Genomic DNA, 53,054 nt, shown 5'->3' with positions numbered 1-53,054 from the left:
CACGAGCTGTCCTCCGACACCGACACCGAGGCCGTCGCGCACCTCCTGGAGGAGGAGGTGACCAAGGGCGCCGGCCTCACCGAGGCGATGCGGCGGGTCTGCGGGCGGCTCGAGGGCGCGTTCACGCTGGTCGCGGTGCACGCGGGCGAGCCGGACCTCGTCGTCGGCGCGCGCCGCAACTCACCGCTCGTGGTCGGCGTCGGCGCCGGCGAGAACTTCCTCGCCAGCGACGTCGCCGCCTTCATCGCGCACACCCGCGACGCGATCGAGCTGGGTCAGGACCAGGTCGTCGAGCTGCGCCCGGAGGGCGTCACCGTCACCGACTTCACCGGCGCCCCGGCACCGGTGAAGGAGTACCACGTCGACTGGGACGTCTCCGCCGCCGAGAAGGGCGGCCACGACTACTTCATGCTCAAGGAGATCGCCGAGCAGCCCCGGGCGGTCGCCGACACTCTGCTGGGCCGGGTCGGCGCCGACGGCCGGCTGACCCTCGATGAGATGCGCCTGTCCGACCAGCAGCTGCGCGACGTCGAGAAGATCATCATCGTGGCCTGCGGCACCGCGTACCACGCCGGGATGATCGCCAAGTACGCCATCGAGCACTGGGCGCAGATCCCGTGCGAGGTCGAGCTGGCCAGCGAGTTCCGCTACCGCGACCCGATCCTCACCCGCACCACCCTGGTCATCGCGATCTCGCAGTCCGGCGAGACCATGGACACGCTGATGGCGGTGCGGCACGCGCGCGAGCAGCGCGCCAACGTGCTCGGCATCTGCAACGTCAACGGCTCGACGATCCCCCGCGAGTGCGACGGCGTGCTGTACACCCACGCCGGCCCGGAGATCGCCGTGGCCTCGACCAAGGCGTTCCTCACCCAGCTCGTCGCCGTGTACCTCATCGCGCTGTACCTCGCGCAGGTCCGGGGGACCAAGTGGGGCGACGAGGTCTTCGCCATGATCCAGCTGCTCGCCACCATGCCGGAGAAGGTCGAGGCGGTCCTGGGCACCGTCGAGCCGGTCCGCGAGCTGGCCCGATCCCTGGCCAACGAGCGCTGCGTGCTCTTCCTCGGCCGGCACGTCGGCTTCCCCGTGGCCCTGGAGGGCGCGCTGAAGCTCAAGGAGCTCGCGTACATGCACGCGGAGGGCTTCGCCGCCGGCGAGCTGAAGCACGGCCCGATCGCGCTGATCGAGCAGGACCTGCCGGTGGTGGTCGTCGTGCCACCGCGCGCCCGGCCGATCCTGCACGACAAGATCGTCTCCAATATCCAGGAGATCCGCGCCCGCGGCGCCCGTACGATCGTCATCGCCGAGGAGGGCGACGAGACCGTCGCGCCGTACGCCGACACGCTGATCCGCGTCCCGGCCGTGCCGACGCTCCTGCAGCCGCTCGTGGCGACGGTCCCGCTGCAGGTCTTCGCCTGCGAGCTGGCCACCGCGCGGGGTCACGACGTGGACCAGCCCCGCAACCTCGCCAAGTCCGTCACCGTCGAGTAGCCGGTGGCGCGCTACGCCGCCCTCCTGCGGGGCGTGAACGTCACCGGCAACAGCAGGCTCGCGATGGCCGACCTGCGCGCGTGGCTGGCCGAGCTGGGCTACACGGACGTGCGCACGCACCTCAACAGCGGGAACGCCGTGTTCACCGCGCCGGAGGAGCCGACGGAGCGGATCGCCGCCGCGATCGAGGACCGTCTCACGGCCCGGCTGGGCCGTGCGGTCCCGGTCGTCGTACGGACCGCGGCCGAGCTGGCCGCGGTGGTCGAGGGCAACCCGCTGGAGGTCCGCGACCCGGCCAAGTTGGCGGTGGCGTTCCTGGTCGAGCCGCCGGCCCCGGAACGGCTGCGCGCCCTCAAACCAGCCGAATTCGCCCCCGAGGAGGTCGGATTGGGCGAATCGGTTCTTTATCTTTACTTCCCCAACGGGCAGGGCCGCTCGACGCTCGGGCCGACCCTCGGGCGCCGCCTCGGCGTCCCGATGACCGTCCGCAACTGGAACACCGTCACCAAGCTCCTGGCCCTCACAAACGCCTGACCGGCGCGCCTCCGTGCGGCGCGGCCCGTGATCACTGGCCATCGCTGCGCTCTAGACGCAGCGATCGCCCGTGCGACGCTCAGGTCCGCTGACGTGTGCCGGCGGCGAGGGAGCCGAGGAGGCTCAGGGCCTCGCTGCTCGGCGAGGCCGGTTCCGCGTGGTAGACGACGAGTTCCTGGCCGGGGCTGGAGCGGACGTCGAAGGTCTGCATGGACAACGTCAGCGGTCCGACGTCGCGGTGGTGGAAGCGCTTGCTCTCCAGGGCCTTGCCGCGGGCGTCGTGCCGAGCCCAGAGCCGGGCGAACTCCGGGCTCTCCTCGAGCAGTTCGGTGAGCACCTGCCGGATGCGCGGGTCGTCGGGCGCCTTGCCGTAGCCCAGCCGGAAGCCGGCCACCGAGTTGCGGGCGACCTCGTGCCAGTCCAGGTAGAAGCTTCGCGCGGCGGGCTCGGTGAACACGACGTGCATGAGGTTGCGCGAGTGCGACCAGTCGTGGAAGAGCGCGTCGGCGATCGCGTTCGACGCGAGGACGTCGAAGGCGCGGTTGTAGACGATGGCCGGGTTGTTCGGCCAGGCGCTCATGAGCTGCAGGAGATTCGGGTCGACGTGGTCGTTCACGGCGGCGCTGCGGGCGCGTGGGCTCAGTCCGGCCAGGCGGAACAGGTGCAGGCGGCCGTCCTCCGGCAGGCGCAGGGCGACGGCCAGGGCCTCGACCACCTGCGCGGACGGTGTGCGTTCCCGGCCCTGCTCGAGACGGACGTAGTAGTCGACGCTGACGCCCGCCAGCGATGCCACTTCCTCGCGCCGCAGGCCGGGGACCCTGCGGTGCCCCGTGCTGGGAACGCCGGCCTGCTCAGGCGTGACCTGGGCCCGCCGGGCCTTGAGGTAGGCGCCGAGATCGGAGGAGGTCATGCCGCCATCGTAGGTCGCGGGCCGGCCCGCTTCCTGGGTGCGCTACTCCCAGGGAGGATCGCTCCCTTCCCCACCCCGGCCGGCGCCCCCAGTGTGGTGGTCATGCCAACGAACCGCCCAGGGGCCCAGACCCCACCCGAGCACAAGGTCGTCCTCGTCACCGGGGCCAGCAGCGGCATCGGCGAGGCCATCGCCGCCCGGCTGGTCCGCGAGGGACACCACGTGGTCGCGGGCGCGCGGCGGATCGACCGGTTGCGGGAGCTCGCCGAACGCACCGCGCGGGAGGCCGCCCACGCCGGCGGCGGCATGCACCCGGTACCGCTCGACGTGACCGACCGTACGAGCCTCGGCGCCTTCGTCGAGTTCGCGCGCGACCGCTTCGGACGGGTCGACGTCTTGGTCGGCAACGCCGGGGTCATGCCGCTGTCGCGGCTGGACTCCCTGCTGGTCGACGAGTGGGACCGCATGATCGACGTGAACGTACGCGGGCTGCTGCACGGGATCGCCGCGGCCCTGCCCGTCTTCACCGAGCAGGGCGGGGGCCACTTCGTCACGATCGCGAGCATCGGCGCCCACCAGGTGGTGCCCACCAGCGCCGTCTACTCCGGGACCAAGTACGCCGCCTGGGCGATCACCGAAGGCCTGCGCCAGGAGTCCGATCCCTCGATCCGCGTCACGACCATCTCTCCCGGAGTGGTCACCTCCGAGCTCGCGGACTCGATCACCGAGCCCGGCGCCGCGGCGGCCATGCGGACCTACCGGGCGCATGCCATCGAGCCGGACGCCGTCGCCGAGGCCGTCTCGTACGCCCTCGCGCAGCCGCCCGGCGTCGACGTCAACGAGATCGTCGTACGGCCGGCCCGCCAACGCTGACCTGCCCCACAGAAGAAGACCATGAAGGAAGTCATGAGCACCACTCACGAGAACTCCTCCCTGCCCGCCTCCTGGGACCTGACCGGCCGGGTCGCCGTCGTCACCGGCGCCGCCCGTGGCATCGGCCACGCCACGGCCGTCCTGCTGCGTGCACGCGGTGCCCGGCTCGTGGTCACCGACCACTCCGAGGCGGTCGAGGAACTCGCCGCGAGCGATCCCGACAACGTGGCGGCGCTGGTCGGCGACGTCGCCGACGAGGACCTCGCGCGGTCGACCATGCGGCTCGCCACCGACCGAATCGGGCGGCTCGACATCCTGGTGAACAACGCGGGCCGCACCCTCAACAAGCCGATCACCCAGACCACCGTCGAGGACTTCGAGGGCATTCTGCGGGTCAACGCCCGCGGCAACTTCGTCCAGGCACGCGAGGCCTTCCGCGTCATGGAGGCCGGTGGCGGCGGTGCGATCGTCTCGGTCGCCTCGGTGTCCTCGGTCGTCGCCTTCGAGACCCAGACGGCCTACGCCGCGTCGAAGGGCGCCCTGGCGCAGATCACGCGCGTGCTCGCCATCGAGGGCGGTCCCAAGGGCATCCGCTCCAACGCCGTGCTGCCCGGAGTGATCGACACCGACATCATGGAGGGCGTCGTGGAAGACGGCCGCGAGATGCTCGCCTCCTTCGGCCCGGCTCACCCGATCGGCCGCATCGGGCGCCCCGAGGAGGTCGCCGAGACCATCGCGTTCCTCGTGTCCGACGCCGCGAGCTTCGTCACCGGCGCGCTCGTCGCCGTCGACGGCGGATGGACCGCCCAGTGAGCGGCCCGGTCTTCGTCGTCGGGGCGGGGCGCGGGATCGGCGCCTCCGTGGCCCGCCGCTTCGCCCGGGAGGGCCACCCGGTCGGACTGGTCGCGCGGACCCGGACCCGCCTCGACGCCATCGTCGACGACCTGCGCGACGCCGGCCACCGGGCCACCGCCGCCACCGGTGACATCACCGACCCCGACGACCTCGCGCGGGCGCTCGGGGAGCTGACCTCCGCTCTCGGAACGCCCGAGGTCGTCTGCTTCAGCCCGCTCCCGGACATCGGCCTGATCAAGCCCGTCCTGGAGACCACGGCCGGGGACGTGCGGGACGCGCTGGCGCTCACGGTCGTGGGCGCCGCCGCGGCGGTCCAGGCCGTCCTCCCGGGCATGCTGGACCGCGGCACCGGCACTCTGTTGTTCACCACCGGCGGCGCCGCCGTGCGCCCCGGCCCGGAGCGTGCCGTGAGCGCCGTCGCCTACGCCGGCCTGGTGAGCTACCTCGACCTGCTCGCACAGACGTTGCCGCGACGAGGGATCCACGTCGGCCGGGTCACCGTCGTCGGCGCCGTCGGGCCGGGACTCACTCATGAACCCGACGACATCGCCGAGCACCTCTGGAGTCAGCACACCGCACGGACGGAGACGGTGAGCGTCCTGACCTGACTCCCCCGCACCGGGCGGCCTGCCGCGAGCGGCGGCGCCGTGGCGGAGCCTGACGGCTCCCGCCCGGCGGACGGTCACCACCCGGGCGTTCGCGAATGTGATCACATCCGCACATTACTCAGCCGCCGCTCCGGCACACCGGGCCGACCGGGGCGGGAGGCGCAGCTCGTTTCCGGGCGCCTCACACTTCGCCGGGCTGTTTCGTCGATGGAGCTGAGGAACCTTCCCCAAGAACGCAAGGAGCAACGATGACCGCCGACCTGATCGAGATCCCCGGCTACGTGGCCGGCACCTGGACGATCGACCCGGCCCACTCCCACGTGGGCTTCGTCGTCCGGCACCTGATGATCAGCAAGGTGCGCGGCAACTTCACCCGCTTCGACGGCCACATCGTCACCGCCGAGGACCCGCTGAAGTCCGAGATCACCGCCACCATCGACATGACCTCGGTCGACACCGCCAACGCCCCGCGGGACGAGCACCTGCGCAACGCCGACTTCTTCGAGGTCGAGAAGTACCCCACGATGACCTACCGTTCGACCGGCATCAGGCCCGACGGTGACGACTTCCTGGTGGAGGGCGAGCTGACGCTCAAAGGCATCACCCGGCCGGTCCCGCTGAAGCTGGAGGTCAACGGCTTCGGTGTCGATCCGTTCGCCCCCGACCCGGCCGTGGGCGCCCGCGCCGGGTTCACCGCCACCGGTGAGATCGACCGGACCGACTTCGGCGTCAGCTACAACGGCCCGATCCCCGGCGGCGGCGTCGCCCTCGGCGAGAAGGTCCAGATCATCCTGGAGATCCAGGCCGTCCTCCAGTTCGCGTAGAGCCGTCGCGCCGGTGGGGGCGGGAGCACCTTCCGAGAACGGACCGGTCCGGTCGGCCGGGACCAGAGCCTCCCGCAGCTCCCGTCCCCGGGCCGGCGATCCCCCGTCAGCCGCCGAGCCGGACGAGCCGCCGGACGAGGTCCCGATACTCCTCCTTCATCGGGAGCTCCCTCTCGACGCGAACCCGGCGCCGACCCACACGCGGCCGTCGAAGTGCACCGGTTCGCCGGCGGCGAGCGTGAAGGCGGCGGTGGCGGCGCTCGCGGACATGGACACCAGCTTCTCCACCTCCCTACCGAACAGGTCGGAGGACCGGTCGAGAAGGACGGAGATCTCGTCGCTCTCCGTGTAGGCGTAGCGGCCGCCGAGCTCGGTCAGCAGCACAGCGCCGCCTCGGTCATGAGCTCGGAGAAGCGCGGGTCGAAGGGCTTGTCGAAGCGGCTCTCGGTGTAGCGGGAGAAGGAGCGTCCGTCGACCCGGATGACGGCCCACGCTCCGGGCAGCACGGTCAGCGAGTGGAACCACTCGAGGGCCCGCATCCGTGCCTCGAGCTCGTTGCTCCTCACTCGGTCGACTCCTCCGCCAACGGCCGGACGTCGAATCCACCCGCGCCGTCGATCCGGACCTCGTACAGCTCGTCGAAGCCGTCCGACGGCCGCGGGCGGCGCAGGCGTTTCAGGGTGGCAAAAACGCCGACATCGGGCACCCGGTTTTTCCCGGTACGCGAGGCGTTGCGGCGCAGCGAACCGGTGACGTCGGGCGGGAACCAGTAACCGACCACCTTCGCCCCGTGCCGCCGCGCGGCCTCGGCCAGCGGCCGCCACTCCTCGGGCGAGGGGTTGGTGTTGTCGACGGCGACGCTCCGTCCCTCCGCCAAGGCCTCCTCGACCAGCCGCATCTGCCGCGCCTGCCGCCGCCGGGCCCGCGGAAAGTCGTCCTTGCTGACGTGCACGTACTCAGCCGCCAACGCCCGCCGAAAGAACGTCGTCTTCCCCGACGCCTGCAGCCCGATCAGAATCACCAACACAGACATCGCAGAACCCGACCCACTCCCGACAGCACGCGCCCCGTCACAACTGCCGGTCTACCGCAAGATCGGGCCAAAAATCACTCGGGACCGAGCTGACCTAAAAGCTCGGCGCGACACATCCGGCGTGCGACGACACCGTTCTCCTCCTCTCGGAGGCGTTCACGAACAGCGTCCGGCACAGCCGTGGGAAGACCATCACGGTCCTCGTATTCGTGACGAAGAGCGTCGTACGGGTCAAGGTCATCGACCGGGGCGGCGGCCCTCTCCCACACCCCGTCGACGACCCGTCCGGCGAGTCCGGAAGAGGCCTCCCGATCATGGAAGCGCCGGCCCAGGACTGCGGCTTCGAGGTGCTGGAGAACGGCTGGCTGATGGTCTGGTTCGACGTGGGGGGAAGCACTTCGTAGTCGCCGTTGCCTCATTGCCGTCGGAAGGGACGGCGAGGTGTCCGATTCGTCGGTTTTCCGCCGTCAACAGAGGCGGCAAGGACCGATGTCGGCCAGTTCGCGGGTCCCGGATTCCCCCACAATGGGGCGGTGCGGGTCCGCGTGAATGACGTCGTTCTCTATTTCGACGTCGACGGGTGTCAGCTCGTCCCGGACGGGGCGACCATGGTGGAGCGGCCGACGGTCGTCGTGCTGCACGGCGGTCCTGGTGCCGACCACTCGGTGTTCAAGCCGGGGTTCGGCGCGGCCACCGACTTCGCCCAGGTGGTGTACCTGGACCAGCGGGGCAGCGGCCGATCCGACCGGGCCGGTCCCGGGTCCTGGACGTGGGACCGGTGGGCGGACGACGTCGTCGACTTCTGCGACGCCCTCGGCATCGTCGACCCGACCCTGGTGGGCACGTCCAGCGGCGGCTGGGTCGCCCTGACGGCGGCCCTGCGTCACCCGGAACGCGTCTCCAAGCTGGTGCTGGACAGCGTGATGCCGGGCCCCATGGAGGAGCGGATGGCCGTGTTCGAACGGCTCGGCGGCGCCGAGGCCCGCGAGGTCGCCCGCCGCTACTGGGCCGGCGATAGCGGCGACGAGACCCGTGCGGCATGGGAGAGCGTCTGTCTTCCGCTGTACTCCCGGAAGCCCGGCGGCGACCCGGACGCCGCCGACCGGCTGGCCCGGATCGAGTGGAACCACGACGTCCTCGAACATTTCAGGCATGTCCTCGCCGCGCAGTTCGACCCCTGGGACCGGCTCGACCGGCTGACCTGCCCGACGCTCGTCCTGGCCGGCGCGGACGACCCGGTCGCCACCGAACCGGCCGCCCGCCGCCTCACCGAGGCGATCACCACCGCTCCAGTCCACCTGCACGTCCTCCCGAACACCGGCCACGGCGTCTTCCGCGAGGCCCCCGAGAAGTCGTTCCCCCTACTCCGAGACTTCGTGACCGAGAGCGCCGACCCATCCACCTGAAGCTCTGCGCCCCAGGTTTCCGTCGCTCCAGCGACCAGAACCTGGGGCGCTCACGTGGCGAACGTCGCATACCGCGAACCGGGCGGCGCGTTGGCCGAGTGTTCTGTCGTGGCGGCGTGTGTCGTCGTCGCCTCAGCGCCGATCACCGGAGTTCGCTCGGTCGGTCGCCGTCGCGTAGAAGTCGGTGAGCTGGGCGGTGAGTTCAGGGGCGGGGGGATCGACGACGCAGCGTCCGCCCAGTTCGACGTGGACGTCGTCGATCGGGTTGGTCCGGATGATGGCGCCGTGCCGACCGTGGACGACCTCGAGTGGGCGGCCCAGCTTGAGGGTGAGCAGCATCGAGGCGCTGCCGCACGCCTCGTCCTCGCCCTTGCCGATCCGGGGTGCCCACAGCCGGGCGCGTACGCGACCGGCCGTACGGTCCAGCCAGGCCCAGACCTGGGTGAAGTCCTCGCCCTCCGGGAGTCCGGTGAGCGCGTCGATCGTCTCGGGCCCGTCCATCTCCAGGTGACGCCAGGGCTTGGACCACGCCGCCGGGGCGGTGATCCAGACGGTGCCGTCCTGGTCGCGGTGGCAGGCGACCGGTCCGGCCTCCGGAACGAGTTCGGTGACCGGAGAGCCGAGCCGGTGGAGGACCTCGGCCGTGGCGAGCAGGGGGTGACCGCCGAAGCGGATCGCCTGACCGTACGAACCGTGGATGGCCACGACGCCGCGGGCGCCGTCTCGGACGAAGACGGTCGCGGGGATTCCCAGTCGGGTCGCCAGGGCCTGGCGTTCGTCCGCGGTCACGGACGCGCCGTCGGGCTCGATGACGACGAGGGCCGGATTTCCGTACTCCCCCTCGGCGTTCACGAACGCCCGGGCCAGCATGCAGACCGTCATCCTCGCACCTTCCCATCTCGTCCTACCGAGGTGACACGGTAACGGTCGCCTCAGCCGGCGTAGGCGGCGGCAAGGGTGTTGAAGGACTCCTTCGGTTCCCAGGTCAGGTCGGGGTAGGCCGTTCCGTGGCCGGTCTCCAGCATCTTGACGACGCCGTACGAGGCCAGGTCGAGGTCGTGGATCGGGTCGCCGGCGCGGTGCGGCAGGTCGTAGCCGGCGAAGGTGAACCAGAAGGCGCTGTCGACGCCCTCTCGCTCGAAGGTCTCCAGCAGCTCCCGCATATAGGTCGCCTGCTCCGCCTCGTCCCGTACGTAGACGCCGTCCAGGCGGTGCGGGTCCGAGTCACGGTCGGCGATCATCCAGCCGGCGCCGCCGCGGGCGGCGGCGCCGCGGTAGGTGCAGCAGCCGAACTCGGTGACCGCGACCGGCTTGCCGTGCCGGAAGTGCGCGCGGAGCTCCTCGACGTAGCGGTCGGCGTTCTCCGCGGCGCGGTAGGCGTCGACGCCGACCAGGTCGAAGGGCGTCCAGTCGATGTCCTCCCAGGGGCCGGCGGCGTACGTGATCCGGCCGCCGAACCGCTTGCGGGCCGCCGCCACCGTCTCGGCGAAGAAGGCGTTCACCCGGGCGGGGACCTCGCGCATCGTCGCGTACACGGCGGGGTCGCCGGAGACGAGCGCGTCGATCCGGGCGTACACGTCGTCGCCGGGGATGAAGCCGGCCGCGAAGAGGCTGACCTCGCAGCCGGTGACGAGGACGGCCTCGGTGCCGCCGCGCCGGATGTCCTCGGCCCGTTCGGCGCAGTCGGTGAAGAGCGGCAGCATCTGCTCCGTCGTCAGTTCGCACGGGAACGGGGCGAACCAGACCTCCAGCCCGGCCGCGGCGGCGTGCTCGGCGGCGACTGTCAGCCGTTCGGGGTCGCCCCCGGAGATCCGTACGGCGGTGCAGTGCAGGTCGTCGGCGATGATCCGCATCTCCCGCCGTACGACGTCGGGGTCGAAGACCTCTCGGCTGTTCCGCCCTCCCGGGAGGAAACCGGTGTCGTAGTTGATGCCCTTGGCGCGCATGGTCGTCTTCCTTTCGGGGTCAGGACTCGGTCTCGGCGGCGACGAGCTTCTCCATCGGTCCGCTGGCGGTTCCGCCGACGACGATGCCGACGGCGATCGCGCCGAGCAGGATGACGGTCGACAACCAGGCCATCGTGTCGATGGGCAGGGTGAACGCGCCGACCAGGCGGGCGGCGCACTCGCCGAGGAGCGCCAGGCCCCAGATGACGGTGAACCGCCGTTCGAGGCGGTGGAACGCCGCGGACCCGGCGGACAGCCGGTCCCACGCGGCGATCCTCGCGGGGTCGCCCTTGGTCATGAAGGGCTTGAGGCCGGCCGACATCAGCGGGCGGCCGCGGAAGGCGGAGATCAGGATGCCGAGGCCGATCACACTGCTCACGCCGGAGTCCTTGGCCAGCATCAGCCGGGCGTCGCCGGTCACGAAGCTGAGCACGATCCCGACGGCGTTGACCGCCAGCATCAGGCCCGCCAGGCCGTTGAACACGCGGTGGCGGACCGCGTCGACGACCGTGTGCACCGCCGGGACCACGCCGCTGAGCGCCAGCGAGGTGACCACGTCCACGCCCAGACCCTTGTGCAGCAGGTAGTACCCGCCCGTGGGGATGGCGACGTCGACCACCAGCGGCGTGAGGTTGCGGGCCAGCCGCCGACCCGTGGACCGGTCCGCCGCCTGCGAGCGGTCCGCCGGCGCGGTGCCCGTCCCCTTCGCGGCGGGCCGGTCGGCCGTGACGATCTGCGCCATTTTCGTTCCTTCGCTCGGCTTCGTTGTTGCCACAAGCCTCGCGGGAACGGGGATGCGTCCGGCAGATCCATCGATCCACGGTGGACCGGTACGAATGTCACGGGTCCGGAGGATCGGAACGACAGGTCGCCGTCAGCAGCCGTCGAGCATCGTCAGCAGCGCCGTACGGTCCGCGCGGGTCACGGACAGCCGGTAGGTGTGCGCCACCCCGATGAACTTCTCGGCGTAGGTGCACTGGAACGACTTCTGGGGCTTCCACTCCGCCGGTCCCTTGTCGCTCTTCTGCATGTTCGGGCGGCCCCAGACGGCGAGCAGGTTGCCGGGGTCGTTGGCCAGCTGCGCGCGCTTGTCCGTGGTCCACTCGTGCGCGCCCATCCGCCACGCCAGGGCGAGCGGGAAGATGTGGTCGATCTGCACCTCGGAGGCGTGCGCCTTGGTGAAGGCGATGTCCTTGCCGGCGTACGGGTCCTGCAGGTCACCGGAGATGACGACGCACTTGTCGCGCTTCTTCACGTGGGTCAGGTCGCGGGCGAGGATGTCGTTCCGCGTGTCACAGCCGTTGTGGTCTTCGTCCTTCCATGCGGGTCCGTACTTGTCCCGGCTGTATCCCGTCATCGGATCCGGTACCGCGACCTTGACCTGGCTCAGCTCTTTCCGGGCGGTCGCCTCGTCGCCCTTCGTCGCGTGGGGTGCCGAGCCTCCTCCGCCGGTGGGTTGGACCCCGTTGGCCGAGCATCCGGCGGCGAGCACCGCCGGGATCACGAGCGACATCGTCCGTACGCGCCACGACAGCATGATCCTCACCTCATTTTTGCTGGCTTTTTGCCCAGGTTTGACGGATGAATGCTGCCATATCTGACGATCACGAAATCTGGCGATTTGGCCTGCGCAGGACGGCCTGTGGTGCGGGAGCCCGCGAACTCGAGCACCCCATCCGGCGGCGCCGGGAATCGGTAGCCTTGCTAACCATGTACGACGCGATGATGGCCGAAACGATCCCGCTGACCGGCCACAGCGGCGACCCGATCGAGGCGTACCTCGCCCGGCCCCTCGGACCGGGCCCGTACGGAAGCGTGGTGGTGATCCACCACATGCCCGGCTACGACGAGCCGAGCAAGGAGATCGTGCGCAAGCTCGCCGCGCACGGCTACATGGCGATCATGCCGAACCTGCACTACCGGGACGCGCCCGGCGCTTCCCCGGACGACGCGGCGGCCGCCTCCCGCGCGGCGGGCGGGGTGCCGGACGAGCGGCTCGTCGGCGACGTCGACGCCGCCGTCCGCTACCTCAGGAGCCTGCCCTCCTCGAACGGCAAGGTCGGCACGATCGGGTACTGCTCCGGTGGGCGCCAGTCCTTCCTGGCCGCCTGCTCACTCGAGCTCGACGCGGCGGTGGACTGCTACGGCGCCTTCGTCGTCGGCGAGGTGCCCGAGAACTTCCCCATGGCGGTGCGGCCCATCGTCGACCGCACCCCGGACCTGTCCTGCCCGCTGCTCGGCCTGTTCGGCGCCGAGGACCAGTACCCCTCCCCCGACCAGGTCAAGGAGCTGGAGGAGGAGCTGAAGAAGCACGGCAAGACGTACGACTTCCACGTGTACGAGGGCGCCGGCCACGCGTTCTTCGCCGTCGACCGGCCGAACTACCGGCCGCAGGCCGCGAACGACGGCTGGCAGCGCGTCTTCGGCTGGTTCGACCGCTATCTGGGGGCCTGAGATGTGCACCTACGTCACTGAGCTGGTCAAAATGGCGGGCAGTGGCAAGGGACCCGACGGCTGGTTCCCGCTGACGCAGGCCGCCGTGTACGTCGACCACCCGTTCCACGCGCCCTTCGAGCACACCGTCAACATCGACTTCACCGCGCCGGAGCTCGGCCCGGGGGCACGGATCGCGGTGGAGCTCACCGAGGAGTCGGCGCTGGCGCTCATCGACGCGATCAAGGCGGCCCTCGCCGCCGCGCCTCCCGGCATCGCCGCCGCCGGCTGAGCACCGCCCGCCGGCTGAGCACCGTCCGCCGGCTGAGCACCGTCCGATGGCGGACGCGCCGGCCGCGCGTCCGCCATCGGACTACCGGGCATCATCCGGAAGGCACGCGCAGTCATCCCAAAGGGGGGCGAAGCGTAGTGCCGAAGAGTGACGACGGGCACACCGTCGCTCCACTAGGTTCGGATCATGTCCATCATCGCCACGCGGGGGCTGTCCATGCGGTTCCCCGGCGTGCTCGCGTTGGATCAGCTGACGGTCGACGTCGAACCCGGTGTCGTCGGGCTCGTCGGAGCCAACGGCGCGGGCAAGTCGACGCTCATCAAGATCCTGCTCGGCCTCCTCGAACCCACGAGCGGGCAGGCCCAGGTGCTCGGCCTCGACACGGCGCGCGACTACATGAAGATCCGTGAGCTGGTCGGCTACATGCCCGAGCACGACTGCCTGCCGCCTGATGTGTCGGCCACCGAGTTCATCGTGCACGTCGCCCGGATCTCCGGCCTGCCGGCCACCGCCGCCCGCGAGCGCGCCGCCGACACCCTGCGCCACGTCGGCCTGTACGAGGAGCGGTACCGCCCGATCGGCGGCTACTCGACCGGTATGCGGCAGCGCGTCAAGCTCGCCCAGGCCCTCGTCCACGACCCGAAGCTCGTCTTCCTCGACGAGCCCACCAACGGGCTCGACCCCGCCGGTCGCGACGAGATGCTCGCCCTGGTCCGGCGGATCGGCGGCCAGTTCGGCATCAGCGTCCTCGTCACCTCCCACCTGCTCGGCGAGCTCGAACGCGTCGCCGACCACCTGGTGATCATCGACGGCGGGCGGCTGCTGCGGTCGCAGGCGGTCTCGGCGTTCACCCAGGCCAGCGGCGTGCTGGCGGTCGAGGTCGAGGAGGAGATGGACCGCCTCGGCGAACACCTGGCACGGACCGGGCTGCACGTCCGCCCGGACGGCCGCCTGCTGCTCATCGACATCGCCGGCGAGACCACCTACGACGTCGTACGCGACTCGGTCGCCGACCTCGGCCTGGCGCTCGTCCGCATGGAGAACCGCCGCCACCGCATCGAAGAGGTGTTCTCGACGTGACGAGCGTCATCCACGACATCGGATACCGGCACTACGACGGCAAGCGCCTCGGCCGGGCGTACGCCGTCCGGTCCCTGTTCGTCCACAACCTGCGCGCGGCGTACGGCCTGGGCCGACCGGTCAAGGCCAAGATCATGCCGTTTCTGCTGTTCGCGATCATGCTGCTGCCCGCGGCGATCAGCGTGGCGATCACGGCGATCGCCGCCCAGCTCGCGGGCGGACGGGCCATCGACCTCATCCGCTACTCCGCCTACGCCACCTACCTGCAGCCGCTGATCGCCATCTTCCTGGCGGCGCAGGCACCCGTGATCGCCTCCCGCGACCTGCGGTTCCACGTGACGCCGCTGTACTTCTCCCGGCCGCTGAGCCGCCTCGACTACGTGCTGGCCAAGTACGGCGCGTTCGCGACCGCGCTGTTCATCCTGCTGGCGACGCCGGTGACGATCCTGTTCATCGGCGCGCTCGTCACGAAGCAGCCGCACCTCGGCACGCACACCGCGCACTGGCTCGCCGCCCTCGTCGGGTGCCTGATCTACGCCCTGGTGCTCGCCGGCCTCGGCCTGGTCGTGGCCGCGTTCACGCCCCGCCGCGGGTTCGGCGTCACCGCGGTCATGGCGGTCTACCTGCTCAGCACCACGGCGGTCGCCGCCGTCCAGGGCATCGCCGAGAACCAGACTCAGTTCGGGGTCGCCCAGTGGGCGGGCATGTTCGCCCCGTTCAACCTCATCGACGGCGTGCAGGTCTGGGCGCTGCGCGCGAAGCAGTCCGCGCCCGAACCACCGCCCCCGGGCCTCGGTGGGCCGGTGTTCACCCTGGTGTGCGCCGCCCTCATCGTCGGTTCCGCCGCGATCCTGTACCTGCGCTTCCGGAAGGCGGGCGCCAAGTGAGCCGGCTCGAGATCCAGGACGTCTCCCGGTGGTACGGCAACGTCGTCGCCGTCAACGGCGTCAGCATGACGATCGGCCCCGGCGTCACCGGCCTGCTCGGGCCGAACGGCGCGGGCAAGTCCACCCTGATCCACATGATGGGCGGCTTCCTCGCCCCCTCCAGCGGACAGGTGACCATCGACGGGCAGCGCATCTGGAAGAACCCGTCGGTGTACCGGCAGATCGGGCTGGTGCCCGAGCGGGAGACCGCGTACGACTTCCTCACCGGCCGCCAGTTCGTCCGCGCCATGGCCAAGCTGCACCGCCTGCCGAACCCCGAGGCCGCCGCCGAACGCGCCCTCGCCATGGTGGAGATGGTCGACCCGGCCGACCGGATCATCGGTAACTACTCCAAGGGCATGAAGCAGCGGGTCAAGATGGCCTCCGCGCTGGTCCACGACCCGCCGGTGCTGCTGCTCGACGAGCCGTTCAACGGGATGGACCCGCGCCAGCGGCTGCAGTTGATGGACCTGATCCGGAAGATGGCCGCCGAGGGCCGTACGGTGCTGTTCAGCTCGCACATCCTCGAGGAGGTCGAGCGGCTCGCGCACCACATCGAGGTCGTGGTCGCCGGGCGGCACGCCGCCTCCGGCGACTTCCGCGCCATCCGGCGGCTGATGACCGACCGGCCGCACATGTTCGTGGTCCGGTCCAGCGACGACCGGCGCCTGGCGGCCGCGCTCATCACCGACCCGTCGACGCGCGGAGTCGAACTGACCTCCGGCGGCCTGGAGGTGGAGGCCGTCGACTTCCGGCGGTTCTCCCTCGTGCTGCCGCAGGTGGCCCGGCAGGCGGACATCCGGCTGTGGGAGGTCGCCCCCGCCGACGAGTCCCTCGAGAGCGTCTTCTCCTACCTGGTGGCGTCATGAACACTGTCATCGCTTCCATCACGTTCCGCGCCATGCTGAGCAGGCGGCGGATCCTGCTGCTGTTCCTCCTGCCCGCCCTGCTGCTCGCGCTCAGCATCGGCCTGCGGGTCAGCGGGCACGCCGACCTGGACAACGCCACGATGCTGCTCACGCAGTTCGGGCTCGGGGCGCTGCTGCCGTTGCTCGCGCTGCTCGCGGGCACCGGCGTGATCGGCCCGGAGATCGACGACGGCCAGATCATGTACATCATGACCAAGCCGATCGCGCGTCCGGTGATCTCCACGACGAAGTACGTGGTCGCGGTCGTCCTCGTGGTCGCCTTCGGCGTCGTGCCGATGTTCGTCGCGGGCGTCATCATGACCGGGCTGACGGCGGGCCTGGCGACCGGGTTCGCGATCGGCGCGCTGGTCGCCGGCGTCGCCTACTGCGCGCTCTTCCTCGCCATCGCGGTGCTCAGCCGGTTCGCGGTGACGATCGGCCTGATCTACGCCCTGGTCTGGGAGAACCTCATCGCCCGGTACGCCTCGGGCGCCAAGACCCTGTCGATCCGCCAGTGGGGCATCAGCGTCGCCGACATGGTGACCAACGCGACCGCGGTCAAGGCGGACGTCGGCTCGGCCACCGCGGTATCCCTGCTGATCGCCGTCACCGTCCTCGGCGTCGCCTACGCCGGATGGAAGCTCCGCACCCTCTCCATCACCGGCACGGATTAGCGGACCGGCGCCCGTCCGCCCGCGATCTCGTGCGAATCGCCGGGAACGTTCGGGCGGATGGGCTCCTCCCTATGGATGAGAGCCGGCTCATCGGGTCGCCGGCCGTAGGGAGGAGAGCGCGGATGCGAGCGATGCCGCAGGTCGAAGGAGTGACGCACCGGTTCGTCGAGGCGAACGGAGTGCGCTTCCACGTGGCCGAGGCGGGCCCCGCGGATGGAACGCCGGTCCTGTTCCTCCACGGGTTCCCGCAGCACTGGTACGCGTGGCGGCACGTGGTGGCGCTGCTCCCCGGCCACCACCGGCTGGTCATGCCCGACCTCCGAGGGTTCGGGTGGTCCGAGGCGCCCGAGCGGGGCTACGACACCGAAACCCGGGTGGACGACGTGCTGGCGCTCATGACCGCGCTGGGTCTGGACCGGCCGCTCCTGGTCGGCCATGAGTGGGGCGCGTGGGTCGGCTTCATGGCCTGTCTCCGAGCGCCGGAACGCTTCGACCGGTTCCTGGCGCTCGGCATGATCCATCCATGGCCGGAGCACCGGCGCCTCATCCGGCACGCGTGGCGGATGTGGTACACGATCCTGTGGGAGTACCCGATGCTCGGCGGCGCGGTGCTGCGGCACTGGCCCGCGTTCACCAGGTACATCCTCCGCAAGGGGGTGACCGGCACGGGGGTGTGGCGCCGTGCCGAGCTCGACGAGTTCACCGAGTCCGTACGGCCGCGCGAGCGGGCGCACGCCGGCCGCGCGCTGCACTGGCAGTACGTCCTGCGGGACATCCCCCGGCTCGTTCGCGGCTCCTACCGGACACTCCGGCTGACCGTACCGACGACGCTCCTGTTCGGCGCGAGCGACTTCGCGATGTCCCCGGAGGCGCTGGCGGGCGGTGAGCGGTACGCCACCGACCTCGAGGTCCGCGTCGTTCCCGGCGGCCACTACCTCGCGGATGAGCGGCCCGACCTCGTCGCCGAAACGATCGGCCTGCTGTCCACCGCGTCGGCCGGAGTGGAGGAACCGATCGGGTGAACGGCGACTCGGAGCGTGCCGCCGCGCTGGTCCGGGCGGCACAGCGGGGCGACGGCATGGCGATGCACGATCTGCTCGACCTCCTGGCCCCGTACGTCGGCCGGATCTGCGGCCCGATCGCGTTGGACGACGGCCCGGACGCCGCGCAGGAGGCGCTCATCGCGATCTTCCGTGGCCTCCGGGGGCTGCGCGATCCCGGCGCGGTCTTCGGCTGGGCCCGGTCCATCGCGATCCGGGAGGCGGTACGGATGGCGCGCCGCGCGCAGGGCACCCGGCCCGCCGAACTGGACGACGTACCGCAGCCGGGCGACCCCCAGTTGGCCGCGGACGTCCGTGACGTCCTGCGCCGGCTGTCGCCGGAGCACCGTGCGGTCCTCATGCTCCGGGACCTGGAGGGTCACGGGGAACGGGCCGTCGGCGAACTGCTGGAGATATCGACGGGGACGGTGAAGTCACGGCTGCACAGGGCGCGGCTCAGCTTCCGGAAGGCATGGCGATGACCGACACGAACTGGCCCGAGGCCGACCTCGACTCCGTACGCCGCCTGCGGATCATGGCGGCGACCGTCCCCGGCGCGGTGTACGCCGAGGACGTGCTGGCCGTGCCCTTCGGCGCGGTGTGGGCGGTCGCCGCCGACCTCGAGAACGAGTTCCCGCACCTGCTCACCGATGTCCGCGCCATGCGGGTCACCCGGGCGGACGGGGACCGGCTCGAGGCGCGGGCGCGGGGACGGTTCGGGCAGCGAGCGCGGTTCGACGTCGTGCTCAGGCCGGGATGGTGCTGGATGCAGAGCCGCTTCCTGGTGGGCGGAATGGCGGCGGTGGCCGAGGCGGATCGGACGAGGTTCGCGTTCATGGGTGCGCTGCGCGTGCCCGGCGCCCGGCTCGTCCATCCGTTGTCACACGCCCTCGGCGATTCCCCGGGCTCGGGGGTCGTTCGGCGCGTGGCCGAGCGGGCGTCCGCCCGTGCGGCTCGGACCTCCTGACCCGTACGAGGTGCTATTCCAGGACGAAGGTGACCAGCATGTTGACCTTGTAGCCGCTGATGTCCCCGTTCTCGGAGAGCTGGACCTCCATCTCCTTAATCCAGGCGGACTTGAGCTTGCGCAGGGTCTCCGCGGCCCGGCTGATGCCGACCTTCACGGCGTCCTCGAAACTCGACTCCGAGATCGCGCTGATCTCGGTGACACGCGCCACTGATGTCATGGGTGCTCGACCTTCGTCTCGTGGTGACCGCCGCTCGACGGCGCAGCCGTCGTGATCGACGTACCCGTGCCGTCACGAGCGGTATCGGTCACCCACGTAAAGTGATGACGATGGTCGAAGGACGAGCGATCCGCGGTCAGAGGGCGGTGCGGACGGCCTCGGCGAGGCGCTCGGCGACGACGCGGGCCTGGTCCTCGGCCTGCGCCTCGACCATGACGCGCACCATGGGCTCGGTGCCGCTCGGGCGAATGAGCACCCGGCCGCCGTCTCCCAGCTCGGCCTCGGCGGCCTGGACGGCGGCGGCCAGTTCGGGAGAGGTCTTGGCCTTGGACTTGTCGACGCCCTTGACGTTGATCAGCACCTGCGGGAGCCGCGTCATGACCTTCGCCAGCTCGTCGAGGGGGCGACGGCGGTGGGCGATGGTGGACAGCAGGTGCAGCCCGGTGAGCACGCCGTCTCCGGTGGTGGCGTGGTCGAGCATGATGACGTGGCCGGACTGTTCGCCGCCGAAGGCGTACCCGCCGGCCTTCATCGCCTCCAGGACGTAGCGGTCGCCGACCGCCGTCTCGACGACGCCCAGGCCCTGGTCGCGCATGGCGAGCTTGAAACCGAGGTTGGACATGACGGTGGCGACGACCGTGTCGCCGGGCAGCTTCCCGGTGTCGCGCAGCTCCAGGGCCAGGATCGCCATGATCTGGTCGCCGTCGATGGCCTCGCCGGAGGCGGTCACCGCGAGGCAGCGGTCGGCGTCGCCGTCGTGCGCGATGCCGGCGTCCGCCGCGTTCTCCACCACGGCGCGCTGCAGGCGCTCCAGGTGGGTCGAGCCGTAACCATCGTTGATGTTGAGGCCGTCGGGCGAGGCGCCGATGGCGATCACGGTCGCGCCGGCGCGGCGCAGGGCCTCCGGGGAGACGCCCGAGGCGGCGCCGTGCGCGCAGTCGACGACGACCTTGACGCCGTCCAGCGAGCCGGGCAGCGTCGACAGCAGGTGCGCGATGTAACTCTCGACCTCGCCGTGCGCGTCGCGGACCCGCCCGACGCCGGGCCCGGTCGGGCCCGCCCAGTCCTGGCCGAGGTGGGCCTCGACCTGGTCCTCGATCTCGTCGGCGAGCTTGTGCCCGCCCCGGCCGAAGAACTTGATGCCGTTGTCGGGGGCGGGGTTGTGCGACGCGGAGAGCATGACGCCCAGGTCCGCGCCGAGCGACTGGGTGAGGTACGCCACGGCGGGCGTCGGCAGCACGCCGAGCCGGAGGACGTCGACCCCGGCGGAGGCGAGCCCGGCCACGACCGCGGCCTCCAGGAACTCACCCGACGCGCGCGGGTCCCGGCCGACCACCGCGACGGGGCGGTGCCCCTCGAACGCGCCGACCTCGCCGAGGACACGGGCCGCCGCGACCGACAGGTCGAGCGCCAGGGAAGCCGTCAGGTCGCGATTCGCGACTCCACGTACGCCGTCGGTCCCGAACAGACGCGCCACCACAACACCCCACGATCGAACGCACGGACCGGTCGCGTCCGGATACGCCCGCCCAGGCGCGACCGCTGGAAAAAGCGATCAGCGGTCCCGCCGGATGGCGGGACCGCCGAGGTCCTGTCCACAAGCCGCGGCCGCCACCAGGGCGGAGCCGGGCCGGCGGACAGGCGCGATCAACGCTTGCTGTACTGCGGAGCCTTACGGGCCTTCTTGAGACCGTACTTCTTCCGCTCCTTGGCCCGCGCGTCACGGGTGAGGAAGCCGGCCTTCTTCAGCGGCGGGCGGTTGTCAGGGTCGACCAGCTGCAGGGCGCGCGCGATGCCGAGGCGCAGCGCACCGGCCTGGCCGGTCACGCCGCCGCCGCCCACGCGGGCGATGACGTCGAACTGGTCCTCAAGGCCCAGGGTCACGAACGGCTCGTTCACGACCTGCTGGTGGACCTTGTTGGGGAAGTACGTGTCCAGGGAGCGACCGTTGATCGTCCACTTCCCGGAACCCGGGACGATGCGGACGCGCGCGATGGCCTCCTTGCGACGGCCGGTGCCGGCGGCCGGGCCGGTCAGCACCGGGCGCGGAGCTTCGTCGGCGACGGCCTCCGGGGACTCGGTGGTGTAGTCCCCCACGTACTCTTCGAACTCGGCACCCTCAACGGGCGTCTCGACACCGGTGGGCTCGGCCACGGTACTCCTCAGGATCTCTTTCGATGCCGCGCGTTACTGCGCGATCTGCTTGATGTCGTAGGGCACCGGCTGCTGGGCCTGGTGCGGGTGGTCGGGGCCGGCGTAGACCTTCACCTTGCTGAACATCTTGCGGCCCAGCGTGTTCTTCGGAAGCATGCCCTTGATCGCCTTTTCCACGGCGCGCTCGGGGTTCTTCTTCATCAGGTCCGAGTAGGCGATGGACCGCAGACCACCCGGGTAACCGGAGTGGCGGTAGGCCTTCTTCTGCTCGAGCTTCTTGCCCGACAGCGCCACCTTGTCGGCGTTGATGATGATGACGAAGTCACCCGTGTCGAGATGCGGGGCGTAGATCGGCTTGTGCTTACCCCGAAGCAGCGTTGCGACCTGGCTGGCCAGCCGACCCAGCACGACATCGGTCGCGTCGATGACGTGCCACTGACGCTGGACGTCAGCAGGCTTAGGGGTGTAGGTGCGCACGGTCGTAAGCCTTCGTTTCGTGTCTGACAGAGACTGGGTCCGCCGGACGGCCTAGTAGCCGCCGCAGGGCCCGGTGGGTCGAGCGACCCGATCACGGGCACGCTGACGCACACAACGAACTAGCAGAATACCGGCCCACACGCCAGCGGGCAAAGCGAGCGTCGCGGACCGTCCTCCGTCGTCACGAGGCGACGTTCGTACGGCTGTCCTCTTGGACACCCTATACCGGGAAGTATCAGAGAACGCCGGACTTGACCGGCTTCGTAGGCCTATAGTGCTGGTCCTCCGCTGCCCCCCGGGAGGATCCCCTGTCCGCGAAGCGCGTCAAACGCCGCGTCCAGGCATTCGTGCTGCTGGCGATCGCGGTCTTCGTCTCCGGCGGCATCGCCGCCCGGTCGCTCTGGAGTGCCGCGCAGCACTCCCCTTCGCCGGCCACCACGCCGGCGCGTGACGTCGCCGTCTTCCCCAGCCCCGAGGGATCGGCCGTCCGCCCCTCCGTCGACCCGAGCCCGTCGGCCCGCCCGTCGAAGGCGTCCCACCGGCCCAAGAGTCCGACGCCGAAGCGGAAGACGCCCAAGCGCAGCGCCACCCCCAGCGCCACCCGGTCCACGGCCACCGCAACGCCGTCGAAGAGCACGAGCAAGGCTGCGGCGGCGGAGAGCGCCGTGGTACGTCTCACGAACGAGCAGCGGGCCGCCCACGGCTGCACGGCCCTGCGCGTCGACACCCGGCTGCGGACCGCCGCACGGGCGCACTCGGCGGACATGCGTGACCGGAATTACTTCGACCACAATTCGCCGGACGGGCGGACCCCCTGGGACCGCATCAAGGCGGCCGGCTACGCGGACCCCGGCGCGGAGAACATCGCCAAGGGCTACGCGACCCCGGAGGCCGTCGTACAAGGCTGGATGAACAGTCCCGGCCATCGGGCGAACATTCTGAACTGCAGCTTGAAAGCCATCGGAGTCGGCGTCGCTTATGGGTCGGGCGGCCCATGGTGGACGCAGGACTTCGGCTTTAAGTAACCGCCTGAACACGCAAATGAGCAGGTAGGGTCGCGGTCATGGCTTTTCCGGGTGATAAACAGCAACCCGGCGGCTGGGTACCTCCGCAGCCGCCGCAGTCGCCGTACGGCCCGGCCGAGGATGAGGCCTCCCGCGGCGGTTCGCTCTTCGAACGCCCGTACGGCTCCGGCACGTCCCAGGACGAGGACGCCGCCGGTTCGTACGGCGGCCCGAACTCCTACGGGGGTTCCTCGTACGGCACCGAGCAGCCGGGCGGCTACGGGCAGGAGACACAGTCCTTCGGCCAGGACGCCGGCGGCTACGGCGCCGGACCGGGCGGTCCCGCGGAGGGCCCGTACGGCGGCACGGGCGGGTTCGACGCTCCAGGCGGCTACAACGCCCCGGGCGGACCCGGTGGGCCGGGCCGGTACGGCGAGATGCCAGGCGCCTACGGCCAGGACCCCGCCGCGGACGTACCCGGCGACGAGCGGTCGGGCGGCAAGAAGAAGCTCCTGATCATCGGTGCCGCGGTCGCCGCGGGCGTCGTCGTCATCGGCGGCGGAGCGGCGTTCGCGCTGTCCTCGGGCGGCGGCGACCCCGAGCCGAAGCCGACGGCGGCGTCCAAGCCCGCCGCCGCGCCCCCGAACACCCCGACCGCGACCCCCACCCCCACGCCGACCGAGACCGGGAAGGGCGAGCGTCTCGCCTCCCGGGCCACGGACCCGAAGCCGCTCACCCTCGCCGAGGTCTTCAAGAACAAGAAGTTCAAGGCCGGCGGCCGCACCTACGTGCTGACCACGCGACGCTCGGACCCCAAGTGCGCGAGCGCCGTGAACGGCACCACGTTCCGCAAGGCCCTCGTGAAGGCCGGGTGCACCCAGGTGCTGCGCGCGACGTACAGCAACGGCAAGTTCATCGGCACCATCGGCGTGGTCAACCTCAAGACGGCGACCACGGCCAAGTACGCGCAGAAGGCGTCCCGCCCGAAGGACGCGTACGTCCTGCCGCTGCCGGGCGCCGGGAGCACCAGCAAGATCGGTAAGGGGCTGTCGCTCACGACCTCCGACCCCGACGGCCACTACCTCATCATGAGCTGGGTGCAGTACCCGACCGGCAAGAAAATCACACAGAGTGACTATGCGAGTGTGACCGCATTCGTGCAGAATGCGACAGTCGGTAGCAATCTGCGACCAGCTCTGAACTACCGGTCAATGGTCGGCAAACCCGCATAAAGGACACCGCTCGCTAATACTCTAGTGACCCATGTCTGGCCGTGACGAGACTTTTGTACCGTCCGTAACGGAAGGGTCGGAGCCTCCGCCGACGCCGGCGTCGCCCGGCCGTCGTACACCGGCTGATCCCCTCGTCACCCCCCAGCCCGCCGATGTGCCGCCGGGCGACCCGGCCCGTTCCGGACCGCCCCCGACGCCTGACGCCGAGGAGAGCATGACCCCGCCACTCCCGCGTCCCGGATCTCCCGCGCCCGACGCGGAGAACCGGGAGACGGCCCCGCCGCAGCGACCGACGGCCGCGACGCCCTCGGACCTCCGTTCCGACCCGCCGACCGGCCCCCGCTCGGCGGGTACGTCTTCACCCCGCCCGACGGACGCCCCCGAGCACCGCTACACCGCTCCGCCCCCGGCGGCCGGTCCCGCATCGGACGCCCCGCCCGCCTCGGCACCGGCGTACGGCCCGGCCACGGACGTTCCCGGCGCCCCGTACGGTCCCGATGGCGGCCCGGCCTCGCCTGATCCGAACGCGAACGCGACGGTGTGGTTGGGGACGACGGATCGTCCGGCCGAGGCCTCCGCCGGAGCCGCAGGGCCCCCAGGACCCGCCTCGGCGGCCTCATCGGGCCTGGTCGACGACTCGGCCCCGGGAGCCGCCGAGAGGACCGTGACGGACGTCCTGGAGCCGGAGACGGGCGCCGCCCTGACCGTGGCACGACGCGCGGGCGAACCGCCGCTCTCCGCGGCGGAGAGCACCATGCCCCCGCTCACCCCCGACGCCATCCTCCCGCCGGGCACGATCCCCGAGGCGCCCACGGAGCCGGAGCCGGAGCCGGAGATGGACGCCACCCGGCCCACTCCCCAGATCGGCTCGGGCGAACCCGGTCCGCCCTCCGACGGGCCCGGCGGTCCGCGCGGCCCCGGTGGGCACTGGCGTGGCGCCGCGGGCGCGGCCGGAGCACGAGGCGCGCTGCTCATCGGCGCCGGCGCACTCGCCGCGCTCGTGCTCGGCGGCGGAGGCGTCATCGCCTACACCACGGTGTCCGACGACGCGCCGAAGGAGCACGCGGCGTCCGCTCCGCCGACCCATGCCCAGCAGCCGCCCACGCCCAGCCCGGCGTCTCCGACGCCCACCCAAACGTCGGCGAAGCCGAAGCCCAAGCCCAAGCCGACGCCCATCGACATCAGGGACGAGAAGAAGGACCCCAAGCCGCTCAGCGTCACCGAGGTCTTCCCCGATCCGCAGCTCAAGATCGCCGGGCACACGTTCGTCCTGATGAAGACCGTCCCGAACGACCACTGCAACCTGACCGCCAACGGGCCCTTCAGCGTGGAGCTGACCCGTCAGCACTGCCGGCGCGTCGTACGGGCGACCTTCGTCTCCGACGACAAGAAGCTGGCGGTGACGACCGGGATCGCGGCGATGCCCACCGACGCCGCCGCGGCCGCCGCCATGAAGGCCCAGGACGCCGAGCACTACAAGTGGTTCCGCGGGATGAAGGCCACCGACGCTCCCAAGATCGACCAGGGCGGCGGCTACGCGGCGAGCATTCAGCGCGGCCGGTACATCATCTACTCGTACGCGATGTTCGCCGACGCCCACAAGCCGAAGCCGGACGACACGACGCTCAAGGACGTCGCGTTCGGCTTCCGCACGGACACCGGCAAGTCCATCGAGGTCCGCGCGAAGAGCTGACCGACAGACGACGCGCGCCCCGTCCCACGCCGGGCCTGGACGCGCGTCGTCGTCTTCCCACCGACGCCCGCCCTCACCCACGCCGCGCCCAGCTCGGACGCATGTCGTCGTGTTCCTGGCGACGCCCGCGTTGCCCCACGCCGGGCCCGGGGTGCGCGTCGCGCGCTGCTTCGGGGCCGGGTCAGCCGGCCTGGCGCTCCTCCGGGGCGGTCGCGCCGAGGACCCGGACCCGGCGGGTCTCCTGGGCCCGGCTGGCCAGCAGCCCGGCCTCCGGGTACGTGACCTCCTCCAGCGTCAGGCCGTGCGGCGGGAGGACCTGCACCGCCGAGTCGCGGACGCGGGCGGAGAGGACCTCGGCCGGCCACTCGACCGGACGGCGGCGGTCGCCGACAGCCAGCAGCGCGCCCACGATGGCGCGCACCATGGAGTGGCAGAAGGCGTCGGCCACGATGGTGGCGACGGCGACGTCGGCCGACTCGCGCTCCCAGTCGTAGCGCAGCAACCTCCGGATCGTCGTCGCGCCCTCGCGCCTGCGGCAGTACGCGGCGAAGTCGTTCTCGCCGAGCAGCAGCGCGGTGGCGGCGTTCATCCGGTCCAGATCGAGGGGCCGAGGGTGCCACAGCACCTCGTGGCGGCGCAGCGGGTCGACGCCCACCGGGTTGTCGCAGACGCGGTAGGCGTAGCGACGTGACAGGGCGGAGAACCGCGCGTCGAAGCCATCGGGCGCCTGTTCGATCCGCCAGATCCGCACGTCCGGTGGCAGCACGCCGGCCATCCGGCGCGGTAGTGTGCCGCCCACCTGGGAGTAGGCCGCCACGGGAAGGACGACGTGCGCGACCTGGCCGCGCGCGTGCACCCCGGCGTCCGTACGACCCGCGACCGTGAGGACCGGCGGCGGGTCCAACCGCAGGACCCGGCCCAGGGCGTCCTCGATGACACCCTGGACGGTTCGCCGCCCCGGCTGCCGCGCCCAACCGGCGAACTCCGCGCCGTCATAGGCGAGGTCGAGCCGGAGTCGTACCAGAGCGGTCATCGGGCTCGCGGCGCGTCGGTCTCGGCCTTCGGGCCGAACGCGGAACGCCGCCTCCCCCCTTCTGTTACCGTGAGCGCGTCGGTGACGGCGCGGCGGAGTCGCGTCCGGGCGCACCCCGCGGGCACGCCGAGCCCCTCAGCCGTCGAACGGGGCCGCAGACGGCGAACCACCGGCTTCTCCTTCATAGACGGACGGACGTCCCTTGAGGGGTGGACGTCACCGAACGGATCGACGGCTCCCGCCTGCCGGCGGCCGAGCAGATCCGGCACCGGCGGCCGAGCGCGTCGAACACAAGTCTTTCAAACAACGAGCCCGCCGTCCCGTAGGGGCGCGGCGGGCTGCGTCGTAAACGTTGCGCTACTTCTTCTCGTCGGCCTCGGTGTCGTCCGCCGTGGCCTCCGCGGCCGGGGCCTCGGCCGCCGGCTCCTCGGTCGCCGCTGCCGGGGTCTCCTCGGTCTCCTCGGCGGCGGGCGCCGGGGCCTCCGCGGCCGGAGCGGTCGTACGGGTCGTCACCGCAGACGGCCCGGCCTCCTCGACCAGCTCGATCAGCGCCATGGGGGCGTTGTCGCCCTTGCGCGGGCCGAGCTTGGTGATCCGGGTGTAGCCGCCCGGGCGGTTCTCGAACCGCGGGCCGATCTCGGTGAAGAGCGTGTGGACGACGCCCTTGTCCCGCACGACGGTGAGGACCTGGCGCCGCGCGGCGAGGTCACCGCGCTTGGCCTTCGTGATCAGCTTCTCCGCCAGCGGACGCAGCCGCCGGGCCTTGGCCTCGGTCGTCGTGATGCGGCCGTGCTCGAACAGCGCCGTGGCGAGGTTCGCCAGGATGATGCGCTGGTGCGACGGGCTGCCGCCGAGACGAGGGCCCTTGGTGGGCGTGGGCATGAACTTCTCCTTGTTTCAACCCGCACCGGCCGTACGAGGTACCGGTGTCGGTCCGGCGAGGCCGTCGGCCCCGCCGAGTGTCGGTGACGACGGGCGGCCCCTCGGGGCCGCCCGGTCAACTGATCAGTACTGCTCGGTCTCGGCGTAGCTCTGGTCCTCGTCGCCGTAGGCGTCCGCCGCCGCCGTCGGGTCGAACCCGGGCGGGGAGTCCTTCAGCGTGAGGCCCATGTCGTTGAGCTTCTGCTTGACCTCTTCGATCGACTTGGCGCCGAAGTTACGGATGTCGAGCAGGTCCTGCTCGCTGCGGGCCACGAGCTCACCCACGGTGTGGATGCCCTCGCGCTTGAGGCAGTTGTAGGACCGGACCGTGAGGTTGAGCTCCTCGATCGGCAGCGCCAGGTCCGCCGCGAGCGCGGCGTCCGTCGGAGACGGGCCCATGTCGATGCCCTCGGCCTCGACGTTGAGCTCCCGGGCCAGGCCGAACAGCTCGACCAGGGTCTTGCCGGCGCTCGCCACCGCGTCGCGCGGCAGCATCGCGGGCTTGGTCTCGACGTCCACGATCAGCCGGTCGAAGTCGGTGCGCTGCTCGACACGCGTCGCCTCGACCTTGTAGGTGACCTTCAGGACCGGAGAGTAGATCGAGTCGATTGGAACCCGACCGATCTCCTGGCCCGGCTGCTTGTTCTGGGCGGCGGAGACGTAACCCCGGCCACGCTCGACGGTGAGCTCCATCTCGAGCTTCGCCTTGTTGTTCAGCGTGGCGATGTGGAGCTCGGGGTTGTGCACCTCGACACCGGCCGGCGGCGCGATGTCGGCGGCGGTGACCTCACCGGGGCCCTGCTTGCGGAGGTACATCACGACCGGCTCGTCGTGCTCGGAGGAGACGACGAGCTCCTTGAGGTTCAGGATGATGTCGGTGACATCCTCCTTCACGCCCGGGATCGTGGAGAACTCGTGCAGCACGCCCTCGATCCGGATGCTCGTGACGGCGGCACCCGGGATGGAGGACAGGAGCGTACGGCGGAGCGAGTTGCCGATGGTGTAGCCGAAGCCCGGCTCCAGCGGTTCGATCGTGAACCGCGACCGGAACTCGTCGACCTGCTCTTCGGTGAGAGTCGGTCGCTGGGCGATGAGCATTTCTTACTTCCTTCCCGCGGCGCCCGCTATATGACTGCCGCGATCTCGCACTGCGGGGCGCACGCCATGAGACGTGCGCCCGCACGAGTGGACGTCAGCGCTTGGCGTACCACTCGACGATGAGCTGCTCCTGGACCGGCGCGTCGATGTGCTGCCGGACCGGGAGGGAGTGCACGAGGATGCGCATCCGGTCGGGGACGACCTCGATCCACGCCGGGACCCGGCTGTCGCCGGCCTCGGCGCGCGCCACCACGAAGGGGGTGTCCTCGAGGGACTTCGGGCGCACCTCGATGATGTCGCGCTCGCTGACGCGGTACGACGGGATGTCGACCTTCTTGCCGTTGACCAGGAAGTGGCCGTGCTTGACCAGCTGCCGGGCCATGTCGCGGCTCTTGGCGAAGCCCGCGCGGTAGACGACGTTGTCGAGGCGGCGCTCGAGCAGGCTCAGCAGGTTGTCACCCGTCTTGCCCGTCCGGCGGTTCGCCTCCTTGTAGTAGTTGACGAACTGGGCCTCGAGGACGCCGTAGATGCGACGGGCCTTCTGCTTCTCCCGGAGCTGGAGCATGTGCTCGCTCTCCTTGGGACGGCCGCGACCGTGCTCACCCGGCGGGTACGGGCGGATCTCGATCGGGCACTTCGGGCCCTCGCACTTGCTGCCCTTGAGGTACAGCTTCATCTTCTCGCGGCGGCACAGCTTGCAGTCGGCGCCGGTGTATCGAGCCATCTCTCTTCTTCCCTAACTCAGACGCGGCGGCGCTTCGGCGGGCGGCAGCCGTTGTGCGGCACCGGGGTGACGTCCTGGATGGAACCGACCTCGAGGCCGGTCGCCTGCAGCGACCGGATCGCGGTCTCGCGACCCGAGCCCGGGCCCTTCACGAAGACGTCGACCTTGCGCATGCCGTGCTCCATGGCGCGGCGGGCGGCGGCCTCGGCCGCCATCTGAGCGGCGAACGGCGTCGACTTACGCGAGCCCTTGAAGCCCACGTGGCCGGCGCTGGCCCAAGAGATCACGGCACCCACGGGGTCCGTGATCGTGACGATCGTGTTGTTGAACGTGCTCTTGATGTGGGCGTGCCCGTGAGCGACGTTCTTCTTTTCCTTCCGGCGCACCTTCTTGGCGCCGGCGCGGCTCTTTGGCGGCATCTGCTCTCAAATCTCCTGGAGGTCGTCGATCCGTCGGCCCCGGGCGAGGGGCCGAGGACTACTACTTCTTGCCGGCCTTCTTCTTGCCGGCGACGGTCTTCTTCTTGCCCTTGCGCGTACGCGCGTTGGTCTGCGTCCGCTGACCGTGCACCGGCAGGCCGCGGCGGTGCCGGATGCCCTGGTAGCAGCCGATCTCGATCTTGCGACGGATGTCGGCCTGGATCTCGCGGCGCAGGTCGCCCTCGATCCGGTAGTTGGCCTCGATCCAGTCACGGAGCTGGATCAGCTCGTCGTCACCGAGCTCGTGGACCCGACGGTCACCGTTGATGCCGGTTTCCTTCAGGGTCTCGAGGGCACGGGTACGGCCGATGCCGAAGATGTAGGTGAGAGCGACCTCGAGGCGCTTGTCGCGCGGGAGGTCGACGCCGAGGAGGCGTGCCATCTCGGGCAGTTCCCTTCTGTTTCACGGAGGTCTGCGCCCCGCACCCCCACCCCTGCCCGGGTGGGGCCCCGGCCTCCGACCGGGGGTTGCTCCTCAGGGGAGCCGCGGAACGTCGGAATATGCGCGACCGCGCCAGGTCGCCCGTGGCGCGGTTGCTGTTGAGTTGTCAGCCCTGACGCTGCTTGTGGCGCGGGTCATCGCAGATGACCATGACCCGGCCGTGCCGCCGGATGATGCGGCACTTGCTGCAGATCTTCTTGACGCTCGGCTTGACCTTCACTGGGTCTCCTCGTGCAGGGTCACCCCCGCGCTGCCGAGCCGCAGGCGAGCACGCCGAAGCGACTCACCAACCGACTATACGCGGGGAAGGCAACCCCAGTGGGTGGTTACTTGTATCGGTAGACGATCCGACCGCGCGTGAGGTCGTAGGGGCTCAGCTCCACGACAACGCGGTCATCGGGCAGGATCCGGATGTAGTGCATCCGCATCTTGCCGCTGATGTGGGCGAGCACCTTGTGCCCGTTGTCGAGCTCCACCCGGAACATGGCGTTCGGGAGTGATTCGACGACGGTGCCCTCGATTTCGATGGCCCCTTCTTTTTTGGGCATGTCCTCCGCGCTTCGCTGATCGGTTCGTCAGGAGAACGGCCTCCGCGAGATACCGACTCGCCGCAATGACATGCGGGCATGAGCCAACACGGGACCGACAAAAGAGTGTACGTCACGCGGCACGAAATCCGAAATCAAGCTCCGGACCCCGTGTCGGGGCGTCACCCTCGTCACAACCAGCCGACGGGGCACTTCATTCCGCGCCGCGACGATCAACGCCGATATGATCTTGAACGCGGTATTTTTCCTCTTTGACCCGGCCTCGGACGATCACCGTGGCCGGCTGGCGACAGGAGAGCAGATGACGAGACACCCGCTCCCGCAGGGCACCGCCGCCGCGCACGTGGCGATCGCCGACCTGGACGAACTGTTCACCGCTGAGCCCGTTCCGGCGTACGGGCACGCACAGACCCACGCCACCTGCGGGCTGTCGGCCAACGACGAGACCGTCTACGTACCGGCCTCCTGAGCGGACCGGCCCCGGGAAGCCCCGGTCATGGCCTCGACGGGCCGTGACCGGGGCGTTCGCCATGGAGGAACGATGCAGAAGGTGTTCTTCACGGGCACCCACCGCGTTCGGACGCCGGAGGAGACCTACGAGTCGATCCGGCCGCTGCTGAGGGACTACGGCATCACCCGGCTCGCCGACGTCACCGGCCTGGACATCATCGGGATCCCGGTCGTGATGGCGGTCCGCCCGCTGGCGACGACGCTGTCGGTCTCCCAGGGGAAGGGCGCGACGCTCCTGCTCGCGAAGATCTCCGGAGCCATGGAGGCCGTCGAACTCTGGCACGCCGAGAACGCCGTCCCGGCACCCGGCCTCCTCGACACACCCTCATCGGAACTCGACCTCCCGTACGAGATCAAGGAACTGGCCGGGATGCGGGGAAGCCTGCTCACCGAGTGGACACGGCTGGACTGGATCCAGGCCGTCGACCTGGTCGAGCGGACCTCGGTGCCGGTGCCCCGGGGTGCGGTCCGGATGGGGCACCCTCCGGCCGACTGGCGTGTCCCCGCGTTCATGGAGAGCTCCAACGGCCTCGCCTCCGGAAACACCGTGGCAGAGGCGACCGTGCACGCCCTGTACGAGGTCATCGAGCGTGACGCCGTGCACGCCCTGCGGGGCGTCCCCGCGTCGGGCCGTCGGTACATCGACCCGGCGAGCGTCTCCGACGATCACTGCGCGGAACTCGTCGAGCGCGTCTCCCGTGCCGGCGCGTGGCTGGAGATCGAGTACGTGCCGAACAGGATGGGCGTGCCCTGTGTGGTCGCCCATCTGTGGCATGAGGACTCACCGGCATCGGTCATGTTCGGTGCCGGTGCGCACGCGGACCCGGCCGTCGCGCTGTCGCGCGCCGTCACCGAGGCCGTACAGGCACGGCTGACCCACATCACCGGCACTCGGGACGATCTGGCATCGGCGGCGTACCGTCCCGTTCATCTCCCGCGTCCGGTGACCCCCGGACCGCTGGAAGCGTGGGATCGGGTGAAGAGCACGGTCCCCGGCGCGCACTTCGCCACGGACACCGAGGAGGCGGACCGGCTCGCCGAGCGGATCGGCGCGGTCACGGGTTCCTCCCCGCTCCGGGTCGTGCTCGCCGATCGGGACGAGTTCGCGGTGGTGAAGGTGCTCTGCCCGGGAACGCGGCAGACGCCGCACTCGAGCGTCCGCGCCGAGGCCGAGGCGAGGGGCGAGGGGGCCGCGTGACCGTCCATGTCTTCTGCGGGCCCACCATCGGCGCCGAGCAGGTCGGGCGGATCCTGCCCGAGGCGCGTACGCATCCTCCGGTGCGCCACGGCGACCTGCTCGCCCTCGGCTGCGCGGCGGGCGACGTCGTGGTCATCATCGACGGTGTCTTCCACTCCACCCCGCCCGTCCGGCACAAGGAGATCCTGCTGCTGCTCGCCGAGGGCGTCTCCGTCGTCGGCGCGTCCAGCATGGGCGCGCTTCGCGCGGCGGAGCTATATCCGTTCGGCATGCGGGGCGTCGGCCGGATCTTCGAGATGTACCGGGACGGCCGAATCGAGGCGGATGACGAGGTCGCCGTCGCACATACGCCCGATGATCTCCGTCCGCTGTCCGTCCCGCTGGTCGACGTCCGGATACGTGTCGGCGACGCCGTGAACGCCGCGGCGATCGGCCGGACGGAGGCGGACCGCCTGCTCGCCGTCGCCCGAGAGCTCCACTACCCGGCGAGAACTCCGCGCGCGCTGGCCGACGCGGTCGCCGACGACGCGAGCCTGCGGGACGCCGTCGACCGGATGACCCACTGGCAGAACGATCGCCCCGAGGCCGTCAACGCCAAGTACGCGGACGCGGTCGAGGCGCTCCGCCTGGTGGCCGACGGAAGGCTCACACCACCCGATCCGAGCGAGTGGGCCGGCACCTCATGGCGGACGACGCAGATCGAACAGTGGATCACACGCTTCCATGTCCGCCGCCCCGGCGCCGGAAGGATCCCGGTCGTCGCGGAACTCCAGCACCAGCAGCTGTACGACCCGGGCTTCCCGGCCCGGTGGCGGCATGCCGCCCTCACCTGGATCACCGGAGGCTCGCTCGGCGACGACCCCGCCCTGATCGAGCGACGCGCGATCGAGACCGCGCGTACCGGCGGCCTTGATCGAGGCTCGCTGGACGAGGAACAGGCGCAGTACTGGCTGAGCCCCCAGGAGATCCACGGCCTGAGCGAGGACGAGCAACTGCTGCGCATCCTCGTTCGCTCGGCCCGGTTCGACGCGGCGGGGCACGCCCGGCTCACCACCCTGGCGAAGACGGCGTTCCTCATCAGACCGGACCTGGACAGCGCGGCGGCCGTGGCGGCCGCCTGGAGCGTCAACGACGCCGTGGCGGCCACGGCTCCGCACCGGGCCGTGCACCACCTCCGCCAGGATCTGCTGCGCGCCCACATCGCCGATCGGTGGGAGGTGGTGGCGACGGACGGACATGCGCTCGATGCCGCCGCCCGTGACCGTGGGTTCCTGGACGCCGCCGCGGCGGTCGAGGTCGCCCGCGCGTTCTTTCTGCACGCCTCCGGAGTCGTCCCCCCGAACCGGGATCCCTCCTCCGCGCTCACCGACTGAACGCCCGGTGATGCGTCAGGGTCTTCTCAGGGACCATCCGGGTCCATGCAAGACGGCCGGGTCCGAGCTCCGCTCAGCGGCGCTCTTCCCCTCGTCCGAAGAACTGCCCGGCCAGCATCAACGCGCCCCACGGGCCGGCCACCCAGACCCACCACGGGTACCAGGCGCCCGCCGTCACGGCGGTGAGCAGCCAGACCACGAAGCAGATCAGGTTGACCGACGCGTACGTCGCCCAGCCCGCCCGCATCCCCGTCCGCTGGAGACCGCCCCCGGGACGGCGGGCGGGCGTCGACTGCCGATACGCCGGCACCGGCAGTTCGTACATGTCCTCTTCGGGCAGGTCGCTGGTCACCTTCTGCAGATCGCCCAGCGTTCGCGCGCGGTAGGCGACGTCGAGACGCTCGTTGAGCTCGTCGACGCCGATGCGCCCCTGAGCACAGTGCTCCCGCAGCGCCGCCGCGACCCGATCACGATCGGCGTCGGAGGCGCGGATCTCGGGATTGAGCGCCATGGTCGATCCTCTCCCTCAGGAGCCCCCGGATTCCTTAATCCAGAGATTACGCCGCGCCACACCCCGATCCACAGTCGCGGCGATCACGGGGCGCCCCGGGACTTCTCTGTGCCGGGACTTCTCGTCGTCCCGGCGACCAGAACTCAGGGCACTCAGGTCGCGGCCTGCGACCGCAGGAGCGTTTAGGCGGCCTTGAGGCGGGCGCCGCCGTCCAGGGCGGTGAGCACCCAGGGGCCGTCCTCGGTGACGGCGAAGGTGTGCTCGAAGTGCGCCGAGCGCCGGCCGTCGCCGGTGATGACGGTCCAGTCGTCGTCGAGCAGCAGGGTCTCGGCCGTGCCCAGGTTGACCATCGGCTCGACCGCGAAGCACATGCCCGGTACCAGCACCGGCCCGCGGCCCGGCAGGCCGTAGTTGGGCACGGCCGGGTCCATGTGCATCTCCGTGCCGATGCCGTGGCCGACGTACTCCTCGACGATGCCGTAGTCGCCCTGGCCGCGGACGTACGTCTCGACCGCGTGCCCGATGTCGCTGAGCCGGCCGCCGGCCAGCCCGGCCGCCAGGCCGCGCCACATCGACTCCTCGCAGACCTCGAGGAGCCTGTGCTCCTCCGGGGTGATCTCGCCGACCGGCACCGTCACGGCCGAGTCGCCGTGCCAGCCGTCGACGATCGCGCCGCAGTCGATCGAGATGACGTCGCCCTCGGTGAGGACCTTCGACGGGCTGGGGATGCCGTGCACGATCTCCTCGTTGACCGAGGTGCAGATGCAGGCCGGGAACCCCTGATAGCCCTTGAACGACGGTGTCGCGCCCGCGGAGCGGATCGACTCCTCCGCGATCGCGTCCAGGTCCGCCGTCGTGATGCCGGGCTTGACCGCCTCGGTGAGCCGCTGGAGTGTGCGGCCGACGACCAGGCCGGCCTCCCGCATCACGTCCAGCTCGCCACGCGACTTGATCTGAATGGCCGGCTTACGCTTCTTCCACACTCTCCGCTCCGCAGGTAGATCCGGACGCGCCCGGAGGAATCCGGCCGCGCCTCACCACCGTGGTCAGTCGGTGAAGGGACGAAGCGCGGCGAGCGCCCGCTCGGTGACCTCTTCGACGGGCCCTGTCGCATCGATACCGACCAGGATGCCCTCATCGGCGTAGAACGACGCGAGGGGTGCGGTCTGTTCCTGGTAGACCTCCAGGCGGTGCCTGATGGTCTCCTCGCGGTCGTCGTCACGCTGGAACAGCTCGCCACCGCAGACGTCGCAGACGCCCTCCTTGGACGGCGGGTCGAAGACCATGTGCCAGATCTTCCCGCATTTGCGGCAGGTACGGCGGCCCGAGAGCCGCCGGACGACCTCGTCGTCGTCGACCACGAGCTCGAGGACGAGGTCGAGCCGCAGATCCATTTCGGCGAGGATCTTCTTGAGCGTCTCCGCCTGCGGAACGTTCCGCGGGAAGCCGTCGAGCAGGAAGCCCTCTTGCGCGTCGTCCTCGGCGAGCCGGTCGCGCACCATCGCGATGGTCACCTCGTCGGGGACGAGGTCGCCGCGGTCCATGTACTCCTTGGCCTTACGGCCGAGGGGCGTGTTACCGCTCACGTTGGCGCGGAAGATGTCACCTGTCGAAATCTTCGGGACCGACAGATGCGATGAGATGAACTGGGCCTGAGTCCCCTTGCCCGCTCCCGGGGGGCCCACGAGCACGATTCGCACTACCGCAGGAAGCCCTCGTAGTTACGCTGCTGGAGTTGGCTCTCGATCTGCTTCACCGTGTCCAGCCCGACGCCGACCATGATCAGAATGCTGGTGCCGCCGAACGGGAAGTTCTGGCTCGCACCGATGATGCCGAACGCCACCATCGGGACCAGCGCGATGAGTCCAAGGTACAGCGCACCGGGAGCCGTGATCCGCGTGAGCACGTAGTCGAGGTACTCGGCGGTCGGCCGCCCCGGGCGAATACCCGGGATGAACCCACCGTACTTCTTCATGTTGTCCGCGACCTCGGTCGGGTTGAACGTGATCGCCACGTAGAAGTAGGTGAAGAAAATGATCAGCAGGAAGTACAGGGCCATGTAAATCGGGTGATCGCCCTTGACCAGGTACTTGTTGATGAACGTCGCCACCGGGTTCGAGCTGTGCCACATCTGGACGATCAGCTGTGGGAGATACAGCAGCGACGAGGCGAAGATGACCGGGATGACGCCGGCCTGGTTCACCTTGAGCGGGATGTAGGTCGAGGTGCCGCCGTACATCCGGCGGCCGACCATCCGCTTGGCGTACTGCACCGGGATGCGGCGCTGCGCCTGCTCGACGAAGACCACGCCGGCGACGATCGCGATGCCCACGAGGAGCACGATCGCGAAGACGAAGCCGCCCTTGGTCTTGTAGATGTTCCAGAACTCGGACGGGAAGACCGCGACGACCTGGGTGAAGATCAGGATCGACATGCCGTTGCCGACACCCCGGTCCGTGACCAGCTCACCGAGCCACATGATCACCGACGTGCCCGCGGTGATGACGATGACCATCGTGACGATGGTGAACCAGCCCTTGTTCCAGAGCAGGTCCTCGGTGCAACCCTGGAGCAGGTTGCCCGTGCTCGCCATCGCGACGATGCCGGTGCCCTGGAGGATCGCCAGGCCGATCGTCAGGTAGCGGGTGTACTGCGTGATCTTCGTCGTCCCGGCCTGGCCCTCCTTACGGAGCGCCTCCAGGCGAGGGATCACCACGGTGAGCAACTGAAGGATGATGCTCGCGGTGATATAGGGCATGATGCCCAGCGCGAAGATCGATAGCTTCAGCAGCGCGCCGCCGCTGAACAGGTTGACCAGGCCATAGACATTGGCGTTGGCCCCCTTGCTCACGACGTCCACGCATCGGTGCACGGCTCCGGTGTTCACGCCCGGTGCCGGCAGCTGAGAGCCCAGCCGGAACACCGCGATGATGAACAGCGTGAAGAGAAGCTTCTTGCGCAGGTCGGGTGTTCGAAACGCCCGAGTGAACGCGGTCAGCACCATTCCTCCTGCGCGGTTTCCGGCCGGCGGCCGCTCAGGGCCCTCGGTCGATCCTCAAGTTGCGGCGACAGTATCGCCGGTCGAACTCTAACAGCCCTTGCGGGGATTGCCGCCCCCGCCACCGCAGGGCGGGGGCGAATCCCGCAAGGGCTTTGACTCACAGCTCTTCCGCAGTGCCTCCGGCACCTGTGATCTTCTCCTTCGCGGAACCGGAGAAGGCGTGCGCCTTGACCTGAACCGTTACGGAGATGTCACCAGTGCCGAGGACCTTGACCAGGCGGCCGGCGCGCACGGCGCCCTTCTCCGCGAGGCTCTCCGGCGTGACCTCGCCGCCCTCGGGGAAGAGCTCGGCGATCTTGGCCACGTTGACGACCTGGTACTCGACCCGGAACGGGTTCTTGAAACCTTTCAGCTTCGGAACCCGGCGGATCAGCGGCATCTGGCCGCCCTCGAACCCGGCCGGCACGGTGTTGCGGGCCTTGGTGCCCTTGGTGCCGCGTCCGGCGGTCTTGCCCTTGGACGCCTCGCCGCGGCCCTTGCGGACCTTGGACTTGTGGGCGCCCGGCGCGGGCCGCAGGTGGTGCGGCCGCAGCGGAGTCTCTGCACCCATGGTCAGTCGACCTCCTCGACGGTCACGAGGTGGCGAACGGTGTTGATCATCCCGAGCACCTCGGGGCGGTCTTCGCGGACGACGCTGTCGCCGATCCGCCGGAGCCCGAGCGTACGCAGGGTGTCACGCTGGTTCTGCTTGCCACCGATCTTGGACTTCACCTGCGTGATCTTCAGGTTGCTCATGACGCCACCTCCTGCCGGGGCTCGCTGCCCGCGGCACGGGCGCGGAGCATCGCGGCCGGGGCGACGTCCTCGATCGGCAGACCCCGCTTGGCCGCGATCTCCTCGGGCCGGTTGAGCTGCTTGAGGGCCGCCACCGTCGCGTGCACGATGTTGATGGCGTTGGACGAGCCGAGCGACTTCGACAGGACGTCGTGGATGCCCGCGCACTCCAGCACCGCGCGCACCGGGCCACCCGCGATCACACCGGTACCGGGGCTGGCCGGCTTGAGCATGACGACGCCCGCGGCCTCCTCACCCTGGCTGGTGTGCGGGATGGTGCCCTGGATCCGCGGCACCTTGAAGAAGTGCTTCTTGGCCTCCTCGACACCCTTGGCGATCGCCGCGGGCACCTCCTTGGCCTTGCCGTAACCGACCCCCACGGTGCCGTTGCCGTCACCCACGACGACCAGCGCCGTGAAGCTGAAGCGCCGGCCGCCCTTGACGACCTTAGCGACCCGGTTGATCGCTACGACGCGCTCGATGTACGACTGTCCCTTGTCGGCGCCACCGCGGCGGTCATCACGCCGGTCGCGCCGCTCGCCGCCGCCACGACGTGGTGCTGCCATTAGTGGTTCCTCTTCTCGTGCGTCATCAGATGCGATTGACGAGCCATCAGAAGTCCAGCCCGCCCTCTCGAGCGCCGTCCGCCAGCGCCGCGATGCGGCCGTGGTAGCGGTGCCCGGCGCGGTCGAAGACCACCGCGCTGATGCCCGCCTCGCGCGCCCGCTCGGCGAGGAGCTCGCCGACCTTGCGCGCCTTGGCGGTCTTGTCGCCCTCGGCCGTACGGAGCGTGGGGTCCAGCGTGGACGCCGACGCCAGCGTGTGACCGGCCAGGTCGTCGATGATCTGCGCGAACATGTGCTTGGTCGAACGCGTCACGACCAGGCGCGGCCGCTGCGGCGTGCCCTGGACCTTCTTGCGGACGCGCAGGTGCCGGCGGGTCCGCGACGCGGCGCGCGACGCGGTCCGCTTGCGGACCTGAGTCTTGCTCGCAGCCATGTCTACTTACCAGCCTTTCCGACCTTGCGGCGGATCTGCTCACCCTGGTACCGCACGCCCTTGCCCTTGTACGGGTCGGGCTTACGCAGCTTGCGGATGTTCGCGGCGACCTCGCCGACCTTCTGCTTGTCGATGCCCTCGATCACGAACTGGGTCGGCCGCTCGACACGGAAGGTGATGCCCGCCGGGGGCTCGACCGTGATCGAGTGGCTGAAGCCGAGCGAGAACTCGAGATTGCTGCCCTTGGCCTGAACGCGGTAGCCGACGCCGACGATCTCCATCGTCTTGCTGTAGCCCTGCGTCACGCCGATGACCATGTTGTTGATCAGCGACCGGGTAAGGCCGTGCAGCGCACGGACCGGGCCCTCGTCGCTGGGGCGACCGACCTTGATCTCGCCGCCCTCCTGGGCGACCTCGATCGGCCGGGCGACCGTGTGCTTCAGCTCGCCCTTGGGGCCCTTGACCGTGACCTCCTGGCCATCGACCTTGACGTCGACGCCGCTGGGGACGGGAATGGGCAGACGTCCAATACGCGACATGCTTGGGTCCCTCCCCTCACCACACGTAGGCGAGGACTTCCCCGCCCACACCGTGCTTGCCGGCCTGCTTGTCGGTCATCAGGCCGGAGGACGTCGAGATGATCGCGACGCCGAGACCACCGAGGACCTTCGGCAGGTTGTCCTTCTTCGCGTAGACCCGCAGGCCAGGCTTGGACACCCGCTTGAGCCCGGCGATCGAGCGCTCCCGGCTCGGGCCGAACTTGAGGTCGACTACGAGCTTCTTGCCGACCTCGGCGTCCTCCACGCTCCATCCCGAGATGTAACCCTCCTGCTGGAGGATCTCGGCGATGTGCGCCTTGATCTTCGAGTACGGCATGGCCACGGTGTCGTGGTATGCCGAGTTCGCGTTCCGCAGACGGGTCAACATGTCTGCGATCGGGTCGGTCATCGTCATGGCCTACTGGCCCTCCTCGCCGCGGTTTCCGTACGTCACGGACCTTCGACGCGGTCGTGGGCGCCTTGTCCAGGCGCCCGATCGGTCATTTATCGAAAAGCCGGTGGATTTACCAGCTGGACTTGGTGATGCCGGGCAGCTCGCCGCGGTGCGCCATCTCCCGGAAGCAGATCCGGCACAGGCCGAACTTGCGGAAGACGGCACGCGGACGCCCGCACCGCGAGCACCGAGTGTAGGCGCGCACGGCGTGCTTGGGCTTCCGGTTCGCTTTGGCGATCAGAGCCTTCTTCGCCATCTCAGTTCTCCTTGAACGGGAAGCCCAGGTGCCGCAGGAGCGCCCGGCCCTCGTCGTCGGTCGTCGCGGTCGTCACGATCGTGATGTCCATGCCGCGCTGGCGGTCGACCTTGTCCGGGTCGATCTCGTGGAACATCACCTGCTCGGTGAGCCCGAACGTGTAGTTCCCGTTGCCGTCGAAGTGCTTCGGCGACAGGCCGCGGAAGTCACGGATCCGGGGCAGCGCCAGGGACAGCAGGCGGTCGAGGAACTCCCACATGCGGTCGCCGCGCAGCGTCACGTGCGCGCCGATCGGCATGCCCTCGCGCAGCTTGAACTGCGCGATGGACTTCTTCGCCCGCGCCACGGCAGGCTTCTGGCCGGTGATGGTCGTCAGGTCGCGCACCGCGCCCTCGATGAGCTTCGAGTCGCGGGCGGCGTCGCCGACGCCCATGTTGACCTTGACCTTGGTCACGCCCGGGATCTGCATGACGTTCGCGTAGCCGAACTCGTCCTGCAGCTTCTGCGCGATCTCCTCGCGGTAGCGCAGCTTGAGCCGCGGCTGCGGGGTTTGCGTAGTCGTGTCGGCGGTCATCAGATTTCCTTACCGGTACGGCGCGAGACGCGGACCTTCGTGCCGTCTTCGTTGATGCTGTAGCCGACGCGAGTGCGCTTGCCGTTCTCCAGCAGCATCACGTTGCTGACGTGGATCGGCCCCTCCGCGGTGACGACCCCGCCCTCCTTGGCGCCGCGCGGGCCCTGGTTCGTCTCCTTGGAGTGGCGCTTCACCATGTTCACGCCCTCGACGACCACGCGCTCACGCTTGGGGTCGGCCGAGATGACCTTCCCGGTCGCGCCCTTGTCCTTGCCGGCGATGACGACGACCTCGTCGCCCTTCTTGATCTTCATCAGAGCACCTCCGGCGCCAGCGAGATGATGCGCATGAACCGCTTCTCGCGCAGCTCCCGACCGACCGGGCCGAAGATACGCGTGCCCCGAGGGTCGCCACCGTCCTTGATCAGAACGGCCGCGTTCTCGTCGAAGCGGATGTAGGAGCCGTCGGGACGGCCCCGCTCCTTGCGGGTGCGCACGACGACGGCCTTAACGACATCACCCTTCTTGACGCCGGCACCGGGAAGGGCGTCCTTCACGGTGGCGACGATGATGTCACCGATGCCCGCATAGCGCCGACCCGAGCCGCCGAGAACGCGGATGCACAGAATCTCCTTGGCACCCGTGTTGTCGGCGACCTTGAGTCGCGACTCCTGCTGGATCACGTCAACTCCTGTATTTCACGCCGGTTCTCGTTGTGAGCCTGGCGGATTCGATCCTCAGTCGCTCGGCGGCGACTGCCAGTTACTTGGCCTTCTCAAGGATCTCCACGACGCGCCACCGCTTGGTGGCGGACATCGGCCGGGTCTCCATGAGACGAACCCGGTCGCCCACGCCACAGGCGTTGCCCTCGTCGTGCGCCTTGTACTTCGTGGTACGGCGGATGATCTTGCCGTACAGCGGGTGCTTGACGCGGTCCTCGACGGCGACGACGACGGTCTTGTCCATCTTGTCGCTGACCACGAGACCCTCACGGATCTTGCGGTAGTTCCGCGTCTCGGTGTTCTGCTCACTCATCGGTGGACTCCTCCACGGGCTCCTCGGCGAACTCGACGATGCCGAGCTCACGCTCCCGCATCACGGTGTAGATGCGGGCGATCTCCCGCTTCACTTCCCGAAGCCGTCCGTGAGTCTCGAGCTGGCCCGTCGCCGCCTGGAAGCGGAGGTTGAACAGCTCCTCCTTCGCCTCCTTGAGCTTGGTGACGAGCTCAGCCTCGGGCTGGGTCCGCAGATCGTCAGCGGTAAGGCCCTTGGCCATCACGCCTCACCCACTTCACGCTTCACGAACTTGCACTTCATCGGGAGCTTGTGCATCGCGCGGCGCAGCGCCTCGCGAGCGAGCGGCTCCGGGACGCCGGCCAGCTCGAACATCACGCGGCCGGGCTTGACGTTGGCGATCCACCACTCCGGCGAGCCCTTACCGGAACCCATCCGGGTCTCGGCCGGCTTCTTGGTCAGCGGACGGTCGGGGTAGATGTTGATCCACACCTTTCCGCCACGCTTGATGTGCCGGGTCATGGCGATACGAGCGGCCTCGATCTGCCGGTTGGTCACGTAGGCGCCCTCGACGGCCTGGATGCCGTACTCACCGAAGGTGACCTTCGTGCCGCCCTTGGCCATCCCACGCCGCTTCGGGTGGTGCTGCTTGCGGTGCTTGACCCTGCGCGGGATCAGCATTGGTTACTCAGCTCCCCTCACCCGTGCTGGACGGCGTGGCCGCCTCGTTCGACTGCTGCTGCTCGGCGCCGCTGGGCGCGCTCGCGGCCTGCTGCTGCCGGCCACCGCGGTCGCCACCGCGCTCGCCGCGCCGGCCACCGCCGCCGCCGCCACCACGACGCTGCGGCCGCTCGCGCCGGCCGCCGCCACCGGCGGCCCGCTCCTTGGCCTGCTGCGCCTCGCGCTCGGCGCGGCTCGTCGGAGCCTCGCCCTTGTAGATCCAGACCTTCACGCCGATCCGGCCGAAGGTGGTGCGGGCCTCGTAGAAGCCGTAGTCGATGTCGGCGCGGAGCGTGTGCAGGGGCACCTGGCCCTCGCGGTAGAACTCCGAGCGCGACATCTCGGCGCCGCCGAGGCGGCCGCCGCACTGGACCTTGATGCCCTTGGCGCCGCTCTTCATGGCGCTCTGGATGGCCTTGCGCATCGCACGGCGGAACGCGACCCGGCTGGACAGCTGCTCGGCGACGCCCTGGGCGACGAGCTGCGCGTCGACCTCAGGGTTCTTCACCTCGAGAATGTTCAGCTGGACCTGCTTGCCGGTCAGCTTCTCGAGGTCGCCGCGGATGCGGTCGGCCTCCGCGCCACGGCGACCGATGACGATGCCGGGACGGGCGGTGTGAATGTCGACGCGGACGCGGTCACGGGTGCGCTCGATCTCGACCTTGGAGATGCCGGCGCGGTCCATGCCGCGGGTCAGCATCCGGCGGATCGCCACGTCTTCCTTGACGTAGTCCTTGTACAGCTTGTCGGCGTACCACCGGCTCTTGAAGTCGGTGGTGATGCCCAACCGGAACCCGTGCGGGTTGATCTTCTGCCCCACTAGCGGGTCCTCCTCGTCTTCTTACGGCCGTTGGACTTCTCGCCCTCGGACCGCGACTCGACCACGACCGTGATGTGGCTCGTCCGCTTGTTGATGCGGTACGCACGCCCCATCGACCGCGGGCGGAAACGCTTCAGCGTCGGTCCCTCGTCGACCCACGCGCGGCTCACCCAGAGCGTGTCGACCTCGAGCTGGTTGTTGTGCTCGGCGTTGGCGATGGCGCTCGAGAGCACCTTGTACACCGGCTCGCTCGCAGCCTGAGGGGCGAACCGCAGCACCGCCTGAGCCTCCGCGGCCGGCAGGCCACGGATGAGGTCCACCACGCGGCGGGCCTTTCTGGGCGTGACGCGGGCGTACCGCGCCTGGGCCCTGGCTTCCATCGCTGTTTCCTCGCTCTCAGTACTTCCGGTCAGCCGCGTCGGCTGCGACGGTCTTCCTTGATGTGGCCCTTGAACGTCCGCGTCGGGGCGAACTCCCCGAGCTTGTGACCGATCATGGCCTCGGTGACGAACACCGGAACATGCTTGCGACCGTCGTGCACGGCGATCGTGTGACCGAGCATGTCGGGCACGATCATGGAGCGCCGCGACCACGTCTTGATGACGTTCTTGGTGCCCTTCTCGTTCTGCACGTCCACCTTCTTCATGAGGTGGTCGTCCACGAAAGGGCCCTTCTTAAGGCTACGTGGCATGGTGGGCTCCTACCGCTTCTTCTTGCTACGACGACGGACGATGAGCCGATCGGACGGCTTGTTCGCCTTGCGGGTGCGGCCCTCGGGCTTGCCCCAGGGGCTCGACGGGTGGCGACCACCGGAGGTCTTGCCCTCACCACCACCGTGCGGGTGGTCGATCGGGTTCATCGCGACACCGCGGACGGTCGGGCGCTTGCCCTTCCACCGCATACGGCCGGCCTTACCCCAGTTGATGTTCGACTGCTCGGAGTTGCCGACCTCACCGACGGTGGCGCGGCAGCGAACGTCGACCATGCGCATCTCACCGGAGGGCATGCGCAGCGTGGCGTACTTGCCCTCCTTGGCGAGCAGCTGCGCGCCGGAGCCGGCCGACCGGGCCAGCTTGGCGCCGCCGCCCGGCCGCAGCTCGATGGCGTGCACGACCGTACCGGTCGGGATGTTGCGCAGCGGCAGGCAGTTGCCCGGCTTGATGTCGGCGCCCGGACCGTTCTCGATCGCGTCGCCCTGCTTCACGCCGGTCGGGCAGAGGATGTAGCGCTTCTCCCCGTCGGCGTAGTGCAGCAGCGCGATCCGCGCGGTGCGGTTCGGGTCGTACTCGATGTGCGCGACCTTCGCCGGGACGCCGTCCTTGTCGGCGCGCCGGAAGTCGATGACGCGGTAGGCCCGCTTGTGGCCGCCACCCTGATGCCGGGTGGTGATGCGGCCGTGTGCGTTACGGCCGCCCTTCTTCGGGAGCGGACGCACCAGCGACTTCTCGGGCTCGGTCCGGGTGACCTCGACGAAGTCGGCCACGCTCGAACCGCGACGCCCGGGCGTCGTCGGCTTGTACTTACGGATGCCCATCTTTTTCGTTCATCCCTTGTCTGCTTCAGCGATCCCGGTCAGGAGACCGGGCCGCCGAAGATGTCGATCCGCTCACCGTCGGCCAGGCTCACGATGGCCCGCTTGGTGTCCTTGCGCTTGCCGTAACCGAACCGGGTGCGCTTGCGCTTGCCCTGCCGGTTGATGGTGTTCACGCCCGTCACCTTGACCCCGAAGACGGCCTCGACGGCCTGCCGGATCTGGGTCTTGTTGGCGTCGGTGCGGACCTCGAACGTGTACTTGTTCTCATCGAGCAGCCCGTAGCTCTTCTCAGAGATCACGGGCGCGATGAGGATGTCGCGCGGGTCGGCGATCTTCACTGCGCGCTCTCCTTCCCGCTCACACGGCCCACGAAGGCCTGGTACGCGGCCTCGGTGAACACCACGTCGTCGTTGCAGAGCACGTCGTAGGTGTTCAGCTGGTCCTCGACGATCACGTGGATCTCGGGGACGTTGCGCAGGCTCTTCCAGGTGAGCTCGTCCTCGCGGTCGAGCACCAGGAGGACCTTGTCCGCCGGAGTGATCTCGCGCAGCGCGGCGAGCGCCGTCTTGGTCTTCGGCGTGTCACCCTCGAGCAGGTTCGACACCACGTGCACGCGGCCGTACCGAGCGCGGTCCGACAGCGCGCCGCGCAGTGCGGCCGCCTTCATCTTCTTCGGCGTCTTCTGCTCGTACGAGCGCGGCTGCGGGCCGTGGACGGTGCCACCGCCGGCGAACTGCGGCGCACGGGTGGAGCCCTGACGGGCGCGGCCGGTGCCCTTCTGCCGGTACGGCTTCTTGCCGCCGCCGGAGACCTCACCGCGGGTCTTGGTCTTGTGCGTGCCCTGGCGTGCCGCGGCCAGCTGCGCCACGACCACCTGGTGGATCAGCGGCACGTTGACCTTGGCCTCGAAGATCTCCGGGGCCAGTTCGACGTCCAGCTTGCTCACTTACTTCGCCCCCTTCGCGGCGGTGCGAACCAGGACGAGGCCGCCGTTCGGACCGGGAACCGCGCCCTTGATCAGCAGCAGGTTCTTCTCGGTGTCGATGGCGTGCACGGTGAGGTTCTGGACGGTGATGCGGGCGTTGCCGTGCCGACCGGCCATGCGCAGGCCCTTGAACACGCGACCCGGGGTCGCGCAGCCGCCGATCGAACCCGGCGAACGGTGCTTGCGCTGGGTACCGTGCGAGGCGCCGAGGCCCTTGAAGCCGTGACGCTTCATGACACCCGCGGTGCCCTTGCCCTTGCTGCGGCCGGTGACGTCGATCCGCTGGCCGGCCTCGAAGGCCTCAACGGTGACTTCCTGGCCGAGCTCGTACTCGGTGGCGTCGTCGGTGCGCAGCTCGACGAGGTGACGGCGCGGCGTGACGCCGGCCTTCTCGAAGTGCCCGGTGAGGGGCTTGTTCACCTTGCGCGGGTCGATCTGCCCGTAGCCGAGCTGGACGGCGGAGTAGCCGTCGCTCTCGGGGGTGCGGACCCGGGTGACGACGCACGGCCCGGCCTGGACGACGGTTACCGGCACAATGCGGCCCTCATCGTCGAAAACCTGGGTCATGCCGAGCTTCTCGCCCAGGACGCCCTTTCTCTGCTTACTCATCTCTCGATGCGTCCTTAGAGCTTGATCTCGATGTCGACGCCGGCCGGCAGGTCGAGCCGCATGAGCGAGTCGACCGTCTTGGGCGTCGGATCGATGATGTCGATCAAACGCTTGTGCGTGCGCATCTCAAAGTGCTCGCGGCTGTCCTTGTACTTGTGCGGCGAGCGGATGACGCAGTACACGTTCTTCTCGGTCGGCAGCGGCACCGGGCCGGCGACCTTCGCGCCCGTGCGCGTCACCGTCTCGACGATCTTGCGCGCCGAAGTGTCGATGACCTCGTGGTCGTAGGCCTTGAGCCGGATGCGGATCTTCTGTCCCGCCATGGTGGCCTCGGTGTCCTTTACTTCCTAGTGCCGCTGGGTCTTCTCATCGTGGTGCGGCGGCCGGGCTCTGCTGGCGAGCCCGGCCGCCGCCACACGGGGTTACTACTTGATGATCTTGGTCACTCGGCCGGCGCCGACGGTGCGGCCGCCCTCGCGGATCGCGAAGCGGAGGCCTTCCTCCATCGCGATCGGCTGGATGAGCTCGACGCGCATCTCGGTGTTGTCGCCCGGCATGACCATCTCGGTGCCCTCGGGCAGGTGCACGACGCCGGTCACGTCCGTGGTCCGGAAGTAGAACTGCGGACGGTAGTTGTTGAAGAACGGCGTGTGGCGGCCACCCTCGTCCTTGGACAGGATGTAGACCTGCGCCTCGAACTCGGTGTGCGGGGTGTTGGTGCCCGGCTTGATGACACACTGACCGCGCTCGACGTCCTCGCGCTTGATACCGCGCAGGAGCAGACCGACGTTGTCACCGGCCTGGCCCTCGTCGAGCAGCTTGCGGAACATCTCGACGCCCGTGACCGTGGTGGTGGTCGCGGTCTCCTTGATGCCGATGATGTCGACGGTCTCGTTGACGTGGACGACGCCACGCTCGATGCGGCCGGTGACGACGGTGCCGCGACCGGTGATCGAGAAGACGTCCTCGATCGGCATCAGGAACGGCTTGTCCGTCTCACGGACCGGCTCCGGGATGTTCTCGTCGCAGGCGTCCATGAGCTCGGCGATCTTCGCGCCCCACTCGGCGTCGCCCTCGAGCGCCTTGAGCGCCGAGACGCGCACGACCGGAACGTCGTCGCCCGGGAACTCGTACTCGGACAGCAGCTCACGGACCTCCAGCTCGACGAGCTCGAGGATCTCCTCGTCGTCGACCATGTCGGCCTTGTTGAGGGCCACGACGATGTACGGAACGCCGACCTGGCGGGCCAGGAGCACGTGCTCCTTGGTCTGCGGCATCGGGCCGTCGGTCGCCGCCACCACCAGGATCGCGCCGTCCATCTGGGCAGCGCCGGTGATCATGTTCTTGATGTAGTCGGCGTGACCCGGGCAGTCGACGTGAGCGTAGTGACGCTTCTCCGTCTGGTACTCGACGTGAGCGATCGAGATCGTGATGCCCCGCTCGCGCTCCTCCGGCGCCTTGTCGATGTCCTCGAACGGCGTGAAGGGGTTGAGGTCGGGGTGCTTGTCATGGAGCACCTTGGTAATCGCCGCGGTAAGCGTGGTCTTACCGTGGTCGATGTGTCCAATGGTGCCGATGTTTACGTGCGGCTTCGTCCGCTCGAACTTGGCCTTGGCCACCGGTGTCTCCTTGCTGCGATCCTCGGCCGTCTGAACGACCGCATTGCTTCAGTGGTTGGTCTTGTGTGCGCCGCGACGCGGCACGGTGCGGTTACTCGCCCCGAGCCTTGGCGATGATCTCCTGCGCGACGTTCCCCGGAACCTCGGCGTAGGAGTCGAACTGCATGGTGAACACGGCCCGGCCCTGGGTCTTGCTGCGCAGGTCACCCACGTAGCCGAACATCTCCGACAGCGGAACGATCGACTTGATGACGCGGACGCCGGAGCGCTCGCCCATCTCCTGGATCTGACCGCGCCGGCCGTTCAGGTCGCCGATGACGTCACCCATGTAGTCCTCGGGCGTGGTCACCTCGACGGCCATCATCGGCTCCAGCAGCGCGGGGTCGGCCTTGCGGGCCGCCTCCTTGAACGCCATGGATCCGGCGATCTTGAACGCCAGCTCCGAAGAGTCGACGTCGTGGTAGGCACCGTCCTGCAGCGTCACCTTGACGCCCACGATCGGGTAGCCCGCGAGCACGCCGAACTCGGCCGCCTCCTGGCAACCCGCGTCCACCGACGGGATGTACTCCCGCGGGATGCGGCCACCGGTGACCTTGTTCTCGAACTCGTAGCCGTCGCTACCGCCGCCGATGGGCTCCAGGTCGATGATCACGCGACCGAACTGGCCCGAGCCACCCGTCTGCTTCTTGTGGGTGTACTCGACCTTCTCCACCTTGCGACGGATCGTCTCGCGGTAGGCGACCTGCGGCCGGCCGACGTTGGCCTCGACCTTGAACTCGCGCTTCATGCGGTCGACCAGCACCTCGAGGTGCAGCTCGCCCATGCCGGAGATGATGGTCTGGCCGGTCTCCTCGTCGGTCCGCACCTGGAAGGACGGGTCCTCCTCGGCGAGCCGCTGGATCGCGGTGCCCAGCTTCTGCTGGTCGGCCTTCGTCTTCGGCTCGATCGCGACGTTGATGACCGGCGCCGGGAAGTTCATCGACTCCAGAACCACAGGGTTCTTGTCGTCGCTCAGCGTCTCGCCGGTGGTGGTCTGCTTGAGACCCATCACCGCGACGATGTCGCCGGCGCCCACGCGCTCGATCTCCTCACGCTTGTTCGCGTGCATGCGGTAGATCTTGCCGATGCGCTCCTTGCGGTCCTTCACGCTGTTCAGGACCGAGGAGCCGGACTCCAGCACGCCGGAGTAGACCCGGATGAAGGTCAGCTTGCCGAGGTGCGGGTCGCTCATGATCTTGAACGCCAGCGCCGCGAACGGCTCGTCCTCACTCGGCTTGCGCTCGATCTCCTTCTCCTCGTCGCGCACGTCGTGGCCCTTGATGGCCTCGACGTCGAGCGGCGACGGGAGGTAGTTGACGATCGCGTCGAGCAGGGGCTGGACGCCCTTGTTCTTGAACGCGGTGCCGCAGGTGACCGGGGTGAGGTTGCCGGCGATCGTGGCGCGGCGGATGGCCGGGATCAGCTGGTCCGTCGTGGGCTCGTGGCCCTCGAGGTACAGCTCCATGATCTCGTCGTCCGCCTCGGCCAGCGTCTCGACCAGCTTGTCGTGCCACTCACGGGCGGCGTCGGCGTGCGACTCCGGGATGTCCACGACGTCGTACATCTCGCCCTTGGCGGCCTCGGCGCTCCACACCAGGGCCTTCATGCGGACCAGGTCCACGACACCCTTGAAGTCGGCCTCGGCGCCGATCGGGATCTGCAGCACCAGCGGCGTGGCGTGCAGGCGGTCCACGATCATGTCGACGCAGCGGTGGAACTCCGCGCCGACGCGGTCGAGCTTGTTGACGAAGCAGATCCGCGGCACGTTGTAGCGGTCGGCCTGCCGCCAGACCGTCTCCGACTGCGGCTCCACACCGGCGACACCGTCGAACACCGCGACGGCACCGTCGAGGACGCGCAGCGAACGCTCCACCTCGACGGTGAAGTCCACGTGACCCGGCGTGTCGATGATGTTGATGGTGTGATCGACGTCGTCGACCGTCCAGTGACAGGTCGTCGCGGCGGACGTGATCGTGATGCCGCGCTCCTGCTCCTGCTCCATCCAGTCCATGGTGGCCGCGCCCTCATGGACTTCACCGATCTTGTAGTTGACGCCGGTGTAGTACAGGATCCGCTCGGTGGTGGTGGTCTTGCCCGCGTCGATGTGGGCCATGATCCCGATGTTCCGGACCTTGGCCAGGTCTACGCCGGTCTGAGTAGCCACTTCTCGCGTCCTCGTTGTCTCGTACGACTAGATGCTGGGGATTACCAGCGGTAATGCGCGAAGGCCTTGTTGGACTCCGCCATCTTGTGGGTGTCCTCGCGCTTCTTCACACTCGCGCCGAGGCCGTTGCTCGCGTCGAGCAGCTCGTTCATCAGCCGCTCGGTCATGGTCTTCTCGCGGCGCTGCCGGGCGTACAGCACCAGCCAGCGCAGCGCCAGCGTCGTGCTGCGAGCCGGGCGCACCTCGACCGGCACCTGGTAGGTGGCACCGCCGACGCGCCGGCTGCGGACCTCGAGGGTCGGCTTCACGTTGTCGAGCGCGCGCTTCAGCGTGACGACCGGGTCATTGCCGGTCTTCTCGCGGCAACCCTCGAGTGCGTCGTACACGATGCTCTGCGCGATCGACCGCTTACCGTCGAGCAGGACCTTGTTGACCAGCGAGGTGACCAGCGGTGAGTTGAACACCGGGTCAGCGATCAGCTGGCGCTTGCCTGCGGGACCCTTGCGAGGCATGTCAGCTCTTCTCCTTCTTCGCGCCGTAGCGGCTGCGCGCCTGCTTCCGGTTTCGGACACCCTGGGTGTCGAGCGACCCCCGGATGATCTTGTACCGAACACCGGGGAGGTCCTTCACACGGCCACCGCGCACGAGCACGATCGAGTGCTCCTGCAGGTTGTGTCCGACACCGGGGATGTAGGCCGTGACCTCGATCCCACTCGTCAGCCGGACACGGGCGACCTTGCGAAGCGCAGAGTTGGGCTTCTTGGGCGTCGTCGTGTAGACGCGCGTGCAGACGCCACGGCGCTGCGGGCTCCCCTTGAGCGCCGGGGTCTTGTTCTTGGTCACCTTGTCCTGCCGGCCCTTACGGACCAGCTGCTGGATCGTGGGCACCGCGTCTCCGTCTTCCTCGTACCGAGCCGGTAAGTCTTCGTTTGGTTGCCGCGCTCTCGCACGGCTCCAGGTCACGAACCACTTACGCGGCCAGGACCTGCAGTTTTCCCCTCGTCCCCCACCCCCGTGGTCGGGCGTGTCGCGCCTGCCACTTCGTCGCCTGCCCGTGCCGGGCCGGACGAACTCGGGGGGAGTCGGATCCGTACCGCACGCCGATCGGACCGACCACCACGGGGGTAGCCGCCGAGACCGTGCGCGCACGATGAACCCGCGAACCTGCGGGCACGAAGGGAGAGACTACCTAACACCCGAGCATGAGGTCAAAACAAGTCCCGCCACGCCGAAAATCGCCGGGGGACGTTCACGCGGAGAACGCCAGAATGCCGACGGATGTTCCCGTCGGCATTCTGTCCTACCCGTCCGCGCGATGAAAGAGGCGCCCTCGCGCTCCCGGCGTCACAGGGACATGAAGAGCACGATGATCAGGATCACCAGCACCACGGTGCCGATGCCCAGGGCGAGATAGAGCTTGCGCTTCGAATCGTCGCCGGACGAGGACGACGACGCCTGGTCGTAACCGGGGAAGCCGCCCTCCTGCCCGAAGGGCTGCTGGCCACCGTACGGCGACGGCTGCTGCTGCTGACCGTAACCCTGCTGGCCATAGCCCTGCTGCTGGCCATAGGCCTGCTGTCCGTAACCCTGCTGACCGGGCTGCTGGCCCGCCTGCTGCTGACCGTAGCCCTGCTGGCCCGCCTGCTGCTGACCGTAACCCTGCTGGCCGTAACCCTGCTGCTGGCCATAGGCCTGCTGGCCATAGCCCTGCTGACCGTACGGCTGCTGGCCCTGGCCCTGAGCCTGCTGGCCGGTGCCTGCCTGCTCGCCGTAGGCCTGAGAGCCGCTGCCCTGCTGGCCCGCCTGCTGCTGCCCGTAGCCCTGCTGACCGTAACCCGGCTGCTGACCGTAGGCGGGCTGGCCGTAACCCGGCGGCGGGAAGCCCTGCGGCTGCCCGAATCCCGGGGGGGCGGAGGACTCCGAACCGCCGCCCTGCTCCCCGGCGGAGGCCGGCGAACTCGACGGTGACGCCCAGGGCTGCCCGCCCGGCTCCCCGCCGGCCGGCGCCGCGTACGGACCCGAGTCCCCGCTCGACGGCGTCGCGTACGGCACGGAGTCCCCGGTCGACGGTGCCGCGTACGGACCCGAGTCTCCAGTCGACGGTGCCGCGTACGGGCCCGAGTCTCCGGTCGACGGCGCGGCGTACGAACCCGAGTCCCCGCCGGAGGGCGTGGGGTACGGGCCGGAGTCGCCGGTCGGGGCCGGGGACGAGGGCAGGGCGAAGGCCGTGGTGCTGATGCCGTCCACGTTGGACGCGCCGGCGGCGGGCTGGTCGGAGCCGTACGACGGCGGCTCTTCCTCGGCCCGGCTCTGGCTCGCGAAACCGGCCTCCGGGGGCGGCACCAGAATCGTGCGCTCCACGCCGTCCTTCTCGTCATCGTCCCGGTCGTCCGCCGACTGCGATCCGCCGGACGCCGACTCGTCCGAAGAGGGCGCGCCGAACGACGGAGCCTCACCGCCCGGCGTTCCGAACGACG

72 protein-coding genes and 1 pseudogene (2 of these 73 only partly in view) are annotated in these 53,054 nt (G+C 69.6%); 23 read left to right on the top strand and 50 right to left on the bottom strand.

What is annotated here, in order from left to right; genetic code table 11:
• On the top strand, positions 1-1,491 hold the 3' portion of the coding sequence (gene glmS / locus AB0L00_RS02165) for a glutamine--fructose-6-phosphate transaminase (isomerizing) (protein ID WP_364427130.1). Its footprint begins 354 nt before the window's first position; only the last 1,491 of its 1,845 coding nucleotides appear in the window; its start codon lies beyond the left edge, outside the window; its stop codon occupies positions 1,489-1,491.
• A gap of 3 nt (positions 1,492-1,494) precedes the next feature.
• Entirely contained in the window at positions 1,495-2,025 is a 531-nt protein-coding gene (locus AB0L00_RS02160) for a DUF1697 domain-containing protein (protein WP_364427127.1), read from the top strand.
• A 79-nt stretch (positions 2,026-2,104) separates the two neighbouring features.
• Here AB0L00_RS02160 and AB0L00_RS02155 read toward each other — a convergent pair whose 3' ends face one another.
• A complete protein-coding gene (locus AB0L00_RS02155) occupies positions 2,105-2,935 on the bottom strand; it encodes a helix-turn-helix transcriptional regulator (RefSeq protein ID WP_364427124.1) in 831 nt (276 codons plus the stop codon).
• A gap of 102 nt (positions 2,936-3,037) precedes the next feature.
• Between AB0L00_RS02155 and AB0L00_RS02150 the strand changes: the two genes are divergently transcribed.
• From AB0L00_RS02150 to AB0L00_RS02135, 4 genes are all read left to right on the top strand, one after another.
• Positions 3,038-3,808, top strand: a complete 771-nt coding sequence (locus AB0L00_RS02150; RefSeq protein WP_364427122.1) for an SDR family oxidoreductase — start codon at positions 3,038-3,040, stop codon at positions 3,806-3,808.
• A gap of 33 nt (positions 3,809-3,841) precedes the next feature.
• A complete protein-coding gene (locus AB0L00_RS02145) occupies positions 3,842-4,621 on the top strand; it encodes a glucose 1-dehydrogenase (protein ID WP_364427119.1) in 780 nt (259 codons plus the stop codon).
• Positions 4,618-5,271 carry an SDR family NAD(P)-dependent oxidoreductase gene (locus tag AB0L00_RS02140; RefSeq protein ID WP_364427117.1) on the top strand — a complete coding sequence of 218 codons (654 nt, stop codon included), beginning with the start codon at positions 4,618-4,620 and terminating at the stop codon, positions 5,269-5,271. Before AB0L00_RS02145 ends, AB0L00_RS02140 begins: the two co-directional genes overlap by 4 nt.
• A 248-nt stretch (positions 5,272-5,519) precedes the next feature.
• The gene (locus AB0L00_RS02135; protein WP_364427114.1) at positions 5,520-6,095 is read left to right on the top strand and encodes a YceI family protein; all 576 of its coding nucleotides are present in this window, start codon (positions 5,520-5,522) and stop codon (positions 6,093-6,095) included.
• Positions 6,096-6,251: 156 nt separating this feature from the next.
• On the opposite strand, the gene AB0L00_RS02130 is transcribed toward AB0L00_RS02135, so the two are convergent.
• The 3 genes from AB0L00_RS02130 to AB0L00_RS02120 are packed head-to-tail and all read right to left on the bottom strand — an operon-like array spanning position 6,252 to position 7,128.
• Positions 6,252-6,479 carry a tRNA(His) guanylyltransferase Thg1 family protein gene (locus tag AB0L00_RS02130; protein ID WP_364427111.1) on the bottom strand — a complete coding sequence of 76 codons (228 nt, stop codon included), beginning with the start codon at positions 6,477-6,479 and terminating at the stop codon, positions 6,252-6,254.
• On the bottom strand, positions 6,470-6,661 hold the full coding sequence (locus tag AB0L00_RS02125) for a tRNA(His) guanylyltransferase Thg1 family protein (protein WP_364427108.1): 192 nt from the start codon (positions 6,659-6,661) through the stop codon (positions 6,470-6,472). Before AB0L00_RS02125 ends, AB0L00_RS02130 begins: the two co-directional genes overlap by 10 nt.
• Positions 6,658-7,128, bottom strand: coding sequence for an ATP-binding protein (locus AB0L00_RS02120; protein ID WP_364427106.1), 471 nt, complete (start codon positions 7,126-7,128; stop codon positions 6,658-6,660). Before AB0L00_RS02120 ends, AB0L00_RS02125 begins: the two co-directional genes overlap by 4 nt.
• A 128-nt stretch (positions 7,129-7,256) precedes the next feature.
• Between AB0L00_RS02120 and AB0L00_RS02115 the strand changes: the two are divergent.
• Both AB0L00_RS02115 and AB0L00_RS02110 read left to right on the top strand, forming a co-directional pair.
• A pseudogene (locus AB0L00_RS02115) lies at positions 7,257-7,532 on the top strand (ATP-binding protein); the annotation flags it as partial.
• 141 nt (positions 7,533-7,673) lie between these two features.
• Positions 7,674-8,534, top strand: a complete 861-nt coding sequence (locus tag AB0L00_RS02110) for an alpha/beta hydrolase (RefSeq protein WP_364427103.1) — start codon at positions 7,674-7,676, stop codon at positions 8,532-8,534.
• 132 nt (positions 8,535-8,666) lie between these two features.
• Here the strand turns inward: AB0L00_RS02110 and AB0L00_RS02105 are convergent, their stop codons facing one another.
• The 4 genes from AB0L00_RS02105 to AB0L00_RS02090 form a co-directional block, all read right to left on the bottom strand.
• Entirely contained in the window at positions 8,667-9,416 is a 750-nt protein-coding gene (locus tag AB0L00_RS02105) for a PhzF family phenazine biosynthesis protein (RefSeq protein ID WP_364427100.1), read from the bottom strand.
• A gap of 50 nt (positions 9,417-9,466) precedes the next feature.
• Complete coding sequence (locus AB0L00_RS02100) at positions 9,467-10,480, bottom strand: hypothetical protein (RefSeq protein WP_364427097.1); 1,014 nt, start codon at positions 10,478-10,480, stop codon at positions 9,467-9,469.
• Between the two features lie 19 nt (positions 10,481-10,499).
• A complete protein-coding gene (locus AB0L00_RS02095; protein WP_364427094.1) occupies positions 10,500-11,222 on the bottom strand; it encodes a VC0807 family protein in 723 nt (240 codons plus the stop codon).
• Between the two features lie 132 nt (positions 11,223-11,354).
• Positions 11,355-12,017, bottom strand: coding sequence for an HNH endonuclease family protein (locus AB0L00_RS02090; RefSeq protein ID WP_364427091.1), 663 nt, complete (start codon positions 12,015-12,017; stop codon positions 11,355-11,357).
• Between the two features lie 173 nt (positions 12,018-12,190).
• Between AB0L00_RS02090 and AB0L00_RS02085 the strand changes: the two genes are divergently transcribed.
• The 9 genes from AB0L00_RS02085 (at position 12,191) to AB0L00_RS02045 (ending at position 18,800) form a co-directional block, all read left to right on the top strand.
• Positions 12,191-12,934: a dienelactone hydrolase family protein gene (locus AB0L00_RS02085; RefSeq protein ID WP_364427088.1), complete on the top strand. Its 744-nt coding sequence runs from the start codon at positions 12,191-12,193 to the stop codon at positions 12,932-12,934.
• A gap of 1 nt (position 12,935) precedes the next feature.
• Positions 12,936-13,205, top strand: coding sequence for a DUF6295 family protein (locus AB0L00_RS02080; RefSeq protein WP_364427085.1), 270 nt, complete (start codon positions 12,936-12,938; stop codon positions 13,203-13,205).
• Positions 13,206-13,391: 186 nt separating this feature from the next.
• Entirely contained in the window at positions 13,392-14,285 is an 894-nt protein-coding gene (locus AB0L00_RS02075; RefSeq protein WP_364427083.1) for an ABC transporter ATP-binding protein, read from the top strand.
• The gene (locus AB0L00_RS02070) at positions 14,282-15,172 is read left to right on the top strand and encodes an ABC transporter permease (RefSeq protein WP_364427080.1); all 891 of its coding nucleotides are present in this window, start codon (positions 14,282-14,284) and stop codon (positions 15,170-15,172) included. Before AB0L00_RS02075 ends, AB0L00_RS02070 begins: the two co-directional genes overlap by 4 nt.
• Positions 15,169-16,080, top strand: coding sequence for an ABC transporter ATP-binding protein (locus AB0L00_RS02065; protein WP_364427077.1), 912 nt, complete (start codon positions 15,169-15,171; stop codon positions 16,078-16,080). Before AB0L00_RS02070 ends, AB0L00_RS02065 begins: the two co-directional genes overlap by 4 nt.
• Complete coding sequence (locus AB0L00_RS02060; RefSeq protein WP_364427074.1) at positions 16,077-16,793, top strand: ABC transporter permease; 717 nt, start codon at positions 16,077-16,079, stop codon at positions 16,791-16,793. Before AB0L00_RS02065 ends, AB0L00_RS02060 begins: the two co-directional genes overlap by 4 nt.
• A 122-nt stretch (positions 16,794-16,915) precedes the next feature.
• Positions 16,916-17,815 (top strand): alpha/beta fold hydrolase, encoded by a 900-nt coding sequence (locus tag AB0L00_RS02055; RefSeq protein WP_364427071.1) that lies wholly within the window; start codon positions 16,916-16,918, stop codon positions 17,813-17,815.
• Complete coding sequence (locus AB0L00_RS02050) at positions 17,812-18,315, top strand: sigma-70 family RNA polymerase sigma factor (protein ID WP_364427069.1); 504 nt, start codon at positions 17,812-17,814, stop codon at positions 18,313-18,315. The genes AB0L00_RS02055 and AB0L00_RS02050 overlap by 4 nt, the downstream gene beginning before the upstream one ends.
• Complete coding sequence (locus tag AB0L00_RS02045) at positions 18,312-18,800, top strand: hypothetical protein (RefSeq protein WP_364427066.1); 489 nt, start codon at positions 18,312-18,314, stop codon at positions 18,798-18,800. Before AB0L00_RS02050 ends, AB0L00_RS02045 begins: the two co-directional genes overlap by 4 nt.
• Before the next feature lie 13 nt (positions 18,801-18,813).
• Here AB0L00_RS02045 and AB0L00_RS02040 read toward each other — a convergent pair whose 3' ends face one another.
• The 4 genes from AB0L00_RS02040 to rplM all read right to left on the bottom strand — a co-directional run bounded on the left by AB0L00_RS02040 (position 18,814) and on the right by rplM (position 21,651).
• Entirely contained in the window at positions 18,814-19,020 is a 207-nt protein-coding gene (locus AB0L00_RS02040) for a dodecin family protein (protein WP_364407226.1), read from the bottom strand.
• Between the two features lie 136 nt (positions 19,021-19,156).
• Positions 19,157-20,497 carry a phosphoglucosamine mutase gene (gene glmM / locus AB0L00_RS02035; protein ID WP_364407229.1) on the bottom strand — a complete coding sequence of 447 codons (1,341 nt, stop codon included), beginning with the start codon at positions 20,495-20,497 and terminating at the stop codon, positions 19,157-19,159.
• A gap of 170 nt (positions 20,498-20,667) precedes the next feature.
• Entirely contained in the window at positions 20,668-21,174 is a 507-nt protein-coding gene (gene rpsI, locus AB0L00_RS02030; RefSeq protein ID WP_364427063.1) for a 30S ribosomal protein S9, read from the bottom strand.
• 33 nt (positions 21,175-21,207) lie between these two features.
• A complete protein-coding gene (gene rplM, locus AB0L00_RS02025) occupies positions 21,208-21,651 on the bottom strand; it encodes a 50S ribosomal protein L13 (RefSeq protein ID WP_364427060.1) in 444 nt (147 codons plus the stop codon).
• A 347-nt stretch (positions 21,652-21,998) separates the two neighbouring features.
• Between rplM and AB0L00_RS02020 the strand changes: the two genes are divergently transcribed.
• The 3 genes from AB0L00_RS02020 (at position 21,999) to AB0L00_RS02010 (ending at position 25,580) form a co-directional block, all read left to right on the top strand.
• Positions 21,999-22,676 (top strand): CAP domain-containing protein, encoded by a 678-nt coding sequence (locus AB0L00_RS02020; RefSeq protein ID WP_364427057.1) that lies wholly within the window; start codon positions 21,999-22,001, stop codon positions 22,674-22,676.
• Between the two features lie 38 nt (positions 22,677-22,714).
• Positions 22,715-23,887, top strand: coding sequence for a hypothetical protein (locus AB0L00_RS02015; RefSeq protein WP_364427054.1), 1,173 nt, complete (start codon positions 22,715-22,717; stop codon positions 23,885-23,887).
• 664 nt (positions 23,888-24,551) lie between these two features.
• Positions 24,552-25,580 (top strand): hypothetical protein, encoded by a 1,029-nt coding sequence (locus AB0L00_RS02010; RefSeq protein WP_364427052.1) that lies wholly within the window; start codon positions 24,552-24,554, stop codon positions 25,578-25,580.
• Positions 25,581-25,761: 181 nt separating this feature from the next.
• Here AB0L00_RS02010 and truA read toward each other — a convergent pair whose 3' ends face one another.
• The 8 genes from truA to infA all read right to left on the bottom strand — a co-directional run bounded on the left by truA (position 25,762) and on the right by infA (position 30,825).
• Positions 25,762-26,613: a tRNA pseudouridine(38-40) synthase TruA gene (gene truA, locus AB0L00_RS02005; protein WP_364427049.1), complete on the bottom strand. Its 852-nt coding sequence runs from the start codon at positions 26,611-26,613 to the stop codon at positions 25,762-25,764.
• Positions 26,614-26,970: 357 nt separating this feature from the next.
• The gene (gene rplQ / locus AB0L00_RS02000; RefSeq protein WP_364427046.1) at positions 26,971-27,495 is read right to left on the bottom strand and encodes a 50S ribosomal protein L17; all 525 of its coding nucleotides are present in this window, start codon (positions 27,493-27,495) and stop codon (positions 26,971-26,973) included.
• A 123-nt stretch (positions 27,496-27,618) separates the two neighbouring features.
• The gene (locus tag AB0L00_RS01995) at positions 27,619-28,632 is read right to left on the bottom strand and encodes a DNA-directed RNA polymerase subunit alpha (protein ID WP_252840846.1); all 1,014 of its coding nucleotides are present in this window, start codon (positions 28,630-28,632) and stop codon (positions 27,619-27,621) included.
• A gap of 94 nt (positions 28,633-28,726) precedes the next feature.
• A complete protein-coding gene (gene rpsD / locus AB0L00_RS01990) occupies positions 28,727-29,356 on the bottom strand; it encodes a 30S ribosomal protein S4 (protein WP_345352788.1) in 630 nt (209 codons plus the stop codon).
• A 17-nt stretch (positions 29,357-29,373) separates the two neighbouring features.
• A complete protein-coding gene (gene rpsK, locus AB0L00_RS01985; RefSeq protein ID WP_252780568.1) occupies positions 29,374-29,775 on the bottom strand; it encodes a 30S ribosomal protein S11 in 402 nt (133 codons plus the stop codon).
• Between the two features lie 61 nt (positions 29,776-29,836).
• On the bottom strand, positions 29,837-30,217 hold the full coding sequence (gene rpsM, locus AB0L00_RS01980; protein ID WP_345352782.1) for a 30S ribosomal protein S13: 381 nt from the start codon (positions 30,215-30,217) through the stop codon (positions 29,837-29,839).
• A gap of 166 nt (positions 30,218-30,383) precedes the next feature.
• Positions 30,384-30,497: a 50S ribosomal protein L36 gene (rpmJ, locus tag AB0L00_RS01975; RefSeq protein ID WP_252780562.1), complete on the bottom strand. Its 114-nt coding sequence runs from the start codon at positions 30,495-30,497 to the stop codon at positions 30,384-30,386.
• Between the two features lie 106 nt (positions 30,498-30,603).
• Complete coding sequence (gene infA, locus AB0L00_RS01970) at positions 30,604-30,825, bottom strand: translation initiation factor IF-1 (protein ID WP_067912209.1); 222 nt, start codon at positions 30,823-30,825, stop codon at positions 30,604-30,606.
• Positions 30,826-31,126: 301 nt separating this feature from the next.
• Between infA and AB0L00_RS01965 the strand changes: the two genes are divergently transcribed.
• The 3 genes from AB0L00_RS01965 (at position 31,127) to AB0L00_RS01955 (ending at position 33,906) form a co-directional block, all read left to right on the top strand.
• Positions 31,127-31,294, top strand: a complete 168-nt coding sequence (locus AB0L00_RS01965; RefSeq protein ID WP_364427042.1) for a hypothetical protein — start codon at positions 31,127-31,129, stop codon at positions 31,292-31,294.
• A 72-nt stretch (positions 31,295-31,366) separates the two neighbouring features.
• Complete coding sequence (locus tag AB0L00_RS01960; protein ID WP_364427040.1) at positions 31,367-32,533, top strand: YcaO-like family protein; 1,167 nt, start codon at positions 31,367-31,369, stop codon at positions 32,531-32,533.
• Entirely contained in the window at positions 32,530-33,906 is a 1,377-nt protein-coding gene (locus tag AB0L00_RS01955; protein WP_364427037.1) for a TfuA-like protein, read from the top strand. Before AB0L00_RS01960 ends, AB0L00_RS01955 begins: the two co-directional genes overlap by 4 nt.
• Before the next feature lie 73 nt (positions 33,907-33,979).
• On the opposite strand, the gene AB0L00_RS01950 is transcribed toward AB0L00_RS01955, so the two are convergent.
• The 30 genes from AB0L00_RS01950 to AB0L00_RS01805 all read right to left on the bottom strand — a co-directional run.
• The gene (locus AB0L00_RS01950; RefSeq protein ID WP_364427034.1) at positions 33,980-34,417 is read right to left on the bottom strand and encodes a DUF1707 domain-containing protein; all 438 of its coding nucleotides are present in this window, start codon (positions 34,415-34,417) and stop codon (positions 33,980-33,982) included.
• A gap of 182 nt (positions 34,418-34,599) precedes the next feature.
• Positions 34,600-35,400: a type I methionyl aminopeptidase gene (gene map, locus AB0L00_RS01945; RefSeq protein WP_364427032.1), complete on the bottom strand. Its 801-nt coding sequence runs from the start codon at positions 35,398-35,400 to the stop codon at positions 34,600-34,602.
• A gap of 63 nt (positions 35,401-35,463) precedes the next feature.
• Positions 35,464-36,117, bottom strand: a complete 654-nt coding sequence (locus AB0L00_RS01940; RefSeq protein WP_364427029.1) for an adenylate kinase — start codon at positions 36,115-36,117, stop codon at positions 35,464-35,466.
• Positions 36,117-37,418, bottom strand: a complete 1,302-nt coding sequence (gene secY / locus AB0L00_RS01935) for a preprotein translocase subunit SecY (RefSeq protein WP_345353680.1) — start codon at positions 37,416-37,418, stop codon at positions 36,117-36,119. The genes AB0L00_RS01940 and secY overlap by 1 nt, the downstream gene beginning before the upstream one ends.
• Before the next feature lie 157 nt (positions 37,419-37,575).
• Positions 37,576-38,028 (bottom strand): 50S ribosomal protein L15, encoded by a 453-nt coding sequence (gene rplO, locus AB0L00_RS01930; protein WP_345352758.1) that lies wholly within the window; start codon positions 38,026-38,028, stop codon positions 37,576-37,578.
• 2 nt (positions 38,029-38,030) lie between these two features.
• Positions 38,031-38,213: a 50S ribosomal protein L30 gene (rpmD, locus tag AB0L00_RS01925; RefSeq protein WP_345352755.1), complete on the bottom strand. Its 183-nt coding sequence runs from the start codon at positions 38,211-38,213 to the stop codon at positions 38,031-38,033.
• A complete protein-coding gene (gene rpsE, locus AB0L00_RS01920) occupies positions 38,210-38,818 on the bottom strand; it encodes a 30S ribosomal protein S5 (RefSeq protein WP_345352752.1) in 609 nt (202 codons plus the stop codon). Before rpsE ends, rpmD begins: the two co-directional genes overlap by 4 nt.
• 46 nt (positions 38,819-38,864) lie before the next feature.
• Complete coding sequence (gene rplR / locus AB0L00_RS01915) at positions 38,865-39,251, bottom strand: 50S ribosomal protein L18 (protein WP_252780529.1); 387 nt, start codon at positions 39,249-39,251, stop codon at positions 38,865-38,867.
• Positions 39,252-39,253: 2 nt separating this feature from the next.
• Positions 39,254-39,790: a 50S ribosomal protein L6 gene (rplF, locus tag AB0L00_RS01910; RefSeq protein ID WP_345352745.1), complete on the bottom strand. Its 537-nt coding sequence runs from the start codon at positions 39,788-39,790 to the stop codon at positions 39,254-39,256.
• 16 nt (positions 39,791-39,806) lie between these two features.
• Positions 39,807-40,205 carry a 30S ribosomal protein S8 gene (gene rpsH, locus AB0L00_RS01905; RefSeq protein WP_252840830.1) on the bottom strand — a complete coding sequence of 133 codons (399 nt, stop codon included), beginning with the start codon at positions 40,203-40,205 and terminating at the stop codon, positions 39,807-39,809.
• 109 nt (positions 40,206-40,314) lie between these two features.
• Positions 40,315-40,500, bottom strand: a complete 186-nt coding sequence (locus tag AB0L00_RS01900) for a type Z 30S ribosomal protein S14 (protein ID WP_252780511.1) — start codon at positions 40,498-40,500, stop codon at positions 40,315-40,317.
• 1 nt (position 40,501) lies between these two features.
• Positions 40,502-41,074, bottom strand: coding sequence for a 50S ribosomal protein L5 (gene rplE / locus AB0L00_RS01895; protein WP_364427026.1), 573 nt, complete (start codon positions 41,072-41,074; stop codon positions 40,502-40,504).
• Positions 41,074-41,388 (bottom strand): 50S ribosomal protein L24, encoded by a 315-nt coding sequence (gene rplX / locus AB0L00_RS01890; protein WP_345352729.1) that lies wholly within the window; start codon positions 41,386-41,388, stop codon positions 41,074-41,076. The genes rplE and rplX overlap by 1 nt, the downstream gene beginning before the upstream one ends.
• On the bottom strand, positions 41,388-41,756 hold the full coding sequence (gene rplN, locus AB0L00_RS01885) for a 50S ribosomal protein L14 (protein WP_252780494.1): 369 nt from the start codon (positions 41,754-41,756) through the stop codon (positions 41,388-41,390). Before rplN ends, rplX begins: the two co-directional genes overlap by 1 nt.
• 79 nt (positions 41,757-41,835) lie before the next feature.
• Positions 41,836-42,108, bottom strand: coding sequence for a 30S ribosomal protein S17 (rpsQ, locus tag AB0L00_RS01880; protein WP_345352726.1), 273 nt, complete (start codon positions 42,106-42,108; stop codon positions 41,836-41,838).
• The gene (gene rpmC / locus AB0L00_RS01875) at positions 42,101-42,349 is read right to left on the bottom strand and encodes a 50S ribosomal protein L29 (RefSeq protein ID WP_252780978.1); all 249 of its coding nucleotides are present in this window, start codon (positions 42,347-42,349) and stop codon (positions 42,101-42,103) included. The genes rpsQ and rpmC overlap by 8 nt, the downstream gene beginning before the upstream one ends.
• Complete coding sequence (gene rplP, locus AB0L00_RS01870; protein ID WP_252780460.1) at positions 42,349-42,768, bottom strand: 50S ribosomal protein L16; 420 nt, start codon at positions 42,766-42,768, stop codon at positions 42,349-42,351. Before rplP ends, rpmC begins: the two co-directional genes overlap by 1 nt.
• A 7-nt stretch (positions 42,769-42,775) precedes the next feature.
• Positions 42,776-43,627, bottom strand: coding sequence for a 30S ribosomal protein S3 (gene rpsC / locus AB0L00_RS01865; RefSeq protein ID WP_345352715.1), 852 nt, complete (start codon positions 43,625-43,627; stop codon positions 42,776-42,778).
• The gene (gene rplV / locus AB0L00_RS01860) at positions 43,627-44,007 is read right to left on the bottom strand and encodes a 50S ribosomal protein L22 (protein WP_364407276.1); all 381 of its coding nucleotides are present in this window, start codon (positions 44,005-44,007) and stop codon (positions 43,627-43,629) included. Before rplV ends, rpsC begins: the two co-directional genes overlap by 1 nt.
• Before the next feature lie 29 nt (positions 44,008-44,036).
• Positions 44,037-44,318: a 30S ribosomal protein S19 gene (rpsS, locus tag AB0L00_RS01855; RefSeq protein ID WP_252780430.1), complete on the bottom strand. Its 282-nt coding sequence runs from the start codon at positions 44,316-44,318 to the stop codon at positions 44,037-44,039.
• 9 nt (positions 44,319-44,327) lie between these two features.
• Positions 44,328-45,161 carry a 50S ribosomal protein L2 gene (gene rplB / locus AB0L00_RS01850; protein ID WP_345352708.1) on the bottom strand — a complete coding sequence of 278 codons (834 nt, stop codon included), beginning with the start codon at positions 45,159-45,161 and terminating at the stop codon, positions 44,328-44,330.
• Positions 45,162-45,199: 38 nt separating this feature from the next.
• Positions 45,200-45,499 carry a 50S ribosomal protein L23 gene (gene rplW, locus AB0L00_RS01845; RefSeq protein WP_252780425.1) on the bottom strand — a complete coding sequence of 100 codons (300 nt, stop codon included), beginning with the start codon at positions 45,497-45,499 and terminating at the stop codon, positions 45,200-45,202.
• On the bottom strand, positions 45,496-46,107 hold the full coding sequence (rplD, locus tag AB0L00_RS01840) for a 50S ribosomal protein L4 (RefSeq protein ID WP_364407279.1): 612 nt from the start codon (positions 46,105-46,107) through the stop codon (positions 45,496-45,498). The genes rplW and rplD overlap by 4 nt, the downstream gene beginning before the upstream one ends.
• Entirely contained in the window at positions 46,108-46,755 is a 648-nt protein-coding gene (gene rplC, locus AB0L00_RS01835) for a 50S ribosomal protein L3 (RefSeq protein WP_345352701.1), read from the bottom strand. It lies immediately after the preceding gene.
• 14 nt (positions 46,756-46,769) lie between these two features.
• The gene (gene rpsJ, locus AB0L00_RS01830; protein WP_141956729.1) at positions 46,770-47,078 is read right to left on the bottom strand and encodes a 30S ribosomal protein S10; all 309 of its coding nucleotides are present in this window, start codon (positions 47,076-47,078) and stop codon (positions 46,770-46,772) included.
• Positions 47,079-47,180: 102 nt separating this feature from the next.
• Positions 47,181-48,374, bottom strand: a complete 1,194-nt coding sequence (gene tuf, locus AB0L00_RS01825) for an elongation factor Tu (RefSeq protein WP_345352697.1) — start codon at positions 48,372-48,374, stop codon at positions 47,181-47,183.
• Between the two features lie 91 nt (positions 48,375-48,465).
• Positions 48,466-50,577, bottom strand: a complete 2,112-nt coding sequence (fusA, locus tag AB0L00_RS01820; RefSeq protein WP_345352694.1) for an elongation factor G — start codon at positions 50,575-50,577, stop codon at positions 48,466-48,468.
• A gap of 41 nt (positions 50,578-50,618) precedes the next feature.
• Positions 50,619-51,089, bottom strand: coding sequence for a 30S ribosomal protein S7 (gene rpsG / locus AB0L00_RS01815; protein WP_360894386.1), 471 nt, complete (start codon positions 51,087-51,089; stop codon positions 50,619-50,621).
• A gap of 1 nt (position 51,090) precedes the next feature.
• On the bottom strand, positions 51,091-51,465 hold the full coding sequence (gene rpsL / locus AB0L00_RS01810; RefSeq protein ID WP_019632621.1) for a 30S ribosomal protein S12: 375 nt from the start codon (positions 51,463-51,465) through the stop codon (positions 51,091-51,093).
• 456 nt (positions 51,466-51,921) lie between these two features.
• Positions 51,922-53,054 carry the 3' portion of a hypothetical protein gene (locus AB0L00_RS01805; RefSeq protein WP_364427020.1) on the bottom strand. 1,429 nt of this gene lie beyond the right edge of the window, so the window shows 1,133 of its 2,562 coding nt (coding positions 1,430-2,562); its start codon lies off the right edge, out of view; it ends in the stop codon at positions 51,922-51,924.

This window comes from Actinoallomurus sp. NPDC052308 (assembly GCF_040679195.1).
Taxonomy (GTDB): Bacteria; Actinomycetota; Actinomycetes; order Streptosporangiales; family Streptosporangiaceae; genus Actinoallomurus; species Actinoallomurus liliacearum.
This window is presented reverse-complemented; position numbering and strand designations above follow the sequence as displayed.

Bases quoted from the DNA above. Each gene is read 5' to 3' on its own strand.
- AB0L00_RS02155 (WP_364427124.1), bottom strand. From the start codon at position 2,935: ATGACCTCCTCCGATCTCGGCGCCTACCTCAAGGCCCGGCGGGCCCAG.
- AB0L00_RS02150 (WP_364427122.1), top strand. From the start codon at position 3,038: ATGCCAACGAACCGCCCAGGGGCCCAGACCCCACCCGAGCACAAGGTC.
- AB0L00_RS02145 (WP_364427119.1), top strand. From the start codon at position 3,842: ATGAGCACCACTCACGAGAACTCCTCCCTGCCCGCCTCCTGGGACCTG.
- AB0L00_RS02135 (WP_364427114.1), top strand. From the start codon at position 5,520: ATGACCGCCGACCTGATCGAGATCCCCGGCTACGTGGCCGGCACCTGG.
- AB0L00_RS02120 (WP_364427106.1), bottom strand. From the start codon at position 7,128: ATGTCTGTGTTGGTGATTCTGATCGGGCTGCAGGCGTCGGGGAAGACG.
- AB0L00_RS02105 (WP_364427100.1), bottom strand. From the start codon at position 9,416: ATGACGGTCTGCATGCTGGCCCGGGCGTTCGTGAACGCCGAGGGGGAG.
- AB0L00_RS02100 (WP_364427097.1), bottom strand. From the start codon at position 10,480: ATGCGCGCCAAGGGCATCAACTACGACACCGGTTTCCTCCCGGGAGGG.
- AB0L00_RS02095 (WP_364427094.1), bottom strand. From the start codon at position 11,222: ATGGCGCAGATCGTCACGGCCGACCGGCCCGCCGCGAAGGGGACGGGC.
- AB0L00_RS02090 (WP_364427091.1), bottom strand. From the start codon at position 12,017: ATGCTGTCGTGGCGCGTACGGACGATGTCGCTCGTGATCCCGGCGGTG.
- AB0L00_RS02085 (WP_364427088.1), top strand. From the start codon at position 12,191: ATGTACGACGCGATGATGGCCGAAACGATCCCGCTGACCGGCCACAGC.
- AB0L00_RS02080 (WP_364427085.1), top strand. From the start codon at position 12,936: ATGTGCACCTACGTCACTGAGCTGGTCAAAATGGCGGGCAGTGGCAAG.
- AB0L00_RS02075 (WP_364427083.1), top strand. From the start codon at position 13,392: ATGTCCATCATCGCCACGCGGGGGCTGTCCATGCGGTTCCCCGGCGTG.
- AB0L00_RS02060 (WP_364427074.1), top strand. From the start codon at position 16,077: ATGAACACTGTCATCGCTTCCATCACGTTCCGCGCCATGCTGAGCAGG.
- AB0L00_RS02055 (WP_364427071.1), top strand. From the start codon at position 16,916: ATGCGAGCGATGCCGCAGGTCGAAGGAGTGACGCACCGGTTCGTCGAG.
- AB0L00_RS02045 (WP_364427066.1), top strand. From the start codon at position 18,312: ATGACCGACACGAACTGGCCCGAGGCCGACCTCGACTCCGTACGCCGC.
- AB0L00_RS02040 (WP_364407226.1), bottom strand. From the start codon at position 19,020: ATGACATCAGTGGCGCGTGTCACCGAGATCAGCGCGATCTCGGAGTCG.
- AB0L00_RS02015 (WP_364427054.1), top strand. From the start codon at position 22,715: ATGGCTTTTCCGGGTGATAAACAGCAACCCGGCGGCTGGGTACCTCCG.
- truA (WP_364427049.1), bottom strand. From the start codon at position 26,613: ATGACCGCTCTGGTACGACTCCGGCTCGACCTCGCCTATGACGGCGCG.
- rplQ (WP_364427046.1), bottom strand. From the start codon at position 27,495: ATGCCCACGCCCACCAAGGGCCCTCGTCTCGGCGGCAGCCCGTCGCAC.
- AB0L00_RS01995 (WP_252840846.1), bottom strand. From the start codon at position 28,632: ATGCTCATCGCCCAGCGACCGACTCTCACCGAAGAGCAGGTCGACGAG.
- rpsD (WP_345352788.1), bottom strand. From the start codon at position 29,356: ATGGCTCGATACACCGGCGCCGACTGCAAGCTGTGCCGCCGCGAGAAG.
- rpsK (WP_252780568.1), bottom strand. From the start codon at position 29,775: ATGCCGCCAAAGAGCCGCGCCGGCGCCAAGAAGGTGCGCCGGAAGGAA.
- rpsM (WP_345352782.1), bottom strand. From the start codon at position 30,217: ATGGCACGCCTCCTCGGCGTCGACCTCCCGCGCGACAAGCGCCTCGAG.
- infA (WP_067912209.1), bottom strand. From the start codon at position 30,825: ATGCCCAAAAAAGAAGGGGCCATCGAAATCGAGGGCACCGTCGTCGAA.
- AB0L00_RS01965 (WP_364427042.1), top strand. From the start codon at position 31,127: ATGACGAGACACCCGCTCCCGCAGGGCACCGCCGCCGCGCACGTGGCG.
- AB0L00_RS01960 (WP_364427040.1), top strand. From the start codon at position 31,367: ATGCAGAAGGTGTTCTTCACGGGCACCCACCGCGTTCGGACGCCGGAG.
- AB0L00_RS01950 (WP_364427034.1), bottom strand. From the start codon at position 34,417: ATGGCGCTCAATCCCGAGATCCGCGCCTCCGACGCCGATCGTGATCGG.
- rplO (WP_345352758.1), bottom strand. From the start codon at position 38,028: ATGGGTGCAGAGACTCCGCTGCGGCCGCACCACCTGCGGCCCGCGCCG.
- rpmD (WP_345352755.1), bottom strand. From the start codon at position 38,213: ATGAGCAACCTGAAGATCACGCAGGTGAAGTCCAAGATCGGTGGCAAG.
- rpsE (WP_345352752.1), bottom strand. From the start codon at position 38,818: ATGGCAGCACCACGTCGTGGCGGCGGCGAGCGGCGCGACCGGCGTGAT.
- rplR (WP_252780529.1), bottom strand. From the start codon at position 39,251: ATGGCTGCGAGCAAGACTCAGGTCCGCAAGCGGACCGCGTCGCGCGCC.
- rplF (WP_345352745.1), bottom strand. From the start codon at position 39,790: ATGTCGCGTATTGGACGTCTGCCCATTCCCGTCCCCAGCGGCGTCGAC.
- rpsH (WP_252840830.1), bottom strand. From the start codon at position 40,205: ATGACGATGACCGACCCGATCGCAGACATGTTGACCCGTCTGCGGAAC.
- AB0L00_RS01900 (WP_252780511.1), bottom strand. From the start codon at position 40,500: ATGGCGAAGAAGGCTCTGATCGCCAAAGCGAACCGGAAGCCCAAGCAC.
- rplE (WP_364427026.1), bottom strand. From the start codon at position 41,074: ATGACCGCCGACACGACTACGCAAACCCCGCAGCCGCGGCTCAAGCTG.
- rplX (WP_345352729.1), bottom strand. From the start codon at position 41,388: ATGAAGATCAAGAAGGGCGACGAGGTCGTCGTCATCGCCGGCAAGGAC.
- rpsQ (WP_345352726.1), bottom strand. From the start codon at position 42,108: ATGAGTGAGCAGAACACCGAGACGCGGAACTACCGCAAGATCCGTGAG.
- rpmC (WP_252780978.1), bottom strand. From the start codon at position 42,349: ATGGCCAAGGGCCTTACCGCTGACGATCTGCGGACCCAGCCCGAGGCT.
- rplP (WP_252780460.1), bottom strand. From the start codon at position 42,768: ATGCTGATCCCGCGCAGGGTCAAGCACCGCAAGCAGCACCACCCGAAG.
- rplV (WP_364407276.1), bottom strand. From the start codon at position 44,007: ATGGAAGCCAGGGCCCAGGCGCGGTACGCCCGCGTCACGCCCAGAAAG.
- rpsS (WP_252780430.1), bottom strand. From the start codon at position 44,318: ATGCCACGTAGCCTTAAGAAGGGCCCTTTCGTGGACGACCACCTCATG.
- rplB (WP_345352708.1), bottom strand. From the start codon at position 45,161: ATGGGCATCCGTAAGTACAAGCCGACGACGCCCGGGCGTCGCGGTTCG.
- rplC (WP_345352701.1), bottom strand. From the start codon at position 46,755: ATGAGTAAGCAGAGAAAGGGCGTCCTGGGCGAGAAGCTCGGCATGACC.
- rpsJ (WP_141956729.1), bottom strand. From the start codon at position 47,078: ATGGCGGGACAGAAGATCCGCATCCGGCTCAAGGCCTACGACCACGAG.
- rpsG (WP_360894386.1), bottom strand. From the start codon at position 51,089: ATGCCTCGCAAGGGTCCCGCAGGCAAGCGCCAGCTGATCGCTGACCCG.